Annotated in this window: 45 protein-coding genes and 2 pseudogenes; 18 read left to right on the top strand and 29 right to left on the bottom strand. The window is 68.9% G+C overall.

Annotated features, from left to right (window positions below; translation table 11 throughout):
- The first annotated feature begins 305 nt into the window (after positions 1 to 305).
- Together G6045_RS11105 and G6045_RS11100 are read left to right on the top strand one after the other, a co-directional pair.
- Positions 306 to 1,775, top strand: coding sequence for an AlkA N-terminal domain-containing protein (locus G6045_RS11105; RefSeq protein ID WP_165331709.1), 1,470 nt, complete (start codon positions 306 to 308; stop codon positions 1,773 to 1,775).
- 11 nt (positions 1,776 to 1,786) lie between these two features.
- Positions 1,787 to 2,278: a methylated-DNA--[protein]-cysteine S-methyltransferase gene (locus G6045_RS11100; protein ID WP_165331708.1), complete on the top strand. Its 492-nt coding sequence runs from the start codon at positions 1,787 to 1,789 to the stop codon at positions 2,276 to 2,278.
- Here the strand turns inward: G6045_RS11100 and G6045_RS11095 are convergent.
- Positions 2,275 to 3,000, bottom strand: a complete 726-nt coding sequence (locus tag G6045_RS11095) for an SIR2 family NAD-dependent protein deacylase (RefSeq protein WP_165331707.1) — start codon at positions 2,998 to 3,000, stop codon at positions 2,275 to 2,277. The genes G6045_RS11100 and G6045_RS11095 overlap by 4 nt on opposite strands.
- A 149-nt stretch (positions 3,001 to 3,149) precedes the next feature.
- On the opposite strand from G6045_RS11095, the gene G6045_RS11090 reads away from it, so the two are divergent.
- On the top strand, positions 3,150 to 4,313 hold the full coding sequence (locus tag G6045_RS11090; protein ID WP_235967786.1) for a low temperature requirement protein A: 1,164 nt from the start codon (positions 3,150 to 3,152) through the stop codon (positions 4,311 to 4,313).
- Between the two features lie 154 nt (positions 4,314 to 4,467).
- Here the strand turns inward: G6045_RS11090 and G6045_RS11085 are convergent, their stop codons facing one another.
- Positions 4,468 to 5,643: a glycerate kinase gene (locus G6045_RS11085; RefSeq protein WP_165331705.1), complete on the bottom strand. Its 1,176-nt coding sequence runs from the start codon at positions 5,641 to 5,643 to the stop codon at positions 4,468 to 4,470.
- 155 nt (positions 5,644 to 5,798) lie between these two features.
- Here G6045_RS11085 and G6045_RS11080 point away from each other — a divergent pair, with 155 nt between their 5' ends.
- Genes G6045_RS11080 through G6045_RS11070 form a run of 3 tightly spaced genes read left to right on the top strand, consistent with a single transcriptional unit; the run spans position 5,799 to position 8,260 of the window.
- Positions 5,799 to 7,526: a BCCT family transporter gene (locus tag G6045_RS11080; RefSeq protein WP_165331704.1), complete on the top strand. Its 1,728-nt coding sequence runs from the start codon at positions 5,799 to 5,801 to the stop codon at positions 7,524 to 7,526.
- Between the two features lie 4 nt (positions 7,527 to 7,530).
- The gene (locus G6045_RS11075; RefSeq protein ID WP_165331670.1) at positions 7,531 to 7,731 is read left to right on the top strand and encodes a hypothetical protein; all 201 of its coding nucleotides are present in this window, start codon (positions 7,531 to 7,533) and stop codon (positions 7,729 to 7,731) included.
- Between the two features lie 40 nt (positions 7,732 to 7,771).
- Positions 7,772 to 8,260: an NUDIX domain-containing protein gene (locus G6045_RS11070; RefSeq protein ID WP_165331703.1), complete on the top strand. Its 489-nt coding sequence runs from the start codon at positions 7,772 to 7,774 to the stop codon at positions 8,258 to 8,260.
- Positions 8,261 to 8,284: 24 nt separating this feature from the next.
- Here G6045_RS11070 and G6045_RS11065 read toward each other — a convergent pair whose 3' ends face one another.
- Positions 8,285 to 9,487: a PucR family transcriptional regulator gene (locus tag G6045_RS11065; protein ID WP_165331702.1), complete on the bottom strand. Its 1,203-nt coding sequence runs from the start codon at positions 9,485 to 9,487 to the stop codon at positions 8,285 to 8,287.
- Positions 9,488 to 9,690: 203 nt separating this feature from the next.
- Here G6045_RS11065 and G6045_RS11060 point away from each other — a divergent pair, with 203 nt between their 5' ends.
- Genes G6045_RS11060 through G6045_RS11040 form a run of 5 tightly spaced genes read left to right on the top strand, consistent with a single transcriptional unit; the run spans position 9,691 to position 14,563 of the window.
- Entirely contained in the window at positions 9,691 to 10,500 is an 810-nt protein-coding gene (locus G6045_RS11060) for an ABC transporter ATP-binding protein (protein WP_165331701.1), read from the top strand.
- A complete protein-coding gene (locus G6045_RS11055; RefSeq protein WP_165331700.1) occupies positions 10,497 to 11,288 on the top strand; it encodes an ABC transporter ATP-binding protein in 792 nt (263 codons plus the stop codon). Before G6045_RS11060 ends, G6045_RS11055 begins: the two co-directional genes overlap by 4 nt.
- Positions 11,285 to 12,175, top strand: a complete 891-nt coding sequence (locus G6045_RS11050; protein WP_165331699.1) for a branched-chain amino acid ABC transporter permease — start codon at positions 11,285 to 11,287, stop codon at positions 12,173 to 12,175. Before G6045_RS11055 ends, G6045_RS11050 begins: the two co-directional genes overlap by 4 nt.
- Positions 12,168 to 13,298 (top strand): branched-chain amino acid ABC transporter permease, encoded by a 1,131-nt coding sequence (locus tag G6045_RS11045; protein ID WP_165331698.1) that lies wholly within the window; start codon positions 12,168 to 12,170, stop codon positions 13,296 to 13,298. The genes G6045_RS11050 and G6045_RS11045 overlap by 8 nt, the downstream gene beginning before the upstream one ends.
- On the top strand, positions 13,295 to 14,563 hold the full coding sequence (locus G6045_RS11040; RefSeq protein ID WP_165331697.1) for an ABC transporter substrate-binding protein: 1,269 nt from the start codon (positions 13,295 to 13,297) through the stop codon (positions 14,561 to 14,563). The genes G6045_RS11045 and G6045_RS11040 overlap by 4 nt, the downstream gene beginning before the upstream one ends.
- A 187-nt stretch (positions 14,564 to 14,750) precedes the next feature.
- Here the strand turns inward: G6045_RS11040 and pssA are convergent, their stop codons facing one another.
- From pssA to G6045_RS10995, 9 genes are all read right to left on the bottom strand, one after another.
- The gene (gene pssA / locus G6045_RS11035) at positions 14,751 to 15,533 is read right to left on the bottom strand and encodes a CDP-diacylglycerol--serine O-phosphatidyltransferase (RefSeq protein ID WP_165331696.1); all 783 of its coding nucleotides are present in this window, start codon (positions 15,531 to 15,533) and stop codon (positions 14,751 to 14,753) included.
- A 55-nt stretch (positions 15,534 to 15,588) separates the two neighbouring features.
- Entirely contained in the window at positions 15,589 to 16,245 is a 657-nt protein-coding gene (locus G6045_RS11030; RefSeq protein WP_165331695.1) for a phosphatidylserine decarboxylase, read from the bottom strand.
- 169 nt (positions 16,246 to 16,414) lie between these two features.
- Positions 16,415 to 17,620, bottom strand: a complete 1,206-nt coding sequence (locus tag G6045_RS11025) for an acyl-CoA dehydrogenase family protein (protein ID WP_165331694.1) — start codon at positions 17,618 to 17,620, stop codon at positions 16,415 to 16,417.
- Positions 17,621 to 17,623: 3 nt separating this feature from the next.
- The gene (locus G6045_RS11020; protein WP_165331693.1) at positions 17,624 to 18,130 is read right to left on the bottom strand and encodes a MaoC family dehydratase; all 507 of its coding nucleotides are present in this window, start codon (positions 18,128 to 18,130) and stop codon (positions 17,624 to 17,626) included.
- 5 nt (positions 18,131 to 18,135) lie between these two features.
- Complete coding sequence (locus G6045_RS11015) at positions 18,136 to 19,098, bottom strand: HpcH/HpaI aldolase/citrate lyase family protein (RefSeq protein WP_165331692.1); 963 nt, start codon at positions 19,096 to 19,098, stop codon at positions 18,136 to 18,138.
- Positions 19,095 to 21,152, bottom strand: a complete 2,058-nt coding sequence (locus G6045_RS11010; RefSeq protein ID WP_165331691.1) for a protein meaA — start codon at positions 21,150 to 21,152, stop codon at positions 19,095 to 19,097. The genes G6045_RS11015 and G6045_RS11010 overlap by 4 nt, the downstream gene beginning before the upstream one ends.
- The gene (gene ccrA, locus G6045_RS11005; protein WP_165331690.1) at positions 21,152 to 22,489 is read right to left on the bottom strand and encodes a crotonyl-CoA carboxylase/reductase; all 1,338 of its coding nucleotides are present in this window, start codon (positions 22,487 to 22,489) and stop codon (positions 21,152 to 21,154) included. The genes G6045_RS11010 and ccrA overlap by 1 nt, the downstream gene beginning before the upstream one ends.
- A gap of 426 nt (positions 22,490 to 22,915) precedes the next feature.
- Positions 22,916 to 23,749 (bottom strand): TetR family transcriptional regulator, encoded by an 834-nt coding sequence (locus G6045_RS11000; RefSeq protein ID WP_206343599.1) that lies wholly within the window; start codon positions 23,747 to 23,749, stop codon positions 22,916 to 22,918.
- A gap of 73 nt (positions 23,750 to 23,822) precedes the next feature.
- Positions 23,823 to 25,613 (bottom strand): 3-hydroxyacyl-CoA dehydrogenase family protein, encoded by a 1,791-nt coding sequence (locus G6045_RS10995; protein ID WP_165331688.1) that lies wholly within the window; start codon positions 25,611 to 25,613, stop codon positions 23,823 to 23,825.
- Positions 25,614 to 26,015: 402 nt separating this feature from the next.
- Here G6045_RS10995 and G6045_RS10990 point away from each other — a divergent pair, with 402 nt between their 5' ends.
- Positions 26,016 to 26,597 carry a HEAT repeat domain-containing protein gene (locus tag G6045_RS10990; RefSeq protein WP_165331687.1) on the top strand — a complete coding sequence of 194 codons (582 nt, stop codon included), beginning with the start codon at positions 26,016 to 26,018 and terminating at the stop codon, positions 26,595 to 26,597.
- Between the two features lie 116 nt (positions 26,598 to 26,713).
- Positions 26,714 to 27,046 (top strand): SCO4225 family membrane protein, encoded by a 333-nt coding sequence (locus tag G6045_RS10985; protein WP_165331686.1) that lies wholly within the window; start codon positions 26,714 to 26,716, stop codon positions 27,044 to 27,046.
- Here the strand turns inward: G6045_RS10985 and G6045_RS10980 are convergent.
- From G6045_RS10980 to G6045_RS10970, 3 genes and pseudogenes are all read right to left on the bottom strand, one after another.
- Positions 27,025 to 27,558, bottom strand: a complete 534-nt coding sequence (locus G6045_RS10980; RefSeq protein ID WP_165331685.1) for a GNAT family N-acetyltransferase — start codon at positions 27,556 to 27,558, stop codon at positions 27,025 to 27,027. The two genes, G6045_RS10985 and G6045_RS10980, sit on opposite strands and share 22 nt — an antisense overlap.
- Before the next feature lie 101 nt (positions 27,559 to 27,659).
- Positions 27,660 to 29,246 carry an alpha/beta hydrolase gene (locus G6045_RS10975; protein ID WP_165331684.1) on the bottom strand — a complete coding sequence of 529 codons (1,587 nt, stop codon included), beginning with the start codon at positions 29,244 to 29,246 and terminating at the stop codon, positions 27,660 to 27,662.
- Between the two features lie 145 nt (positions 29,247 to 29,391).
- Positions 29,392 to 30,237: pseudogene (locus G6045_RS10970) on the bottom strand (radical SAM protein); the annotation flags it as partial.
- Positions 30,238 to 31,180: 943 nt separating this feature from the next.
- Here G6045_RS10970 and G6045_RS10965 point away from each other — a divergent pair.
- Genes G6045_RS10965 through G6045_RS10955 form a run of 3 tightly spaced genes read left to right on the top strand, consistent with a single transcriptional unit; the run spans position 31,181 to position 32,791 of the window.
- On the top strand, positions 31,181 to 31,432 hold the full coding sequence (locus tag G6045_RS10965; RefSeq protein WP_165331683.1) for a hypothetical protein: 252 nt from the start codon (positions 31,181 to 31,183) through the stop codon (positions 31,430 to 31,432).
- Positions 31,407 to 31,922, top strand: coding sequence for a DUF6879 family protein (locus G6045_RS10960; RefSeq protein ID WP_165331682.1), 516 nt, complete (start codon positions 31,407 to 31,409; stop codon positions 31,920 to 31,922). Before G6045_RS10965 ends, G6045_RS10960 begins: the two co-directional genes overlap by 26 nt.
- Before the next feature lie 20 nt (positions 31,923 to 31,942).
- On the top strand, positions 31,943 to 32,791 hold the full coding sequence (locus G6045_RS10955; protein ID WP_165331681.1) for a helix-turn-helix domain-containing protein: 849 nt from the start codon (positions 31,943 to 31,945) through the stop codon (positions 32,789 to 32,791).
- A 336-nt stretch (positions 32,792 to 33,127) separates the two neighbouring features.
- Here the strand turns inward: G6045_RS10955 and G6045_RS10950 are convergent, their stop codons facing one another.
- The 14 genes and pseudogenes from G6045_RS10950 to G6045_RS10885 form a co-directional block, all read right to left on the bottom strand.
- Positions 33,128 to 34,036, bottom strand: coding sequence for a hypothetical protein (locus G6045_RS10950; protein WP_206343596.1), 909 nt, complete (start codon positions 34,034 to 34,036; stop codon positions 33,128 to 33,130).
- 237 nt (positions 34,037 to 34,273) lie between these two features.
- Entirely contained in the window at positions 34,274 to 34,564 is a 291-nt protein-coding gene (locus tag G6045_RS10945) for a hypothetical protein (RefSeq protein ID WP_165331680.1), read from the bottom strand.
- Positions 34,565 to 35,475: 911 nt separating this feature from the next.
- Positions 35,476 to 36,216, bottom strand: coding sequence for a hypothetical protein (locus G6045_RS10940; protein WP_165331679.1), 741 nt, complete (start codon positions 36,214 to 36,216; stop codon positions 35,476 to 35,478).
- A 62-nt stretch (positions 36,217 to 36,278) separates the two neighbouring features.
- Positions 36,279 to 36,563 (bottom strand): hypothetical protein, encoded by a 285-nt coding sequence (locus tag G6045_RS10935; RefSeq protein WP_165331678.1) that lies wholly within the window; start codon positions 36,561 to 36,563, stop codon positions 36,279 to 36,281.
- Positions 36,560 to 36,811, bottom strand: coding sequence for a hypothetical protein (locus G6045_RS10930; protein ID WP_165331677.1), 252 nt, complete (start codon positions 36,809 to 36,811; stop codon positions 36,560 to 36,562). The genes G6045_RS10935 and G6045_RS10930 overlap by 4 nt, the downstream gene beginning before the upstream one ends.
- A 704-nt stretch (positions 36,812 to 37,515) precedes the next feature.
- The gene (locus tag G6045_RS10925) at positions 37,516 to 37,845 is read right to left on the bottom strand and encodes a hypothetical protein (protein ID WP_165331676.1); all 330 of its coding nucleotides are present in this window, start codon (positions 37,843 to 37,845) and stop codon (positions 37,516 to 37,518) included.
- Positions 37,842 to 38,075 carry a hypothetical protein gene (locus tag G6045_RS10920; protein ID WP_165331675.1) on the bottom strand — a complete coding sequence of 78 codons (234 nt, stop codon included), beginning with the start codon at positions 38,073 to 38,075 and terminating at the stop codon, positions 37,842 to 37,844. The genes G6045_RS10925 and G6045_RS10920 overlap by 4 nt, the downstream gene beginning before the upstream one ends.
- 91 nt (positions 38,076 to 38,166) lie before the next feature.
- Positions 38,167 to 39,651: a recombinase family protein gene (locus G6045_RS10915; RefSeq protein ID WP_165331674.1), complete on the bottom strand. Its 1,485-nt coding sequence runs from the start codon at positions 39,649 to 39,651 to the stop codon at positions 38,167 to 38,169.
- 22 nt (positions 39,652 to 39,673) lie between these two features.
- Positions 39,674 to 39,886 (bottom strand): annotated as a pseudogene (locus tag G6045_RS10910) (Rv2578c family radical SAM protein); the annotation flags it as partial.
- Between the two features lie 144 nt (positions 39,887 to 40,030).
- Entirely contained in the window at positions 40,031 to 41,371 is a 1,341-nt protein-coding gene (locus G6045_RS10905; protein ID WP_165331673.1) for a M60 family metallopeptidase, read from the bottom strand.
- A gap of 302 nt (positions 41,372 to 41,673) precedes the next feature.
- Positions 41,674 to 43,158, bottom strand: a complete 1,485-nt coding sequence (locus G6045_RS10900; protein WP_165331672.1) for a M1 family metallopeptidase — start codon at positions 43,156 to 43,158, stop codon at positions 41,674 to 41,676.
- Entirely contained in the window at positions 43,155 to 44,840 is a 1,686-nt protein-coding gene (locus G6045_RS10895; protein ID WP_165331671.1) for an extracellular solute-binding protein, read from the bottom strand. The genes G6045_RS10900 and G6045_RS10895 overlap by 4 nt, the downstream gene beginning before the upstream one ends.
- A 108-nt stretch (positions 44,841 to 44,948) precedes the next feature.
- Entirely contained in the window at positions 44,949 to 45,809 is an 861-nt protein-coding gene (locus G6045_RS10890; RefSeq protein WP_165331712.1) for a carbohydrate ABC transporter permease, read from the bottom strand.
- Positions 45,810 to 45,825: 16 nt separating this feature from the next.
- Positions 45,826 to 46,818, bottom strand: coding sequence for an ABC transporter permease (locus tag G6045_RS10885; RefSeq protein WP_206343595.1), 993 nt, complete (start codon positions 46,816 to 46,818; stop codon positions 45,826 to 45,828).
- Positions 46,819 to 47,068: 250 nt separating this feature from the next.
- Here G6045_RS10885 and G6045_RS10880 point away from each other — a divergent pair, with 250 nt between their 5' ends.
- Both G6045_RS10880 and G6045_RS10875 read left to right on the top strand, forming a co-directional pair.
- Positions 47,069 to 48,055, top strand: a complete 987-nt coding sequence (locus tag G6045_RS10880) for a hydroxyacid dehydrogenase (RefSeq protein ID WP_235967789.1) — start codon at positions 47,069 to 47,071, stop codon at positions 48,053 to 48,055.
- Positions 48,056 to 48,221: 166 nt separating this feature from the next.
- On the top strand, positions 48,222 to 49,313 hold the full coding sequence (locus tag G6045_RS10875) for a LacI family DNA-binding transcriptional regulator (RefSeq protein ID WP_165331710.1): 1,092 nt from the start codon (positions 48,222 to 48,224) through the stop codon (positions 49,311 to 49,313).
- Positions 49,314 to 49,505 lie beyond the last annotated feature (192 nt).

Below are 49,505 nucleotides of genomic sequence, written 5' to 3'. Positions count from 1 at the left end.
TGTGCCGCTTCACCAGGAGCGTCTGGGGTGCGGCTCGGGCTCGGGAGGGTTCGGAGGGGGCGGAGCTGGCGGAGTCGGCGGTGTGAGGGATGTGATCGGAGAAGAGCGGCTGAGGGCCGCCTACCACTGTCTCTCCGGCGGCCCGCCCGACCCCCTGGCCATTGGGCCTGAATCGCCCGCCATTGCGCCCGGATATGGTCCACCCGCAACCCATGCCCGTACTCGGACGCCGCGCCCGCCGCCGCCCGCACGTCCATGTCGGATTTCCGCCAGCCAAGCCCGCTGCCTTGTACGAAGCTGTCCGTATGCACACCGAGACCGAGCGCTGCCTGCGAGCCGTCCAGTCCAAGGACGCACGCTTCGACGGATGGTTCTTCACCGCCGTGCGCACCACCGGCATCTACTGCCGGCCGAGCTGCCCGGTGGTCGCGCCCAAGCCGCAGAACATGACCTTCCTGCCCAGCGCCGCCGCCTGCCAGCAGGCCGGCTACCGGGCCTGCAAACGCTGCCGCCCCGACGCCACCCCCGGCTCCCCCGAGTGGAACCACCGCGCCGACCTCGTGGCCCGCGCGATGCGCCTGATCGGCGACGGCATCGTGGACCGCGAAGGAGTCCCGGGCCTCGCCGCCCGGCTCGGCTACAGCACACGCCAGGTCGAGCGGCAGCTCCAGGCCGAGCTGGGCGCGGGCCCCCTCGCGCTCGCCCGTTCCCAGCGGGCGCAGACCGCGCGGCTCCTGATCGAGACGACCGCGCTCCCGATGGCGGAGATCGCCTTCGCGGCCGGCTTCGCCTCGATCCGTACCTTCAACGACACCGTACGAGAGGTCTTCGCCCTCACCCCCGGCGAGCTGCGCACCCGCGCGAGCGGCCGCCTCGCCGAGAGCGCGCCGGGCGTCCTGAGCCTGCGGCTGCCGTTCCGCAAGCCGCTCAACCCGGACAACCTGTTCGGGCATCTCGCCGCCACCGCCGTACCCGGCATCGAGGAGTGGCGGGACGGCGCGTACCGGCGCACGCTGCGTCTCCCGTACGGCCATGGCGTGGTCGCCCTGACCCCGGGGCCCGACCACATCGCCTGCCGGCTCTCCCTCACCGACCAGCGCGATCTCACCGTCGCGATCAGCCGCTGCCGCCGCATGCTCGACCTCGACGCCGACCCGGTCGCGATCGACGCCCAGTTGAGCACCGACGAGCTGCTCGCGCCGCTGGTCGCGAAGGTGCCGGGGCGGCGGGTGCCGCGCACCGTGGACGAGGCGGAGTTCGCGATCCGCGCGGTCCTCGGCCAGCAGGTGTCCACGGCCGCGGCCCGCACCCACGCGGGCCGCCTCGTCGAGGCGTACGGCGAACGGATCGACGACCCCGAGGGCGGTCTCACCCACCTGTTCCCCGACCCGGAGGCGCTCGCCGGAATCGACCCGGAAACCCTGGCTATGCCCCGTACCCGTCGGACCACCCTGCTCACCCTGATCGGCCAACTGGCCGAGGGCACCCTCCAGTTGGGCCCGGAGTGCGACTGGGACGAAGCGCGGGCACGCCTCGGCGCGCTGCCGGGGTTCGGCCCCTGGACCATCGAAGTGATCGCCATGCGGGCGCTCGGCGACCCGGACGCCTTCCTGCCCGGCGACCTCGGCGTCCGCAAGGCCGCCGAGGGGCTCGGCCTCCCGTCGACCCCGGCCGCGCTGACCGCACGCGCCGCGGCCTGGCGGCCCTGGCGCGCCTACGCGGTCCAGCACCTCTGGGCCACCGACACCCACCCCATCAACTTCCTCCCCGCGTAAGGAGATCCGCGATGCGTACCCACACCGTGATCGACAGCCCCTACGGCCCGCTCACCCTGGTCGCGACGGACGGCGTGCTGTCCGGCCTGTACATGACCGACCAGCGCCACCGCCCGGCCGAGGAGACCTTCGGGCTGCCGGACGACAGCGGCTTCGAGCCGGTCGTCGAGCAGCTCACCGCGTACTTCGCGGGCGACCGCACGGACTTCGACCTGCCGCTCCACCTGGACGGCACGGAGTTCCAACGCGCCGTATGGGCCGAGCTGTTGAAGATCCCGTACGGCGAGACCCGCTCCTACGGCGAACTCGCCGAAGCCCTCGGCAACCCCGCCGCCTCCCGCGCCGTCGGCCTCGCCAACGGCAAGAACCCGATCGGCATCATCGTCCCCTGCCACCGCGTCGTCGGCGCGAACGGAAGTCTCACCGGCTACGGCGGCGGTATCGAGCGCAAGCGCCAACTCCTCGACTTCGAGCGGCAGGGAGCGGTGAACGCACTGTTCTAGCCGGTGAGTTCGCCGAGCAGACGCGGGAGCGCCTCACCGATCGGCTCCCGTACGACCTCGGCCGCCATCACGTCGTACGGAGTCGGATCGGCGTTGACGATCACGAGGCGCGCACCGTGCTCCGCGGCGATCCCGGCGAGCGAGGCGGCGGGCTGGACCTGGAGGCTGCTGCCCACCGCGAAGAACACCTGGCACGCCTTCGCGATGCTCATTGCCTCACCGATCACCATCGGGTCGAGACGCTCACCGAACATCACGGTCGCCGACTTGAGCACCCCGCCGCACGACCGGCACGCGGGGTCCTCCTCGCCGGCCTCGACCCGGGCGAGCGCAACCTCCATCGGCGCCCGGTCGTGGCAGCCGATGCACACCACTTCCCGTGCGGTGCCGTGCAGTTCGAGCACCTTGCGGTCGCTGAGCCCGGCGCGCTGATGCAGCCCGTCGACGTTCTGCGTCAGCACCCGCACGGGGATCCCGCGCTCTTCGAGCCCGGCGATCGCGCGGTGCGCGGCGTTGGGCTCCGCGTGCCGGGCGGGGCCGCTCAGGCGCATCTGCCAGGCGCGGCGCCGGATCTCCGGATCGCTCACGTAGTAGTCGTACGTGACGAGCTTCTCGGCCTCGGGATCGCGCCGCCACAGCCCGTTGGGCCCGCGGTAGTCGGGAATCCCGGAGTCGGTGGAGATGCCGGCGCCGGTGAGGAGCGCGACGAGTGGCTTGGTCATGGGGCGAGGGTACGGAGCGTGGGGTGCCAGGGGCGAGCGGGTTTCCCCGGGGCTCACGTGGGTCGGATGCCGGGCGGAGCGAAGCCCGTATGCCCTCATCGGCGCCGCCTGCACCAGGAGACAGCCCCGCCTCTGCTGAACTGAGGGGCATGAGCCGCATGATTGCCCGCAGCCGGCACGAGACGCACCGTGCAGCGACCCCGCTGGAGCTGCTGTTCGACCTCTGCTTCGTCGTCGCCGTCGCCCAGGCCAACTCCCGCCTCGTGCATGCCTTCGCCGAGAGCCACTGGCAGCAAGGGATCACCGGCTATCTCGCCGTGTTCTTCGCGATCTGGTGGGCCTGGATGAACTTCACCTGGTTCGCCTCGGCCTACGACACGGACGACGCCCTGTACCGCGTCGTGACCCTCGTCCAGATCACCGGTGTCCTGATCCTGGCGGCCGGAGTCCCGCGCGCCTTCGACGACGGCGACTTCACCCTCGCGGTCATCGGCTACGTGGTGATGCGTCTGGCCCTGACCTTCCAGTGGCTGCGCGCCGCCCACGGCAGTGCCGATCCGGCCGAGCGCCGGGTCGCCCGGCGGTACGCGGCCGGCCTGGTGCTGACCCAACTCGGCTGGATCGGCATGCTGTTCGTGCCCGACGCGGTCCGCGGCTATGTGTTCGTGGCACTCATGCTGGCCGAACTCGCCGTGCCCGTGGTGGCGGAACGTGACTGGGCCACGCACTGGCATCCGCACCACATCGCCGAGCGCTACGGCCTGTTCACGCTGATCGTCCTCGGCGAGACGATCGCGGGGGCGACCATCGCCGTGCAGCAGGCCGTCGACGGCGACGGACACGGGAGCCTCGACGGGCTGGTCCCGCTCGCCGCGGGTGGGCTGCTCATCGTGTTCTGCGCGTGGTGGATCTACTTCGCGGTGCCCATCCACGAGCACCTCGCCTCCAACCGGCAGGGCTTCGTGTGGGGCTACGGCCACTTCCTGGTCTTCGCCGCGGCCGCCGCGATCGGTGCGGGCGTCGAGCTGGCCGTCGAGCAGACGGTCGGCGAGGCGCACCTCTCCGAACGCGCGGCCACGGCGGCCGTGACCGTGCCCGCGGCGCTGTTCTTCCTCGTCGTATGGCTGCTGCACGCGCGCCACTTCAAGCGCACGATGGTCCAGCAGCTCACCCTGCCCGCCGGCGCGCTGGCCATCCTCCTGTGCACCCTTGCCGGATCCGCCGGGGTGCCGCTCGCCGGGGTGGCGGCCGCACTCACCGTGGCCGTGGGGCACACGCTCAGCAGACGGGGTGCGCAGGCCGTGGCGGCCTGACCGGTGGCGGGGCCCGGAAGGCCCCGCCCCAGCCCGGTGCTCGGATCGGAAAACCGCGCGTGAGCAGCTCAGCTCAGGAAGCCGGGCGCTGGCGGCTGTGCTCAGGAAGCCGCCCGCTGTCGGTGCAGCCCGGGAAGCCGCCCGCTCTGTCGGCTCAGTTCAGGAAGTCGCGGGCGATCTGCTCGGCCACCCGCTCCAGGATCGGCCCCGCCTCGGCGATGCACTTGGCCACATCTGGCTCGACCGACGTCAGCGGGTACGCCCGCCGGATGCCGGCCCTGCCCAGGGCCTCCGGCGGCAGCGCGAGCCGGCCGCACACGGCGACGACCTCGACACCGGCCGCACGGGCCGCCGCGGCGACGCCCGCCGGGGCCTTGCCGTGCAGGGTCTGCTCGTCGAGCGAGCCCTCACCCGTGATCACCAGCGTCGCGCGCGACAGCGCGGGCGCGAAGCCGAGCACGTCGAGCATGACCTCGATCCCGGGACGGAACCGCGCACCGAGCGCGACCAGCGCGCCGTAGCCGATACCGCCCGCGGCGCCCGCGCCCGGGGAGGCGGCGAGCTCGGCGGCCTTCGGGCCGATGGCCTTCTCCAGGACCTGCGCGAAGTGCGCGAGCGCGGCGTCCAGGGCCTCGACGTCCTCGGGCGTCGCGCCCTTCTGCGGACCGTAGACCGCCGGCGCGCCCTTCGGTCCGGTCAGCGGGTTGTCGACGTCGCTCGCCAGGACCAGGTCCACCTCGGCGAAGCGCGGGTCGATGCCCGACAGATCGGCGGAGGCCAGATCGCGCAGCGGACCGCCGCCCGCGCCGACCGGCTCACCGGCGTCGTCCAGGAACGTCGCGCCGAGCGCGGCCAGCATGCCCGCGCCGCCGTCGGTCGTGGCGCTGCCGCCGACACCGAACACGATCGTGCGCGCGCCCGCGTCGAGCGCCGCGAGCAGCAGCTCGCCGGAGCCGTACGTGGTCGAGGTGAGCGGGGCGAAGACGCCCTCGGGAAGCAGCTGGAGACCGGAGGCCTCGGCCATCTCGACCACGGCGGTGTCGCCCCGTAGCGCATAGGCAGCCGTGACCGGAGTGCCCAGCGGGCCCGTGACCTCGGCCTCACGCCGCTCGAAGCCGCCCGCGACCGCCGCCGCCACCGTGCCGTCGCCGCCGTCCGCGACGGGCAGCGCCTCGACGGTGAGATCGGGCACCACACGGCGCAGCCCGGCCGCGACCCGCTCGGCGACCTGCACGGCCGTGAGCGAACCCTTGAACTTGTCCGCGGCTATCAGCACCCGCTCCGTCGACGAGTGAGTCGCCGAGTGAGCCGTCTCTGCAGCGTCCGCCACCTTGGTTCCCCTTGCTTTCGGGCCTTGCTCGCGTCAAGGCAGTCGCGCCGCCCCGACCTTAACCGGAGGGAGGGGCCCCTGCCCATGGCCACCCGTACCGCGAGACGGCGCGCCCAGGCGAAAAACACCACTATTTCCGACCATAGTGGGGCGCCATGAGCACGGAAACGATCGATCAGAACGGCCCCACGGACCCGCCGGGTCCGCCGGGACGCACGGATCCCGCCGAGCCCGGCGGCCCCGCGGAAGCGCGTGAGCCGGACCTCACGGTCGTCGGTATCGGGGTCGCGGTCGTCGTCGCGGTCGTGGCCTGGGCCGCGATCGGCAAGAACTCCTTCGACAGCGCCTCGTCGACCGCGCTTGCCTGGGTCCTGGACAACTTCGCCTGGCTGTTCGTGATCTCGGCGGACATCTTCCTGGTCCTCTGCGTCGTGATCGCCGTCAGCCGCTTCGGCCAGATCCGCCTCGGCCGGGACGACTCCGAGCCCGAGTTCACCAACCTCGCGTGGATCGCGATGATGTTCAGCGCCGGCATGGGCATCGGCCTGATGTTCTACGGGGTCGGCGAACCGCTCCAGCACTACCTGAGCCCTCCGCCGGCGGCGGCCGGTGTCGAGCCGCGCACGGACGCCGCGGCCGGTACGGCGCTGCAGTACTCGTTCTTCCACTGGACGCTCACCCCCTGGGCGATCTACGGCATCGCCGGCCTCGCCCTCGCCTACGCGGGCTTCCGCAAGGGCCGCGGCAACCGCCTCAGCTCGGTCTTCGTCCCGCTGATCGGCGCGCGGCGCGCGGCAGGCTGGCCGGGCCGCCTCATCGATCTGCTCGCGGTCTTCGCCACGGTCTTCGGCACCGCGACCAGCCTCGGCGTCGGCGCCCTCCAAGTGGCCAAGGGCCTCAACCTGACCACGGGCGTCGAGGACTCCACGACACTCGAAGTGATCATCATCGTGGCGCTCGGCGCGGCCTTCGTCGGCTCCGCGTTCTCGGGTCTGCACAAGGGCGTCAAATGGCTCTCGACGCTCAACATCGTGCTCGCCGCCTGCCTGATGACCTTCATCTTCGTGATCGGCCCGACCGTCTACATCCTGGACGCGATCCCCGCGAGCGTCGGCAACTACCTGATCAACCTGATCCCCATGGCCACCCGCACCGGAGCGTTCACCGACAGCTCCTGGCTGGGCAGCTGGACGATCTTCTACTGGGCGTGGTGGATGTCCTGGGCGCCCTTCGTCGGCACCTTCATCGCCCGGATCTCCCGCGGCCGTACGATCCGTGAGTTCCTCGTCGGCGTCCTGCTCGTGCCCAGCGCGGCGACCGTCGTGTGGTTCTGCGTCATGGGCGGTACGGGCATCCGGCTCGACGCCACCGGCGAGGCCGACATGGCGGGGAAGATCTCCGACGGGCCCGAGGCCGCGCTGTTCACCATGCTCGACGCGCTGCCGATCGGCACCGTCACCTCGTGGATCGCGATGATCCTCGTGATGACGTACTTCGTCACCAGCGCCGACTCGGCCTCCCTGGTGATGGGTTCGCTCACCAGCCGCGGGGCCCTGCACCCCAAGACCTGGCTCGTGGTCGTCTGGGGTGTGCTGATGGCGGCGGTCGCTGCCGTGCTCCTGGTCGCGGGCGGCCTCAACTCCCTGCAGAGCGCGACCATCCTCGTCGCCCTGCCCTTCGTCATCGTGATGCTCGCCCTGTGCTGGGCCCTGCTCAAGGAGCTCCGCGAGGACCCGGGCGCGGGACCGCCCCGCCACCACGCGCTGCGCGGCATGCGCGACGCTGTCAAGGCGATGGTCGGCGACGCGATCACCGAACAGTCGCCGACCCGCCACCACCGGCTGCGCCGGGCCGTGAAGTCCCGCAGCCAGGACGAGGACTGATCACATGAGACGTACGCAGGCGGTGGCCGCGGCCGCCGTGCTTTCGGCCCTCTCCCTGACCGCCCCGGCCGCAGCCGCACCCCCTCCCGAGCCGCTGATCAGGACCGGTGACATCGATGTGCTCGAGGACGTGCTCGAGCACATCAGCGTGCCGCTCGGCGAGGGCGGCAGGGCGGTGCACCAGCTGTACGGGGCGGAGAAATGACCCTGGCGCCCATGGCGCCGACGGTGGTTACAGTGCCGGGATGACGACAGCTGACTTTGCCACGTACATCGCCGGCCTCCCGAAGATCCTCGCGGGCGCGGCGATGCTGCTGCGCGACGAGAGGGGCCGGGTGCTGCTCGTCGAGCCCAACTACCGCGAGGGCTGGGCGCTTCCGGGCGGCACGATCGAGTCGGACCAGGGCGAGACCCCACGGCAGGCGGCCCGCCGCGAGACGCTCGAGGAGATCGGGCTCGACGTCACCCCGGGCGCACTGCTCGCCGTGGACTGGGCCCAGGGCCCGGACCGACCGCCGATCGCGGCGTACCTCTACGACGGCGGCGTCCATCCCGAGGAGACCTTCGAGACGATCACCCTCCAGACCGAGGAACTCGACTCCTGGCGCCTGACCCCCGCCCCGGACCTCGACTCTTACCTGCACCCCGCCTTGGCCCGCCGTGTGCGCGCGGCGCTGAGGGTGCTGACGGAGGGACGGGGACCGGCGGAGCTCGAGAACGGGTTCCCTACTTAGCCCCGGCCCGCCGCAGGCGCCCCCTCACGACCCCACCGCCAACCGATGCGCATCCAAAGCGAGCGTCATCTCCGTGAGATCCCGCGGCCGCGACAGATCCCGCCCCGTCAGCTGCTCGAGCCGCCGCAGCCGGTTGAAGACCGTGTTGCGGTGGCAGTACAGCCGCCCGGCCGCCCGCCCCGCGGACCCCTCGCAGTCGAGCCACGCGTTCAGCGTCTCCAGGAGCACGGCACGGTCCGCGGGATCCAGTGAAAGCAGCGGGCCGAACACGTCCTTCACCAGACGGCCCGCCAACTCCGGCTGCCCCACCACCAGCGCCGTCGGCACCCGCCGGTCCAGCCGGACGATCGCCGTCGAATCGGGCGGACAGGTACGCAGCGCCAGCTCGGCGAGCCGCCGCGCCCGCCCCAGCTCCGCGAGCCCGCCGACCACGGGCGAGATCCCGCCGGGCCCGGTGCACCCCGCCTCCAGCAGACCGGACAACGCGTCGAGACCCACCGACGTGTCCAGCGCCGCGACCCCCAGCTCGCAGTCCGCCCGCATCCGCCAGACGAACCGGACGCCCGTCGCCCGTATCAGACGGTGCAACGGCTCGCTGCCGTCGCGCCGGTCGAGCGGCAGCACGACCACCGCGTACCGGCCCTGCTCGGGAAGATCGAGGCCGGCCGCCGCGCGCGAGGTGAGCTCGGGCGCGTCCTGGCCGTCGAGCAGCGCGTCGAGCAGCGCCTGCAACCGCTCGTCGGTACGGCGGCGCAGCTCCAGCTCCGTGGCGCGGTAGGCCTCCGAGAGCGTGTCCTCCTGGTCGTTGACCGCCGACCAGACCATCGAGGCCGACTGCATCAGGACAGGCAGCCGTTCCGGATGCCCTCGCTGGGCCTCGGCGAGCAGCTCGTCCCAGACCAGCCGGCCCGCCTGGCGGTACGCGTGCACCAGGAGGTTCAGCGGCAGCCCCTGCTGGGCGCTGCGCCGGCCCATCGACTCGGCGTACTCCAGGTCCCGCCGCGGCGAGTGCTTGGGTGCGCAGAGCGCCTCGATCCCGATCCGCATGGCCGTCTCGGCCTGCTGCCAGTGCTGGTCGTAGGGGATGACGTGTTCGTAGGTGGGGGAGTGGGCGTCGAGCAGCCGAAGATGCCCGTCGACCAGGTCCTGAAGGCGCGTGAGAAGCGCTTCACAGGTCTCGGCCAATACCTTCCACTCCTGCTTGGTGCGAGGTCCTCGAGCTGCCATGAGCGCCGAGGATGCCACCTGGATCCCCGGGCGGATAGGCCCCTGACACGGGGTCTTGTGCTGCAGCACAACGGCCGGGCGCCTCGCCTGGTCATGGGCAACGTTTCATTACTGACCCGTAGACATACCGGCTGGTCGGTGCTGATTCTGTGCCGACCCCAAACCGCGTCGCCCTGGATGGGCCCGCCTCTGAAAGGGGAGCCATGCAAGGTGCCGCACTTACCGTGCGCGACCTGTCGGCGTCCTACGGACCTGTGCGCGCCCTGCGCTCGGTCTCGCTCGACGTACCCGAGGGCGGTGTCGTCACCGTGCTCGGCGGCAACGGCGCAGGGAAGTCGACGCTGCTGCGCGCCATCTCCCGCACTCTCGCCTTCCACGGCGGCTCCGCCACCGGGACGGTGCAGTTCGACGGAAAGCCCGTACATGCGCAAGGAGCAGACCGGATCGTCGCCCAGGGGATCTGCCAAGTCCCGGAAGGGCGGCAGGTGTTCGCCCGGATGACCGTCGAGGACAATCTGCGCGCCGGCGCACTCGGTTCCCGCGGCGACCGCGGGGCGAAGTCCGCCGCGCTGCGCCGCGTCCACGAACTGTTCCCGGTGCTCGCCGACCGCGCCCACCAGCGCGCCGGCCTGCTCTCCGGCGGCGAGCAGCAGATGCTCGCGGTCGGCCGCGCGCTGATGGCCGAGCCGAAGCTGCTGCTGCTCGACGAGCCCTCGCTCGGCCTCGCGCCGATGATGGCGACCCGGATCGCCGACACCGTCCGAGAGATCAACTCCCAAGGGGTCTCGGTCCTGTTGGTCGAACAGAACGCCGCGCTCGCGCTCAAGCTGGCGACGACCGCGTACGTCCTCGAGGTCGGCGAAGTCACCCTCTCCGGCGACGCGGACGAACTCGCCGCATCGGACGAGGTGCGCCGCCGCTATCTCGGCGTCGTCGACGAGGACGCCGCGGCCGACGCCTCGCAGGCGGCCGCCAAGCATCCGGTCCTCGCGCGCTGGGAGGACGTCCGATGAGCGCCCCCGCCGTCCCCGCACTCGAAGTGCGTGCCCTGACCGTCAAGTTCGCGGGACTCACCGCACTCGACGCCGTCGACTTCACCGTGGCGCCCGGCACCGTGCACGCGGTCATCGGGCCCAACGGCGCGGGCAAGTCCACCTGCTTCAACGTCCTGTCGGGCGTCTACCGGGCCACGTCCGGCAGCGTCCGCTTCGGCGAGCAGGAACTGACCGGCGAACCTCCGCACCGTATCGCCGCGTTGGGTATCGCCCGCACCTTCCAGAACCTGGCCCTTCCCCCGCTCGCCACGGTCGCGGACTCGCTGCTGCTCGGCCGCCACCGCCTCACCCGTACCGGCTTCGTGGCCTCGGGTCTGCGGCTGCGGTCCGCCGTACGCGAGGAGGCGCGGCACCGCGAACGGGTGCGGGAGATCGCCGCGTTCGTCGGGATCGAGGAGCACCTCGCCAAGCCCGCGGGCTCTCTCCCGTACGGCCTGCAGAAGCTCGCCGAACTCGCCCGCGCACTGTGCATGGAGCCTCAACTCCTGCTGCTCGACGAGCCGGTGGCCGGTATGACCGCCGACGAGCGGCGGCGTACGGCGGGGGTGATCGCGGGTGTACGCGACAGCCTCGGTATCTCGATCGTCCTCGTGGAGCACGACATGGGCATGGTCATGCGGCTCGCCGACTCGGTGACCGTCCTCGACTTCGGCAAGCGCATAGCCGACGGCACGCCCGCCGACGTACAGAACGATCCGGCAGTGGTACGCGCCTACCTCGGCCAGAGCGAGGAGACCGCGTCATGACCACCTTCATAGAACTCCTGCTCAACGGCGTCTCGATGGGCTCCGTGTACGCCCTGATCGCGCTGGGCTTCGTGGTCATCTTCAAGGCCACCGAGGTGGTCAACTTCGCGCACGCCTCGCTGCTGTTGGCGGGCGGTTACGTCACCGCCGTACTCCACGAGGACATCGGGTTCTGGCCGGCGCTGATCGTCGGGATCGCGGGCGCGGCCCTGGTGGGAGCGGCGATCGAGTTCCTGGTGATGCGGCGCTACCGGGGCAAGGACCACAGCGTCCTCGCGATCGCCACGATCGGTGTCGACATCCTGCTCGTCACCGATCTGACCCGCCGTATCGGCACCGATGTGCTCGCCGTCGGCGACCCCTGGGGCGACTCGCTCCTGGAGATCGGCCCGGTGACCATCGCGCACACCCGGATCGCCGCGTTCCTGGCGGCCGGGCTGCTGATCACGGCGTTCCTGCTCGCGTTCCGCTACACCTCATGGGGCGTGGCGATGCGTGCCGCCGCCGAGAACGCGGAGACCGCCGCCCTGATGGGCATCCGCCTCGGCCGGGTCTCGCTCGGCGCCTGGGCGGTGGCGGGCGGACTCGCCGCCGTGGCCGCGCTGTTCCTCACCGTGTTCCCGACGCCCGGCCTCGAACGCGCCACGTCGCTCGCCGCCCTGAAGGCCTTCCCCGCGGCGATCCTCGGCGGCCTCGACTCCACCACGGGCGCCCTGGTCGGCGGTCTGATCGTCGGTGTCACCGAGTCGCTCGCGACCGGCTACCAGAGCGATCTCACCTTCCTGGGACGGGGACTCGGCGAGCTCGCGCCCTATCTCGTCATGGTCGCGATCCTCCTCGTCCGCCCCGCAGGCCTGTTCGGTACGAAGGAGCTCGCCCGTGTCTGACGTCCTCACCAAGCCGGCCCCCGAGGTGCCGCCGGTGGCCCCCAAGCGGAAACTGCCCGGCCCACGGCTGTACGTATGGATCGCGGGCTGCGTCCTGCTGATCGTGCTGCCGTTCTACCTGGAGCGGTTCTGGCTTCAGGCCGGCCTGTTCGCGATGGCCGCCGCCATCGGCGCGATCGGGCTCAACCTGCTGACCGGCGCCACCGGCCAGCTCTCCATGGGCCACGCCTTCTTCCTGGCCGTGGGCGCGTACGGCTACTGCGCCTTCGCCGGGAACGGCGACGACGGCCTCACCGGGCTCGGTCTGCCGACCGGGATCGCGATGATCCTCGGCGTCGGGCTCGCGGGCATCGCGGGCGGCGTCTTCAGCCCCATCGCGGGCCGGCTGCGCGGCGCGTACCTCGGTATCGCCACGCTCGCGCTGATCTTCATCGGCCAGCACGTGCTCTTCAACGCGCACGATCTGACCGGTGGCTTCAACGGACGTGACGTACCGTCCCTCAACCTCTTCGGGCTGCACTTCGACGACAGCGAACTGCTCGTCGCCGGCGTGCCGTTCGGAGCCTCGGAGAAGCTCTGGTACCTGGGGCTCGTGCTGCTCGCCGCCGGCGGACTGTTCGCCCGCGGAGTGCTGCGCGGGCGTCCGGGACGGGCCATGAACGCCATCCGCGACCACCAGATCGCGGCCGGCGTGATGGGAGTGCCCGTCGCCCGCTACCGGGCCTCGGTCTTCGTGCTCTCGTCCATGTACGCGGGCCTGGCGGGCGTTCTGCTCGCCATGGTCTTCCAGCGCACCGTGCCCGAGTACTTCGGCATGGTCCTCTCGCTCGAATATCTCGCCATGATCGTGATCGGCGGCCTCGGTTCGGTCTCCGGTGCCGTCGTCGGCGCGGTCTTCGTGTCCTTGCTGCCCCAGATCCTCACCCGCTACAGCGACTCGCTGCCGCTGGTCTCCGACGCCGGCACGGGCGGAGTCAGTCCGGGTGAGGCCGCGAAGTACCTGTACGGCGCCGCCCTCGTGGCCGTCGTGCTCTTCCTGCCGGGCGGTCTCGTCCGCCTCGCCGCCCGGCGTTCGAAAGCAACACCAGGGGAACCCTCCGGCTCTGAAGGGAACGACCGATGACAACAGCGCGTGCACACAGGAGGAAGGCCACGGCGGCAGCGATCGCCGCGGTCCTGGCCATCGCGGGAGCTGCGGGCTGCAGCTCCAAGGCGAAGGACAAGGACGACGGCAAGGCGGGCGCCGGGGGTGTGAAGACCGGTGTGGGAGTCACCGACAAGACCATCAAGCTCGGCGCTCTGACCGACATGACCGGTGTGTACGCCACGCTGGGCAAGAGCGTCACCCAGGCCCAGCAGCTCTACGTGAAGCAGACCAACGCCGCCGGCGGCATTTGTGGTCGCAAACTGGAACTGACGGTTCGCGACCACGGCTACGACCCGCAGAAGGCCGTCGCGGGCTACACGGAGCTGGAGCCGGAGGTGCTCGGCTTCGCCCAGTTCATCGGCTCGCCCTTCGTCGCGTCCGTCAAGCAGCGCATCGACGCGGACAAGCCCCTGGTGCTTCCGCAGGCCTGGTCGGCCTCGCTGCTCGGCTCCCCGTACGTGCGCGTCCTCGGCTCCACGTACGACATCGAGACGATCAATGCGATCGACTTCCTGATGAAGGAGAAGGGCGTCAAGAAGGGCGACAAGATCGGTCATGTCTACTTCGAGGGCGACTACGGCGAGAATGCCCTGTCCGGCTCGAAGTACATGGCCGAGCAGAACGATCTGACCGTCGTCGAGCAGAAGATCAAGCCGACCGACAACGACATGACCGCGCAGGTCGCCGCGCTCAAGAAGGCCGGCGTCAAGGCCATCGTGATCAGCGCGGGCCCGCGCCAGGCGGCCTCGCTCGTCGGCGTCGCGGCGGCCGGCGGCATGAAGGTGCCGATCATCGGCAACAACTCCGCGTACGCCCCGCAGCTGCTCGCCACCCAGGCGGCGCCCGCGCTCGAGGCGATGTACTTCGTGTCGACGCCTTCGCTGCCCATCGGCGACGACGCGGAGGGGCCGAGCAAGCTGGCCGGTGACTACGCGGCCGCGTACCCGAAGGACGCCCTGGACAACGGCGTCGTGGCGGGCTGGACCGCCGCCACGACCATGGGAGAGGCGCTCAAGCGGGCCTGCGAGAGCAAGGACCTCACGCGCGAGGGGGTCGACAAGGCGCTCCTGACCATCAAGGACTGGGACGCGGGCTTCGGCGTCCACAACTTCACGGACCCGAACGCGCCCTCGTCCCTGGAGAGCGTCATCATCAAGCCGGACAAGGCCGCGAAGGGCGGTTCCTCGGTGGTCCGCGAGGCCGAGGTCTCGGAGGCCGCCCAGGGCTTCAAGCGCTCCTGACCCCACGTACGCCGAGCACAGGGCCCGAACCACTACGGTTCGGGCCCTGTGCCGTCCCGGGAGTACGAGGGCCGCTGACGGCCGCTGAGGGGGCAGGACGCCCTGCTCCCGGGCAACGCGAAGGGCCCCGAACCGATACGGTTCGGGGCCCTTCGTCACGTACGAGCCAGGGAAGCTGCGCCGCAGGCTAGGGAAGCTGCGCCGCCCGGGCCTCGCGCCGGTTGTCCCGGAAGTTGTTCACCCGGCGGGCCGTGGCGAACAGCGGGATGACCGCACCGAGCACGAGCTGCAGCGCACAGCCCGTCTGCAGGAGCAGCTGGCCACCGGGAGCGTCGAACGCCCACGCCGCCAGCAGGCCCATGCTCAGCACGATCCACGACAGCATCGCGACGGCCAGGCGGCCCCGCGGCTTCGGGTACTCGACCCGGCTCACCATCAGCCAGGCCGTACCGGCGACCGCGAGCAGCGTCGCGACGAACGGCAGCTCGAGCAGCACGATCGAGACCACGGTCAGCGCACCGAACGGCGAGGGCATGCCCTGGAACGTGCCGTCCTTGACGGTCACGCACGAGAACCGCGCAAGCCGCAGCACCACCGCCAACAGGACCACGATCGCGCCGACCGCGGCCACCTTCTGGTGGGCGCCGTCCGTCACCATGCCGTAGACGAGCACGAAGTACGCGGGCGCGAGCCCGAAGCTGATCAGGTCCGAGAGGTTGTCCAGCTCGGCGCCCATCGGCGAGGAGCGCAGCTTGCGCGCCACCAGGCCGTCGAACAGGTCGAAGACGGCGGCACACAGCATCAGGATCACGGCCGTGGCCGCGCTGCGCTGCGCCATGCCGACTTCTTCACTGCCCGTGAAGTGCGGGATGAGGATGCCGGTGGTGGTGAAGTACACCGCCATGAACCCGCAGGTGGCGTTCCCGAGGGTGAGGGTGTCCGCTATTGAGAGGCGGAGCGACAGAGGCATTTCCTCCTCGTCGTCCTCCTCGGCTTCCGGGACCCAGCCGGCCTGTGTATCAGGATCAACCACGGTCAATGCGAGTCACCCCAGCCACGGTCTTCTGCCCCACTTCCACATCCACCTCGATGCCCTCGGGCAGGTAGATGTCCACGCGCGAGCCGAAGCGGATCAGGCCGATGCGCTCGCCCTGCTCGACCTTGGTGCCCTGCGGCACGTACGGCACGATGCGACGCGCGACCGCTCCCGCGATCTGGACCATCTCGATGTCGCCGAGCTCGGTGTCGAAGTGCCAGACAACGCGCTCGTTGTTCTCGCTCTCCTTGTTGAACGCCGGGACGAAACCACCGGGGATGTGCTCGACCGACGTCACCGTGCCCGCGAGGGGCGCGCGGTTGACGTGCACGTTCAACGGGCTCATGAAGATCGCGACGCGGGTGCGCCCGTCCTTCCACGGCATGATGCTCTGCACCACACCGTCGGCCGGGGAGATGACCCGGCCCTGAGCGATCTCGCGCTCGGGGTCGCGGAAGAACCACAGCATGCCCGCCGCCAGAGCGGTGGCGGGTACGGCGACGGCCTTCGCGGCGCCGGAGCGGCGCGAGCGGACGAGGCTGAGAGCTGCGGTGGCGACGGTCGGCAGAAGCCACGGCGACGCTCCGCGAGCAAGGCGTACGCCGCGGCGGCTGTCGCTTGGTGCAGAGTTCTGGCTGTGGGGCATGGATGACCTTCGTAGCGGATGATGCCGCGCTGTGACGGGGGACGGCGGCTTTCCCGGGATGGTAGCGGTTGCGCACCGCAACTGGGCAAGCCAGGAAGCCGAGTCGGAGGCCGAACAGCGCTCACAGGGTGTGATCTTCGCCCTTGATGAACCATCCCAAAAGGGACGTTCAGCCCTGAACTCGATATTCCTCGAGCAGCCTGCGACCAATGATCATTTTCTGGATCTCGGCGGTACCTTCACCGATCAGCAGCATGGGGGCTTCGCGGTAGAGACGCTCGATCTCGTACTCCTTGGAGAACCCGTACCCACCGTGGATACGGAACGCGTCCTCCACGACTTCTTTGCAGTACTCGGAGGCGAGGTACTTCGCCATCCCTGCTTCGAGGTCGTTTCGCTCGCCGGTGTCCTTTTTGCGTGCTGCATTCACCATCATCGCATGCGCCGCTTCGACCTTGGTGGCCATTTCGGCCAGCTTGAACTGAATCGCCTGGTGGTGGGCGATCGGCTTCCCGAAAGTGTGGCGTTGCTGGGCGTACGAGACGCCGAGTTCGAAAGCACGTTGTGCGACGCCACAACCACGCGCTGCGACATTCACGCGGCCGACCTCGACCCCGTCCATCATTTGGTAAAAACCGCGGCCCGTCTCACCACCCAGGACGCGATTGGCCGGAATTCGCAGGCCGTCCATGATGAGTTCGGTGGTGTCGACCCCCTTGTACCCCATCTTGTCGATCTTTCCCGGAATGGTCAGACCCGGTCGGACCTCGCCGAATCCCGGCTCCTTTTCGATCAAGAAGGTCGTCATCGACTTATGGGGCGCAGTGCCCTCGGGGTGTCCTTCGTCACTTCGTACGAGCACGGCGACCAAAGTTGACGTTCCGCCATTGGTCAACCACATCTTCTGGCCGTTCAGGACGTACTCGTCACCGTCCTTGACCGCCTTCGACGTGATCGCCGACACATCCGAGCCGAGGCCGGGCTCGGACATCGAGAACGCGCCCCGCACCTCGCCGGCCGCCATCCGCGGCAGGAAGTGATCCCTCTGCTCCTGCGTGCCGTGCTGCTTGAGCATGTACGCCACGATGAAGTGCGTGTTGATGATCCCGGACACGGACATCCAGCCGCGCGCGATCTCCTCCACGCAGAGCGCGTACGTGAGCAGCGACTCGCCCAGGCCCCCGTACTCCTCGGGGATCATCAGGCCGAACAGGCCCAACTCCTTGAGTCCGTCGACGATGTCCTGCGGGTACTCGTCGCGGTGCTCGAGCTCGGTGGCGACCGGAATGATCTCTTTGTCCACGAAGTTCCGTACGGTGGACAGGATTTCCTGCTGGATGTCCGTCAGGCCGGCGGTCTGGGCGAGTCGTGCCATGGGTCAGCGCTCCTGAAGGTCGGGGCGGCCGGGCTGCTCGCCGCCGCGCTCCTTGATGTACGTCTCGGTGGGGACCATGACCTTGCGGCGGAAGACGCAGACGAGGGTGCCGTCCTGCTTGTAGCCCTTGGTCTCCACGTAGACGATTCCGCGGTCGCTCTTCGACTTCGAAGGCGTTTTGTCGAGCACGGTCGTCTCGCCGTAGATCGTGTCGCCGTGGAAGGTCGGCGCCACGTGCTTGAGCGACTCGACCTCCAAGTTGGCGATCGCCTTGCCGGAGACGTCCGGGACGGACATGCCGAGCAGGAGCGAGTAGATGTAATTGCCGACGACGACGTTCTTGCCGAAGTCCGTCGTGTGCTCCGCATAGTTCGCGTCCATGTGGAGCGGGTGGTGGTTCATGGTGAGCAGACAGAAGAGGTGGTCGTCGTACTCGGTGACCGTCTTTCCGGGCCAGTGCTTGTAGACGGCGCCGATCTCGAACTCTTCGTAGGTGCGGCCGAACTGCATGGTGCTTACGCCTCCGGGGCTTCGAACTTCGACGTGCGCCGCATACCGGCCGCACGTCCCTTCCCGGAGATGACGAGCGCCATCTTCCGGCTCGCCTCGTCGATCATCTCGTCGCCGAGCATCGCCGAGCCCTTCTTGCCGCCGGCCTCGGACGTGTAGTAGTCGTACGCGTCCAGGATGAGTTCGGCGTGGTCGAAGTCCTCCTGCGAGGGCGAGAAGATCTCGTTCGACGCCTCGACCTGGCCGGGGTGCAGCACCCACTTGCCGTCGAAGCCGAGCGCGGCGGCGCGCCCCGCGACCTCGCGGTAGCCGTCCACGTTGCGGATCTGCAGGTAGGGGCCGTCGATCGCCTGGAGGTCGTTGGCGCGGGCCGCCATCAGGATCTTCATCAGGATGTAGTGGTAGGCGTCCGCGTCGTAGCCGGGCGGCTGCTCGCCGACGACCAGGGACTTCATGTTGATGGACGCCATGAAGTCGGCCGGGCCGAAGATGATCGTCTCCACGCGCGGGGAGGCCTCCGCGATCGCGTTGACGTTGTTGAGGCCGCGCGCGTTCTCGATCTGCGCCTCGATGCCGATCTTGCCGACCTCGAAGCCCATCGTCTTCTCGATCTGGGTGAGAAGCAGGTCGAGCGACACGATCTGCTCGGCCGTCTGGACCTTCGGCAGCATGATGCAGTCGAGGTTCTGGCCCGCGCCCTCGACGACGGTGACGACATCGCGGTACGTCCACTCGGTCGTCCAGTCGTTGACCCGCACGACCCGCGTCTTGCCCGTCCAGTCGCCCTCGTTGAGGAACTTGACGACCGTGTGCCGCGCCTCGGGCTTGGCGAGCGGCGCACACGCGTCCTCCAGGTCGAGGAAGACCTGGTCGGCGGGGAGGCCCTGGGCCTTCTCCAGGAAGCGGGGATTGCTTCCCGGCACCGCGAGACAGGAGCGGCGGGGGCGAAGACGGTTGACCTGGGTCATGCGGGGACCTCCAGAGGGTCGAGCTGGTTCGCTGTGCGGATCTCGTCGACGATACGGCCGATGATCTCCGTGATACCGAAGTCCTTCGGGGTGAAGACGGCGGCCACGCCCGCGGCCTTCAACTGCGCGGCGTCGGCGCTGGGAATGATGCCGCCCACGATGACGGGCAGCTCGGTGGCCCCCGCCTCGCGAAGGCGCCGCAGCACATCCGGCACGAGCTCGGCGTGCGAGCCGGACAGGATGGACAGGCCGACGCAGTGCACGTCCTCGGCGAGCGCGGCCGAGACGATCTGCTCGGGCGTGAGCCTGATGCCCTGGTAGATCACCTCGAAGCCGGCATCACGGGCGCGTACGGCGATCTGCTCGGCGCCGTTGGAGTGCCCGTCGAGCCCGGGCTTGCCGACGAGCAGGCGCAGCTTGCCGCCGAGTTCGTCGCCGGTGCGGCGCACCTTCTCGCGGACGAGGGCAAGAGGGGAGCCCTCCTCCGCGGTGACCGCGACCGGCGCCGAGGAGACGCCCGTGGGTGCCCGGAACTCGCCGAACACCTCGCGCAGCGCCCCCGCCCACTCGCCGGTCGTGACCCCGGCGCGGACGCATTCGAGCGTGGCCTCCATGAGGTTGTCCGTGCCGGCCGCCGCTTCCTTCAGGCGCTCGATCGCCTGCCGGGTCGTCGGGTAGTGGAACGGATCGCCCAGGCCCTGGCGGTCGCTGGACTCCTCACGGGTCGTGCGCCACTCGCCGATCGCCCGCACGACCTTGGCCTCGACCGCGTGGTCCACCGTCATGATCGCGGTGTCCAGGTCCGCGGTGAGCGGGTTGGGCTCGGTCGTCTCGTAGATGTTGACGCCGACGATCTTCTCCTCGCCGCCCTCGATCCGCGCCCGCCGCTCGGCGTGCGAGGAGACCAGCTGCGACTTGAGGTAGCCGGACTCGACGGCGGCCATCGCGCCGCCCATCTCCTGGATCCGCTCGATCTCGGCCAGCGAATCGGCGACCAGCTCGTCGACCTTCTTCTCGATGACATGCGAGCCCGCGAAGATGTCCTCGTACTCGAGCAGATCGCTCTCGTGCGCGAGCACCTGCTGGATCCGCAGCGACCACTGCTGGTCCCACGGTCGCGGCAGCCCCAACGCCTCGTTCCAGGCCGGGAGTTGTACGGCGCGGGCGCGGGCGTCCTTGGAGAGGGTGACCGCGAGCATCTCCAGGACGATCCGCTGGACGTTGTTCTCCGGCTGCGCCTCGGTCAGACCGAGGGAGTTGACCTGCACCCCGTAGCGGAACCTGCGCTGTTTCGCGTTCTCGATGCCGTACCGCTCGCGCGTGATCTGATCCCAGATCCGCCCGAACGCCCGCATCTTGCACATCTCCTCGATGAAGCGGACTCCCGCGTTCACAAAGAAGGAGATACGGGCGACGACGTCCCCGAACTTCTCTTCGGGGACCTGCCCTGCGTCGCGTACGGCATCGAGAACGGCGATGGCGGTGGACATCGCGTACGCGATCTCCTGGACCGGTGTGGCCCCCGCCTCCTGGAGGTGGTAGCTGCAGATGTTGATCGGGTTCCACTTGGGGATGTGGGACACCGTGTAGGCGATCATGTCGGTCGTCAGACGCAGCGAAGGCGCCGGCGGGAAGACGTGCGTCCCGCGCGACAGGTACTCCTTGACGATGTCGTTCTGCGTCGTGCCCTGCAACTGGCCGATGTCCGCGCCCTGTTCCTCGGCGACCACCTGGTAGAGCGCGAGCAGCCACATGGCCGTCGCATTGATGGTCATCGAGGTGTTCATCTGCTCCAGGGGGATGTCCTGGAACAGCCGGCGCATGTCACCGAGGTGCGAAACCGGCACGCCGACCCGGCCGACCTCGCCGCGGGCCAGGATGTGGTCCGGGTCGTAGCCGGTCTGCGTGGGCAGATCGAAGGCGACGGACAGACCGGTCTGGCCCTTGGCGAGATTGTTGCGGTACAGGGCGTTGGAGGCCTCGGCGGTGGAGTGGCCGGCGTACGTGCGCATCAGCCACGGCCGGTCCTTCTGCCGCTCTCGAGGCGCTGTCATCAGATGTCCCGGAAGCGGTTGATGGCGTCCAGGTGCTTGGCGCGCATCTCCTCGTCCCGCACACCGAGGCCCTCCTGCGGCGCGAGCGCGAGCACGCCGACCTTGCCCTGGTGGAGGTTGCGGTGCACGTCGTACGCGGCCTGCCCGGTGTCCTGAAGGGAGTAGACCTTGGAGAGCGTCGGGTGGATCTTGCCCTTGGCGATCAGGCGGTTGGCCTCCCACGCCTCGCGGTAGTTGGCGAAGTGCGAGCCGATGATGCGCTTCAGGGACATCCACAGGTAGCGGTTGTCGTACTCGTGCATGTAGCCCGAGGTCGAGGCGCAGGTGGTGATGGTGCCGCCCTTGCGGGTGACGTAGACGGAGGCGCCGAAGGTCTCGCGGCCCGGGTGCTCGAAGACGATGTCGATGTCCTCGCCGCCGGTGAGCTCGCGGATGCGCTTGCCGAAGCGCTTCCACTCCTTGGGGTCCTGGGTCTGCTCGTCCTTCCAGAACTTGTAGCCCTCGGCGTTGCGGTCGATGATCGCCTCGGCGCCCATCTTCCGGCAGATCTCGGCCTTCTGGTCGCTGGAGACCACACAGATGGGGTTGGCGCCGCCGGCCAGCGCGAACTGGGTGGCGTACGAGCCGAGTCCACCCGAGGCGCCCCAGATCAGCACGTTGTCGCCCTGCTTCATCGCCGCGCCGTTGCGCGAGACGAGCTGGCGGTACGCGGTGGAGTTGACCAGACCGGGAGCGGCGGCCTCCTCCCAGCTGAGGTGGCCGGGCTTGGGCATCAGCTGGTTGGACTTGACGAGCGCGATCTCCGCGAGGCCGCCGAAGTTGGTCTCGAAGCCCCAGATGCGCTGCTCGGGGTCGAGCATCGTGTCGTTGTGGCCGTCCGAGGACTCCAGCTCCACGGACAGGCAGTGCGCGACGACCTCGTCGCCCGGCTTCCAGGCGTTCACGCCCGGGCCGGTGCGCAGGACGACGCCCGCAAGGTCGGAACCGATGACGTGGTACGGCAGGTCGTGCCGCTTGGTGAGCTCGGAGACCCGGCCGTAGCGCTCGAGGAAACCGAAGGTGGAGAGCGGCTCGAAGATCGACGTCCACACCGAGTTGTAGTTCACCGACGAGGCCATGACGGCCACCAGGGCCTCGCCCGGGCCGAGTTCGGGCACGGGGACGTCGTCGAGGTGGATCGACTTGCGCGGGTCCTTCTCGCGGGTCTCGAGCCCGGCGAACATCTCGGTCTCGTCCTTGTGCACGGTGATCGCCCGGTACGACTCGGGGATGCGCAGTGCGGCGAAGTCGGCCGGGGTGCTGTCCGGCGACTGGATCGCGTCCAGGATTTCCTTCACGGTGTTGCCTCCGGCGAAATGCGGTACGTCGGGGTGAGGGTGAGCAACTGCTGTGGTGGTGCCGTCGGTTCGGCGGAGACTGCTGAGCTCGTCTGTACAAGAGCTGTGCTGTGGCGGCGCGTTGGTGTGCGCGGGAGGTGCCTGTGACGCAGGCGTCCGGGCGCTCAAGAGACTTGAGGGGACAGCCGGCGCACGGAGGTTCTCTATGCGCCGGCCGCCCGGACTGATTTCAAGTTATGGCACGGCGTGCCAGTCGGCAAGACACCGAGTGCCAACATTTTCTCTCAGGTGTCACCAGGTGGGTTCAGATGAGCGATGATCGATCAAATTTCATCGCTAAAGCGCCTCTGACCTGCGGAAATGCAAAGACGGCCACCCCTTTGCAGGGGTGGCCGTCGACCGAATGTGGCGTACGTTACTCGCGAGTTACGGTGCTTCCGGAGTGCGCAGCGCCCGCTCGATCGTGCGCATGACCTCGTCCAGCGGGGCGTCGGTCCGCGCCACCGTCACGAGCACCTCGCCCTCGGTGCGGGCCGCCGCCACGGGCGTGCTGCCCGCCGGTGAGCGGCCGGCCAGGATGCCGCTGCCGAAGGTCTTGCGGACGATCGAGAACGCGTGGTCCAGCTGGGCCTCGAGCTCGCCCTTGCCGCCGGCCCTGAGCCAGCGCCGCAGCACGTGGTTGTGCGCCGTCACCACGGCCGAGGCGGCGACCTCGGCGAGCAGCGGATCGTCGTCGCCGTCGTGGTGGGCCTGCTCGTCGAAGTGCCCGAGCAGATAGCGCGTGAAGAGCCGCTCGTAACGGGCCACCGACGCGATCTCGCGCTCGCGCAGGGTCGGTACCTCGCGCGTGAGGCGGTAGCGCTCGATGGAGACGGCCGGCGAGGCCGCGTACATCTTCATGACTTCCTTGATGCCGCGGCACACCGTGTCGAGCGGGTTCTCGTGCGGCGGCGCGGCGTTCAGGACCGCTTCCGCACGGATCAAGGTGTCGTCGTGGTCCGGGAAGATCGCCTCTTCCTTGGACCGGAAGTGCCGGAAGAAGGTGCGGCGCGCGACTCCGGCGCGTGCCGCGACCTCGTCGACGGTGGTCGCCTCGTACCCCTTGGCCGCGAACAGCTCCATCGCCGCGGCCGCCAGCTCCCTGCGCATCTTCAGCCGCTGGGCGGCGGCGCGGGTGCCTGCGGCACTTTCCGGTGCGTCGGACGCGGAGGTGGTTCTGGGGGTGTTGGCGGCACTGGGCATGGTCCGAACGTACTGCATGGAATCGGTGGGCTGCGCCGCCGAGGGAGGGCCGATCGCCGGATCGAGCAGCCCTCCCCACTCCGTACGGGGCTCAGCGCCTGGCATATTCGCGGAAGCCGCGACCGGTCTTGCGGCCGAGGCAGCCCGCGGCCACCAGATGCTCGAGCAGCGGCGCGGGAGCCAGGCCCGGGTCGCGGAACTCGCGGTGCAGCACCCGCTCGATCGCGAGCGAGACATCGAGGCCGACGACGTCGAGCAGCTCGAAGGGCCCCATCGGGTAGCCGCCGCCGAGCTTCATCGCGGCGTCGATGTCGTCGAGGGTCGCGTAGTGCTCCTGGACCATCTTGATCGCGTTGTTCAGATACGGGAAGAGCAGGGCGTTCACGATGAAGCCGGCCCGGTCCCCGCAGTCCACCGGGTGCTTGCGGATCTTCGTGCAGACCTCGCGGACCGTGGCGTGCACGTCGTCGGAGGTGAGGACCGTGCGCACCACCTCGACCAGCTTCATGGCCGGGGCCGGGTTGAAGAAGTGCATCCCGATCACGTCCTGCGGCCGCGAGGTGGCGCGGGCGCAGGCGACGACGGGCAGCGAGGAGGTGGTGGTGGCGAGCACCGCGCCCGGCTTGCAGACCTTGTCGAGCGCGGCGAACAGCTGCTGCTTGATCTCCAGGTCCTCGGCGACGGCCTCCACGGCCAGATCGACCTCGGCGAACGCGTCGTACGAGCCCGCGGGCGTGATCCGGCCGAGCGTCTCGTCCCGCGCCTCGGCGGTCATCCGGCCCTTGTCGACGGAACGCGCAAGCGACTTGGCGATACGGGACTTGGCGGTCTCGGCCTTCTCCTGGCTGCGGGCGGCGAGCACGACGGCGTACCCGGCCTTGGCGAAGACCTCGGCGATCCCGGAGGCCATGGTCCCCGAGCCCGCGACACCGACGCTCCGCACGGAACGTCCCTCGGCGAGCGGAGCGTCGTCCAGCGGCGTCAACGCGTCGCGCACGACCTCGGTACCGCCCGGCTGCGCGTACGTGTAGAACCCGCGCCCCGCCTTGCGCCCGGTCAGGCCTGCCTCGCTGAGCTGCTTGAGGATCGGGGCCGGCGCGTGCAGCCGGTCGTGGGACTCGGAGTACATCGCGTCCAGGACGGTGCGCGCGGTGTCGATCCCGATCAGGTCGAGCAGCGCGAGGGGCCCCATCGGAAGACCGCAGCCGAGCCGCATCGCGGCGTCGATGTCCTCGCGGCTGGCGTACTTGGCCTCGTACATCGAAGCGGCCTGGTTGAGATAGCCGAAGAGCAGCCCGTCCGCGACGAAACCGGGCCGGTCGCCCACCGACACGGGCTCCTTGCCGAGATCGTGGGCGAGCGCGGTGACGGCGCCGACGGCCTCCGGGGCGGTGAGCACCGACGAGACGACCTCGACCAGCTTCATCGCGGGCGCCGGGTTGAAGAAGTGCAGCCCGAGAACGCGCTCGGGCCGGGTCGACTCGGCGGCCAGGCGGGTCACGGAGAGCGCGTTGGTGCCGGTCGCGAGGATGGTGTCGGGGCGCACGACGGCGTCCAGCTCACGGAAGAGCCGGCTCTTGAGCTCGTACGACTCGGGGATGACCTCGATGACCAGATCGGCGTCGGCGGCGGCGCCGAGCTCGGTGAACGTCCGGAAACGGCCCAGGAGTTCGGTCCGCTGCTCGTCGGTGATCCGCTCGCGCCGCACGGCACGCGCGGTGGAGGCCTCCAGGGCGGCGACGGCCTGCACGATCTGGGCCTCGCTGATGTCGATGCCGATGACGTCGCGGCCGGCGCGGGCGAGCACCTCGGCGATACCGGTGCCCATGGTGCCGAGGCCGACGACGGCGATCGTGCGCAAGGAAGGTTCGGGACGGTCCATCGCGGACTCCAGGGAGGGTGAGTGACGACTGAAGAGGGCCGTACGCGTGCTCGCTCGCCAGATCGCGCTCGCGAAAAGGCATGGGGCGTACGGGAGTTGGTGTCGTGGTGTCCGAACCCGCGCAGGGCGCGGACCGGCGCTGTGCCCGGTCCGGCGGCAGGCGCCGAGGACCGGTGGTGATCGACGGGCCCTGTCCCGGGGCCGCGTCGCAAAGCGATGTACCGAACCGACAAGCTCTCGCCGGCTGCGTCACCAGGCCGGCGGGAGTACATACGGGGTGTGTCCCGCTCGTCTGAGCTTAACCCGTGGGTAACGAGCGCGCCAGACCCTGGAGTTTGTGGTCTGGCTCACGGCGCAGGGGGCGCGAGGGGTGGTGCGCGGGCGCTCGCTAGGGTGGCGGTCATGGACGAAGAGTGGCGATCAGTGACAGAGCGCTTACGGCTCGAGGCCGGCAACGAGGAAGCGGCCACCTATGAGCGCCTGCGGGCGAGCAAGGACCATGACGCCCTCGCCCGCGTGCTGACCGAGCCCCAACGCCCTTTGTGGGCAAGGGAATTCGCCGCACTGCGGCTAGGCTGGGCCGGCGACGGACGGTCCTTCGAGACCCTGGTCCTGCTCCTCAACCACCGCGAACCCGAGCGCTGCGCGGCCGCCGCCCACGCGCTGGCCCGCCTCGGCGACCCCCGTACGGCCCGTGCGGCGGCGGCCCTCGCGACCAACGAACTGCGCGTCGCCTACGCCCTGCACCCGGTCCGCCTGCTCACGGAGTTGCACGCACCGGAGTCGGCCCCGGCTCTCATCACGGTCCTCGAACGCCGTCTCGCCTCTCCCTCCGACCCGTACTGGCGGGTGGCCCTTGCCTGCGTCGAGGGTCTGGGCGCCCTCGCCGACTCCCGCGCGGTCCCCGCCCTGACGGCGGCCCGCGCGCATCCCCGTCTCGCGGCGGCGGCGACGGCCGCGCTGGCGCGGATGACGGACGGCTGACCCGCGCCGTGCGCCGACGGGGCCGATTCGCCCCGTGACGACGAGCTGATCCTCCTGCTCTACTGGCTTTGTCCGTACGGGGGTTGTATGCACCGGTACGGGGGTTGGGGGGAGCGATGAAAGCTCTGCTGCGGCGGCTGGTCCGTCTTACCGTCACCAACGCGCTGTCGCTGGCGTACCTCGGCCTGATCGCCGCGTGCGCCCTGGCCGGTGCCGTCTATGAATGGACCGGCGGCGACCCCGCCGACTGGGTCTCGGGCTACTGGGCGGTTCTGCTGCCCCTCATGCCGACCTTCCTCCTCTACGCCCCACTGGAGGATCTGGTGTACGACGGTCCGGCGGCGACGGGCTGGCTCTTCTACGGCTGGGCGGTCATGAGCTTTCTGCTGCAGTCGGCAGCCATGGGCTGGCTGTGGGAGACCAGGGATCAGGGGGCCCCTGATCCGTGAAGGCGCCGTACGTAACGCACCTCGGGTACGGGGACGCCGTCCACGTCTTCGGTGGCGGTGTTCCCGTCCGCCGTGAAACCCGCCCGCTCGTAGAAGCGGCGTGCGCGCTCGTTGTGCGTGAGCACCCACAGGCAGACCGACGGCGCCCCCGCGGTGCGACAGCGGTCCAGCGTCGCGTCCATGAGCGCGCGCCCGGCCCCGGTCCCGATCTGCTCCGGGTGCACGTAGATGGCGTACACCTGAAAGGCGCCCGCGTCCTGATCGTCATCCCGCGTCGGTCCGAATCCCGAGAACCCGACGATCCGGCCGCCGCGCTCGGCCACCAGCGCCGCCACACCCGGCGGACGCCCGGCCCAGAACTTCCGCCGCGCCGCCGCGTCCTCCTCGACGTCCAACGCGTCCAGGTGCCCCTGCGGCATCAGCCCCCGGTACGCGAACTGCCAGCCGCGCACGCGGATCTCGGAGACGGCGTCGATGTCGCCGGTGGTCATCTCGCGTACGTGTGCGTCCATGCGCGCACCCTAAGCCGCCGATCCGTACGGGAAAGGTGGGGCCCGCCACAGGGCGCATCCGCCACAGGGCGCACCCCACCCCACCTTTCACCTCAGGACCCTCAGGACCTGTACCCCAGCAAGCCGTGCAAGGTCGCCCCGCCGCCGGAGGACGAGGCAGCCGCCGGCGCCTCGGGCTCCGGATCCGGCAGCCGCTCACAGGTCGCGTCGACCTCACCGCTGCCTCGCGGCACCTTCCCCGAAGCAAGGTAATCCGCCAGGTACTTGTCCAGGCACGCGTTACCGCTCAGCGTGATCCCGTGGTTGCCGCCACCCTGCTCGACGACCAGGCTCGACCCGTGCAGCTTGCGGTGCACGACGAGACCGCCCTCGTACGGAGTCGCCGCATCGTCCGTGGCCTGGAAGAGCAGCACCGGCGGCAGCTTGGAGTTGGAGACGTCCGGCGGGCTCAGCGGCTTCGTGGGCCAGAACGCACAAGGGGCGTTGTACCAGGCGTTGTTCCACGCCATGAACGGTGCCTTGTCGTGCGCCTTCCACATGTCGTGCCGCCACTGCCCCCAGTCACGAGGCCACCAGGCATCACGGCACTGCACCGCCGCGTACACGGAGTACCCGTTGTCGCCATCCGCGTCGACGGCGGCGAAGTTCTCATACGCCTCGATCAGCGGCGCGTCGTCCTTGTCGTTCACGAACGCCGCGAACGCCTCGGCCAGGTACGGCCAGTAGCCGTTGTAGTAGCCGCCGGGGATGAAGGTGTCCTCGAGCTCGCTCGCGCCCACCTTGTTGCCGGCCGGCTTCTTCGCCAGGGCCGCGCGCATCGCGTACCACTTGGCCTCGATCTTCGCAGGGTCCTTGCCCAGCTTGTACGTGGCGTCATGCTTGGCCACCCACGCCGAGAACGCCTTGTGGCGGGCGTCGAAGGCGTAGTCCTGGTCGATGTTGTCCCGGTACCAGACACCCGTCGGATCGACGATCGAGTCGAGGACCGCACGGCGCACCCGCTCCGGGTAGAACTTCGCGTACACCGCGCCCAGGTAAGTGCCGTACGAATAGCCGAAGTAGTTGATCTTCTTGGCGCCGAGCCCCTGACGGATCGCGTCCATGTCGCGCACGGCACTGACCGTGTCGATGTACCGCAGCAGCGAGCCGTACTTCTTGCCGCAGGCGTCCGCGAAGGCCTTCGCACGCTTCAGATTGGCCTGCTCGATGCTGTGCGAGGACGGGACGGTGTCGGGCCTGACCGGTGCGAAGTGCCCCGGCCGGCAGTTCAGCGCGGGCTCGCTCTTGCCGACCCCGCGCGGATCGAAGCCGATCACGTCGTAGGTTCCGGCGACCTTCTTCGGCAGCGAACCGGCCACGAATCCGGCCAGCGTCAGACCGCTGCCGCCAGGGCCGCCGGGGTTGACGAGGAGCGGTCCCTGGTACGCCTTCGCGGAGGAAGTGTGCGGCACCCGCGAGAGGGCGAGGGTGATCTTCTTGCCGCCCGGTTTCGCGTGGTCGAGCGGAACCTTGAGCGAAGTGCACTGCAGCGTCGGGTAGTTCTCGGTGGCGCAGCCCTTCCACTTGAGGGTGGTGCGCGCCGTCGGGGCCCGGTCGGCCGCCGGCGTGCCCGCGGCCGACGGGACCGCGCTCAGCAGTCCCCCCAGCACGGCGGCGACACCGCACAATGCCACTGTCCGTTTTCTCATCTGACCTCCCGATGCGGAGGATCCGGACCGCTGTCCGCGGCCGGGCTTTCGGACTGTGCATGCCACAGCCCACGCCGCATCGTCCCGGAAACGGATCCCGGAAGGACAGATTCTGTTGGGAGTTGACCGAATCGAGGGGAAACGGTCAAAGGAGGGTTAGCTGCGTCGGTTCTTGGGCCAGGGGCTGCTGAGGCACCCGGGGCAGTGCATCCGTCGCGGGCCGTTCGATGCGGCGGGCCCTGCCCGGCGAGGACGGACCGATTCCGAACTCCGTTGCCAGTTCGTGCACATGGCGGGTGATCCGCCGCTGGTACCACTTCGGTGCGTAAGCCCCCTCCGCGTACAACCGCTCGTATCGCCGTACGAGATGGGGGTGATGGCCGGCGAGCCAGTCCATGAACCACTCGCGGGCGCCCGGGCGCAGATGCAGCACGAGGGGTGTGACGGAGGTGGCGCCGGCGGCGGCGATCGCCCGTACGGTCGCGCGGAGCTGCTCGGGGGAGTCGCCGAGGAACGGGATGACCGGGGCCATGAGGACGCCGCAGCCGATGCCGTGCTCGGTGAGGGTGCGGACGACGTCGAGGCGGCGCTCGGGTGCGGGCGTGCCGGGTTCGACCGTGCGCCACAGCGTCTGGTCGGTGAAGCCGACCGAGACGGAGACGCCGACCTCGGTCACCTCGGCGGCCTGCCGCAGCAGGTCGAGGTCGCGCAGGATCAGCGTGCCCTTGGTGAGGATCGAGAAGGGGTTCGCGTAGTCGCGCAGCGCGGAGATGATGCCCGGCATGAGCCGGTACCGTCCCTCCGCCCGCTGGTAGCAGTCGACATTCGTCCCCATGGCGATGTGCTCGCCCTGCCAGCGGCGGTCGGCGAGCTTGCGGCGCAGGAGCTCGGGGGCGTTCACCTTGACCACGATCTGCGAGTCGAAACCGAGGCCGGTGTCGAGGTCGAGGTAGCTGTGCGTCTTGCGCGCGAAGCAGTACACGCAGGCGTAGTAAAGAGACTCACAGCATGAAGAAGCCCCGTTCACGCCACAGAGGGACGCGAACGGGGCTTGCCCGGTAGCCCAGTTGGGACGGGACCACTTTGTCAGTGAGCCTTACCGGGGTACCGGAGTTGGTTGCCCCGCTTACGCCAGAGAGTCGAACGCGTAAGCGGGGCTTGTGGCTACGCCCTCACCGTCTGGAACCGAGACGGCACCCAAGCCAATGGGCGGACCGGGGCGGAGTGCCTGAGCACAGGGCTTATCCCGGTCGGGAGCGTCGCCGTCCGAACCGCTGAGCTGTCTTACTCGCCGTCGCTCAGTGGTCCGGAGATTGGGGTCAGCCGAAGGGCTCCGCGGGCAAGGCTGGATACGAGGGGGGAGTCAGCGGCAGTGCCCTGAGTAGCTTCTCCGCAGCGCTGAGCCGCAGCGAGCCCAGCTCTACGTACGCGCGGCCTGAGGCGGTTACCTGCGCGTGAATGTGCTGTACGTCTTTCTCGGCTACTCCAGCGCTGACGAGTGCGGCGCGAAGGAGCGCAGCCACGTGTTCAGCCTCGGCACGAGTGCTCTTGTGCGCGGCAACGGAGATCACTCGTTGCCTCCTTCGATGCACTCGAAGTGCCGGTACTTCACCTGAGGTGGGCCCGACTGTCGTTCGACCTGTGAGCGGCGCACAGGAACGAACGGCTTGAGCTTCCCCTCGCACTTTGCGCAACGGTGCCCACTGGGCGCGTACGTCGTGTACTCGTCGGTTTCGCCTGTAGTCGGCATGCTTGCGGTCCCCTCGCGTCACTGTCGTCTCCTAACGAGCAGTGAACGACCGGGGGAGGGGCCAGCGCGACAAACTTGCACAGGCTTGCACGCCACTTTCTCTCAGGCGCTCTTGACTGCTCACAGCGAGACGGGACGATGGTCTGACGCAAATCCGTGCAAGCTGAGCGCAGGGAGAGTTGCCATGGCTTTACGGTTCGTGGGGATTGACCCGGACACCGACCGCGATCACTGCCCTACCGTCTGGGCGGACGAAGAAGCGCGAGAACTGGTCTTGCAAGGGTGGAAGGTCAGCCCTGAACTTCGGGCGGCTTGTGAGTCCAACACTCCGGCCAATGGTCCCATCCCAGACAGCGAAGAAGTCATCAGGATTCCGGCACGCATGGTGCCGATGATCCGGGAAGCGTGCGATGCAGTCGAACGTGCCGCCATTTAGTGAGCTACTGGCCAACACCCGTAGTTCCGCTGTCCATTTGGAGATGCGCGACGACTACGGAGCTAACCCGCGTCTAGAGGCTTGGCGGCGTGGGGAACGTGTCGACTGGGCTGATCGCGATTCCTGGTGGCATGACTTCAACCAGACGATTGCCGATGCTGTCGCACGGGGCGTGGTTGTGCGTCGGGCACGTGTGGTGTCGGAGCCTGTCAGCGAATACATCCGCTGGGAGTACGACACGACGCAAGGGAACGTCGCCTCGGGTGAAGACGTGCGTTGGTTGCCACGGAGTCAGGCAAGAGGCTTCCTGGTGCCGGCCAATGACTTCTGGCTCTTCGACGGCAAGCTACTCCGCATTCACCACTTTGCCGGCGACGGCAGCCACGTAACCGATGAACTAAGCACAGACGCACAGATGTTGAACCTGTGTGGCTCTGCCTTCGAGACCATCTGGCAGCGAGCAATTCCGCACAGCGAATACAAGATCTAGCGCAATCGGGCAGCCAACTCATGTCGTCACCTTCGAGCCGCGCCAATGAAGCCCGGCATGCCGTAGCCAGTCGACTGCGGGACATGAGGCTTGACGCAGGTATCACCGGGCGTGAGTTGGCTGCCCGCTGTAGCTGGAGCGAATCCAAGTCGTCGCGCATTGAGCACGCGAAGACACCCCCCAGTGACGCAGACATAAGGGCCTGGTGCGCCGCATGCGGAGTGCCGGACCAGGCTGGGGACTTGATCGCTGCCAACCGGCAGGCAGATGCGGCGTACGTCGAATGGAAGCGGCTACAGCGAACTGGGCTGAAGCGTCTGCAAGAGTCGGGCGTACCGCTGTACGAGCAGACACGGCAATTTCACGTGTACGCGTCCAACGTCGTACCCGGCTTCTTTCAGACCCCCGGCTACGCGACCGCGCTACTGTCCTCAATCGCGCAATTTCGTGGCACGCCAGACGACGTGTCCGAAGCGGTGACAGCGCGCATGGTCCGATCGCACGTGATCAGAGAAGGTGAGCACCGATTCGCGGTCCTGGTAGAGGAATCGGTACTCCGATACCGGATCGGCGACCCCGAAGTCATGGCCGCTCAGCTTGGTTACCTGCTGTCAGTCATGGCGCTGCCAGCGATTTCGCTGGGGATCATCCCGTTCACGGCGAGCCGGCAAGCATGGCCACTCGAAACGTTCACGATTTTTGACCGTCTGCGCGTGCACGTAGATACCCTGGCGGCATCCATCACGGAGACTCAGCCCAGTGAAGTGGCCCTGTACCTCAAGGCATTTGGGAACATGCAGAAGGCTGCGGCGTACGGGGGAGATGCTCGCTCGCTGATCACGAAGGCCATTGACGAACTGGGGGACTAATCCCGCGCGGCCACTTCCTGGAGGGGCGGACAGAGCGGTGTCTGGGGTGGCCGCCTGAACAGTCAGTGCGGCCAACTACCGAAGCCCCAGCGGCCAGCCTGCGGGCAGGCGGTCACTGGGGCTTCGGTGTGTCCGGACAGGCGGTCACCGTGAACGGCCGTAGGCGGCCAGGGAAGCGGTCAGCCCTGGAGCCTGGCCGGACTGCGGTAGACGCGTGACCGCCGCATGCGTCAGGAAGTTGGTCCAGGAGGGCGACGTCAAGCGCTGTCCGCCCCATCTGACCTGGGGTTCTGCCTCCGGCATCCAACTATGCGCACGGTCGTGCGGTCATGGCGGTCAGCGCAGGAAGCCGTTTCGGAAGAGAAGCCGGATCGCTTCGTCCCGGTCGTCGCCTGCCAGGCGGTAGATCTCCTCCGGCATGAGGCGCGGAGGACGCTTCTTACGTCGGGAGCCAGTGCCCGTGTACGTGACCTGGACCGTCTTGCCGAACATCTCGACCTTGTCCATGGACTTGCGGGCGTTCACGACGGAGGAGATACGGGCGCCATCGCCAATGGCCTTCGCGCCTGCCTCGCCGAACACCTTCCGACGTTGCTCCGGAGACATCGACTCGAACAGGTCCTCCGCATCCAGCGGAGACGGGCGGTTCCGGCGCGTGACCGGCTCCATCGTGCAGTCACAGCGCGGATGCCTCAGGAAGCCGCTGGAGACGCCATATTCGCGGCCGGCAAGGATGATGCAGCGCGAGCACGCGGGCAGCTCCACCACGCGCACGTACGCGCGCACGCCCTTATTCGCGACCATGGCCACCTGGTCCGCCTGGCGCCCTGTATCCGAGACGACCGTACGGACGACCAGGTCCAGGAACGCAGCACCGCGGGCCATTGCGGCACGGGGGCTGAGACGCCGACGCTGGGCCGTGATCGCGGTGGGAGCACCGCGGGCCAAGAGGCTCATGGCGTTGCGGCCGTCGGGGGTCTGGCTGGCGAACTGGGCAGGGTCGACTTCTGGGGCGCCCTCAGCTTCGGGCCCCAGGAGTTCACGCATGAATGTGTCCGAGCCTTCAGCGGCGTGGAGTTGGCCAGCTTGCACGTAGGCCGTGACCTTGGGGAGCAGGCGGGCCCAGTCCGCCGCCACGGACTCAGGTCTGACCTTCGCCCACTCCGCGAGAACGGCGCGGGCCGTGGTCGCTGCCAGGGCGGCCCGCTTCTCCTGGTGGCGTCTGGCTATCGGATTCCACACCATGTGGGCGTGCTCCTTCGGTAGGGCGGAGGGGCGGCAGTGCCCACGCGCACCCGTCAGGGTCGGCCCGCTTCATCGCCTCCAGCCGACAGCGCATACACGAGCTGCCTGGCATGACGCCGCGAGTGTGAACCTCGCAAGTCGTCCAGCCTGGTTCTGCGCTGACCCACGGGCCGTTTGGAGGCCGGGATGCGTCGGGGGCGGACAGGCGGCGGGCTGCGGCGGCCCTGCGTCGGGCCGTCACGACGTGGGCCAGGTCGACAGGGCGTATCCGGCTGCGGCCAGGGCGCCAGAGGTGATGAGGAGCGTTTCGCTAATGCGCCGAATCTCCGTGAGTTGGGCAGCGTTCACATTCGTGCCCAGCGCCTCCAGCTCGACCAGGAGCGCAACCATGCCCGCTGACGCGTCGTCCCACAGGTTGGCAGCGGGTGACTGCCAGAGCGTGACCCAGCGGCGGAGTTGGTCATCCGACCAGGCTTCGGCGCGGGCCGGCGGGTCGGGGTACGGGAGTTCGCAGGTCTCAGGCAGCACGATGTGCCTCCCCTGGCCGGGGAGTCGGCGGCCCCGGCGAAGGTTCTCGTCGTTCACGGAGTGTCACATCCAGTCGGTTGCGGAGCGTGATGATCAAGGAGTTTCTGAACACGGGACGTATTTCCTCCCGAGCGGACTCCTGCGCGCCCTCCCCTGCGTGAAAAGTCCCCATGATCAAGAGGTCATCCCCCGGGGGTGGGGGTCACCGTGCGTGACGTCATCGACCGAACGACTCGCCCGCTGATTTACGTGAGTGGCACGGCATGCACAGGGCTTGCCAGTTGGCAGGGTCGAAGGCCCTGAGGCCCAGGAGCCCAAGCCCGTCGATGTGGTCCACCTCTTTAGCCGCTGGCCGGAGTGGGGCAGCGATGGCCACGCAGCGCGGTGACTCGCACAAGGGATGCGTACGCAGGTGAGCCCTACTCGCACTGGCCCAGTGCTGGCGTCGAGACGATGACGTGTCGTGACCGCCCCTGTATCGCTCGCCCCGGCTGTTACTGCGGGCATGGGCAGCGCACTTGCCGCGCCAAGTGAGGCACGGGCAGCCCCCAACTGGGCACGTCTGCATAGTGCGTACGCCCTGTGGCTGGGGGCCAGGGTCGCACTCGTCGTGAACGTCAGGCCCGCCAGTCTCGGCAGGCTCCACGGGCTCCGTACGGCGCTCTGGTGGGGCTTCTGGGGCCTCTGTGAGGTCAGCCGGCCAGGAGCCGTCAGCGGGCAGGACCAGGCCGGTACGAAGCCACGTGGGGACGGCAGCGTCTTCCACGTCGAACTCCTGGCCCTCGAAGTAGGTCTGGCCGTTCAGGATCAGGCGGCGGGCTGCGGCGACGCGGAGTCTCATGGGCATCTCCGATCGTGGCCTGGGCGGGCCCAGGCGGCGTGAGCTACCTGGGCCGGACCGGTGTTGGGTGTTAGCTGAGGCTCATCCTGACGAAGGATCGTGCGGCGATCTGGGCCTGACGAAGTGAGCGAAGGCTCAGGGCAGTTCGAGCGGCTGCTACTCGGTCTGAGTCGCCGGACTCGGCAGCGCCTTCCAGGGCGGCCTGGCGGAGCAGGACGCGGGAGGCGTCCAGGACATCGGGGTCCATGCCGCGTGCCATCGCGTAGTCCGTAAGCCATTCCGAGGACACCAGGGCGCCGACAGCGTCCTGTCGACGTGCCAGACGCTGGAGGACCTGGGTCAACGACGCGCCCTCTCGGTTCAGGGCACCATCCAGCAGCATCTGGGCGTCCATACGGGCGCTGGCCGCTTCCGCCCTGTGGACCTTGGGGCGAGCCTGTTCGTAAAGGCTTGCCTCCGCGATCAGGTAGTCCGTTTCGAACTGCTCGAAGGCTTCCGCTGTCTTCTGGGCGGCGGCTTCCTTCGCCTCACGAGCAAGGCGGTTTCGGCCCTCCGGGTACAGCGTGTCGTCGGCCAGGATGGCGGACGCCTCTCGGGTGGCCTGCGTAGCCAGGGACATCACTGTGGACACGGAGTTGGACATCCTGGTGACGATCTCCCGGTCAACAGGGTCTAGTTGGTAGCCGCTCGCCGATGTGTTGGAGAACTCGCTGAGATAGCGGGTGGCGGTGTCCGCCACGCTCGCGACGGCTCCGGCGCGGTCAGCGGCAGCGTCAGGGAATGGGCTGGGGTGGGTGTCGTCCATGGCCATGAGGGGTCGTTCCTTTCAGAGGGGTGCGCCTGGTGCTCCAGGTATGAATGCGTAGAGGGGCTCTATCCCTCGTACGGAGTCCGCAGGAGGAGGCCGACGAAGTAGCGGCGATGTCCCAGGGCCTTGATGCGCTGATCGCGGATACCGCGTCCGCGTAGGTAGAGACGGGCCGACCTGTTAGGGAGGTAGAACCGGTCCTTCACGGCGTGAAGGAGGGCGTACAAGACGTCCCCCGGTAGCTCCATGCCGTCCGGGTCTATGAAGGCCACCTGGTCAAAGGCAGCGTCCATGACGGACTGGAATTCGGGGGAGTCGGGCGTGAGGATCGGCAGTTCCGGCGGAGTCACTGGACTACCTCCGGTGCGACTAGGGCCACATCGTGAACGGCCGCGGGGCCGTCAGCGCTGAACGACAGCGACAGTCCTGAGGCCCGCAGGACGTCCCGGAGGACGGTCGCGGAGACCTGGAAGCGGTGTTCCGTCCAGACCCAGTCCCGTACGGCCAGGTAGATGTCCGTGAACGCTGTCTCCGCGCCTGGGGCGGCTACCAGGACCGCCTCCAGGCCGACGCACGTTGCTGCGACAGGCGTTGTCACGAAGCGAGGAGGGGTGTCAGCCATGAATGGCTCCAGGAGATGGGTGCGGTGCCTCAATTGAGGCGACTGGTGGTGTCGGTGTCTCCAACTCCGCGCGCTGAAAGGTGAGTCAGCGTGGCCGGGTGGCGGGTGGAGAAAGACAAAGGCCCCGACTCCGGTCAGCGGACCAGCTCCCCGACTCCACATCAGGAACTGGGCCGCCAGCCGTAGCCGGGGCCTGTGTGCGCCAGTACCAAGCCCTGGGCGCGTGGCGAGCAGTGGAAACGTTAACGGGGCCGTGTGGAGTCGACCCGTGGCAGACAAATGGCCGTCCCGCTGCCCTCGCCTCCGCAGTCACTCGGAGGGGGCGGCCGGACGGCCAGGTATGTGCACACGACCTTGGGTGACTGGCGGTCGCGAGAGGGCGCAAGCCCTTCTATTACTGACCGGAGAGGATGTCCCCTGCGGTGGGCAGCTTGGGCGGGTGGTGTTCCTGACCAGGCGTGTTTCTAAACGCCGCCTAATGTCCCGGGAGTTGACGTAAAGCCAAGAGCGAGAACTTCTGTAGAACTATTTTTATTGTGGGACATTAGAAAAATAAAGAAACATTCCTGGTCAAGGCCTTGCCCTCATCCTCCTCCGCTGTCGGCCCAGCGGCCCCTCCCGCGGGCACGGGGAGAGGGCCGCCCCCGGTCTCCCAGGAACGGCCCTCGCGGGTCTCGCTGTCAGTCCAATCCGCCGAAGAGATCGTCTATCGCTGTCAGCGCTTCGGCCAGGAGTGTCACATCCGGGGCGTCAGGGCATGCCATCTCTGCCTGACGCAGAAACGGGCCGATCAGTGCCCCTTCGTCCGCGCTGAGGCTGCCCAGCATGGCCAGGATCGGCTCTACGCGGGACGGGGGCGCTGGGTCGGCGGGCCAGAACACGTAGGCATTGTTGTGCGGTGTCCAGCGGCTGTGCCCAGACTCCATCAGACACGGCTCCAGGGCGTCGCCGCATAGGCCCTCAGCCAGGCCGGCGGGCACGGGTGCGCCACAGGGCTGATCAGGCTTCATGCCGCACCCCCCAAGGGTGCTGGGACGTGCCCGCAGGTCTGGCAGGTGGCGAGCATTTGCGGCGCTTCGAAGATGATCGCGGCCTGGAGGCTTTCAAGGCGCATGACGCGCTCGCGGAGGCGGGACGATCCACTGCCGGAGAAGATCTCCGCCCAGAGGATGGCTGCCTGTCGATGCAGCGACGTCAGCTCTTGGAGGGCGGATGTGTGGACGTGCGTGTCTGCCATCATGGTGGCTCCTCTTGAAAGAGGACACTCGCCCGGTCTCATCTGCCAGGATCCGGCCGGGCGAGTGCCTAGGGGTACGCGCTAGGTGTCGCAGTTACGCCTCCGCTGCGTCTTCTTCTGCCAGGACCTCCTCCAGGCGGTTCTCGTACGGGTCGGCTGTCTCGATAACGGCGCGGTCTCCGACGGGTACGCCACGGCCCAGCGCTGGCTGGACCCGCACCACGAGCCCCGCGCTGACCATGAACTCAGTGGCTCCGTCAGGCCCCGTCAGCGACTCCAAGACGGACTTGCCGGTGTCGCGGACCTCCCAGCGGCCCGGCGTATCCGACAGCCCCGCCAGGACCCTCCTGCGGGACAAGAGCGCGGCCATGCGCTCAGCGAACGCCCGCTCGTCCTCTTCTCCGTCGAAGAGGCCCGCATCACGGTCCGCGCGCATGCGCCGAATCGCTGTCTCTACGTGGCCCCGCTCAGCGGAATGGTCGGAACCTGGGATCCACACGCGCTCTGTGAGGGACATGTGCCCGTACCGATCGCGAAGGGTTTCCAGAACCCAGGACTCGAGATGTTCCAGCCTGATGTACGGCGCTGGCCTGTGCCGCTGTTCGTTCGGCCTGGCGCACTTAAGGCCCGTATGGCCATGCGTCTGGGTCTGGGTCAGCCTGTAGCCGCACACGGCGCACTCCGTCAGAGGCTGAAGCCAGTGGGAGTCATGCCGCCGCACTTTCGGAGCGCCGTTCAGCGCGTCCAGGGCACCCTGTACCGCGTCCCACTCGGCGAGGGTCAGGACTGGCTCCCAGACCTGGAGCGGCATGCCGTCAGGGCCTGTTTCCGTCCGTCCGTCGGGTAGGCGGCGCTGGCCGATCAGTTGGGGGTTTCTCAGGACGGCCCGCACCGCGTTTCCGCGCCAATACGTGTCAGCCGGCTTGGTCTTGGCAGTCGCTCCGCGCTGACGTGATGTCTGGACGCCTTGGTCGTTGAGCCACTTCGCCACCTGCGTGGCGCTGGACCCGTCAATGATCATGCTGGCCATGCGGCGGAGGATTGGGGCGGCTTCTTCGTCGCGTACCAGGATGCGTCCCTTGCCGCTTTCATGCGGGACGGGCGTCAGGCCGTACGGGAACCGGCCTCCAACGAACTTGCCCACCTCCAGGAGGGAACGGCGGGCGTCCATCGAACGCTCTTTGATCATGTCCCGTTCGAGACGGGCGAATACGGCGATGATCTCCGCCATGGCGCGCCCCATGGGCGTGGACAGGTCCATCGGCTCGGTGACGGAAACGAGCGCCACGCCAGCTTCCTGGCAGCGCTGCATCAGGTCGGCAAAGGCGACCGTGGAGCGGGCGAGCCGGTCAATCCGGTAGAACACGATGGCGTCATACAGGCCCAGCCGGGACAGCATGACGGACATCTGGGGTCGGTCGTCGGGGTCTAAGGCGCCTGACACGCCTTCGTCGGAGTAGACGTCAGCCACAGTCCACTGGCGCTGAGCAGCCAAGGCCTGGGCATGCGCGATCTGTCTCTCCACGCTGGTGGTGCGTTCCGTGACGCGCGAGATCCGCGCGTAGATGGCGATTCGCATGCTGTGAGTCTAGGCACTAAGCGCAGGCGTGGGTGCAGCCCCGGTACGGGTTCACCGTCCACTCGAAGGGCATCCGCGAGGCACCCGGCACCCGGTTCACGATCGACTTCGCGCGGATCTCGTGGAAGGTCATTCCGGCGAACTCGGGGGTGTCGAACGTCCGGGTCGTCACGGCATCCGCACCGAACAGGGCGGCGTCCCTCGGTCGGTCGTGGGTCAGGTTGTCCCAGCGCATGGAGCCTCCTCGGTAGCACTGACCACAGAATAGAACACATGTTCCCTTGATCGTGCGAACGGGCCGAGGAACGCCGGCACGAGTGCGCGAGAAAGCCCCGGCCCTCACCGCAGGGCGGGGCCGGGGCTGCTGTGTGTCGGGTGGTTACTCGCGCAGGGTGCTCAAGTCGCTCGACGGCGGGTTGAGGCCGAGGGCGGCGATGCGGGAGCGGCCGGAGGCGGTCAGGGGGTAGCGCCACTTGTCGGCGAAGAAGCTGGTCAGATCGCGGCCCATGGCCCGGCTGGTGTAGACGGCGAGGTTGTCGTAGCGGTCGGCGTCGGTGGCGGCGGCCGGGTTGTCGGTGCGGATGCGCTGGTGCACCAGCTGCCACAGGCCGGCGCCGGAGGCCAGGTACAGCTGCCACAGCGGGACCAGCTTCGCCCAGACGCTGAGATCGACGTAGGCCGTGCCCGCGTTCCGTGCCGCGAAGGCCTGGGCGTATTCGTCCAGGCCGCTGCTGTTCTTCGTGAGCAGCCGGGAGGTCTGGCCCAGGGTGCGCTGGGCGTACAGGGCGTAGAGGTTGTTCGTGACCTCAGTCAGGGCGGCCGGTTTCCAGGCCGACTGCTGATGCTGGTGGCCGAGTTCGTGGTACAGGCCCCAGGCCGAGGTGCGGATCCGGCTCTCGGAGGCGATGTTGGCGACGGAGGCGTCGGGGAAGCCCATGAAGCCGGCGCTCGAGGCGTAGGCGCCCCAGCCGGCAGGGACCTTGGTGACGTTGACCGCGTGGTACGGCAGCGGGTTGCGTGCGTGCAGTCCGGTGGTGCCGGAGAGTCCGCTGAAGGTGGCGTGCGAGGTGAGCACCGTTTCGAGGGCGCTGAGCAGGCCCGCGTGGTCCTCGTTCCGGTAGGTGAGCGCGTTGGCGCGGGAGAGCGTGATGAGGCCGTGGGCGGAGCGCAGTTGGGCGTACCCGGCGCTCGGATAGTTGTCGAGCTGCCACTGGAAGGTGGACGCGCTGGTGGTGCCGTGGACGAAGGTGGGCATGCCGACGAGGCCGGTGCCCGTCGTGACGGAAGCCTGTTCGCCGTTGCCGGTGAAGGTGAGATGGAGCGGACCGCCGTACGGGTCGGTGAGGGTGTTGGTGCCGGCGGTCAGGGTGTACGTGCGCAGGTCGTGGTCGCCGTACGGGTCGGGGATGCCGACGACGGCCTTGGGGACGAGGCCGTCCGGGGCCGAGACGGTCAGCGTGACCCGGACGTTCGCCGGGACGTGGCACGCCGTCGGGAAGAAGTCGCCGGCGCGCTGGGCCGCGCCGAGGCGGAGCCGCACGCTTTCGGCGGAGGGGCGCGCGGTGAGGTTGAGGGTGACGGCCTGGATCGAGGCGGCCCTGGCGGGGCTTGCCGCCCCGAGCAGTGCGCCGGCCGAGGCGGCGGCCGCCGCGGTGAGGACGGTGCGGCGGCCGGGTCTCGCGGGGGAGGGGCGGCCGGGTCTCGCGGGGGTAGGGCTCAAGACTTGCTCCCACGGGTGTGTTGGGACACGGAGGGGTGAGCTGGTCGAGCTGCCCGAGACCGTAGTAAGCGATTACTCCCAACGTCAATACGCAGGCATGGCAAGGCTGTTGAGTACCTGATGGAGGCGGACTCAGGTGGAGAACGCGATTACTGTCCTGGCCGCGCGTCTGCCCTCGCTCTCCTCGCTCGAAGTACGCCACCGACGCGGCGTCACCACGGAGCCCCCGCCCGGGCGGTGCGCGGTCGGGGCCGGCGAGGCTCGCAGGCCGAAACCGGGCACGCCCAGGCGGAGGTCGTCGGTCATGGTGTCGGGACCGTCCAGTCGGGGTGTCCGGGCATCGGGGGGTTCACGGCGCCGAAGAGCCAGTCGCGCAGGAAGCCGTCGAGCGAGGCGTCACCCGTCAGGTCGACCACGTGCCGGATGAAGTCCTCGCTGCCCACGCAGGAGTCGTGGAAACGGCGCGGCCAGACCTTCATGATCTGGTCGAACTTCGTGTTCCCGACCTTGCGGCGCAGCGCGTACAGGACCAGCGCCCCGCCCTGGTAGATGTTGAATCCGCCCAGCGCCTTGGGGAGTCCGGGCGGTCCGTTGACGGCGCGGTCCGGGCCGAGCTTCTCGTAGTAGCCCTTCATCAGCGCCTCGAAGTCCTCCCAGCCCTGCTCGGCGCTGTACAGCCGCTGGTAGTACACGGCCGGACCCTCGTTGAGCCAGGCCTGCTGCCAGTCCTTCGGGGTCACGGAGTCGCCGTACCACTGGTGCACGAGCTCGTGGATCATCGTGTTCTCGTACGTCGGATGGCCCGCCGCGTTGAGCTTGAACCACGCCGTGGAGAACAGGGAGAGCGTCTGGTTCTCCAGGGCCGCCTTGTACCCGTCGTAGATGTGCAGCCCGTACACGCTGAACGGGTAGCGGCCGAACTTGGCCTCGGTCCAGTCGAGATGGTCGGCGGTGCGCTCGACGATCGGCGCGTACTTCTCCTCCTGGCCCTGCGGGACGACGTGCCGCAGCTTCAGGCCCGTGCGGCTGGTGCCGTACAGGTACGTGCCCTTGACCACCGCGATGCCGACCAGCTCGGTGGCCATCCGCTCGCGCAGGGCGAAGTGCCAGACCGTGGAACCGTCGGAGCGCGGGGTCTTGCCGAGGAGCTCACCGTTCGCGGTGGCGACGAAGCCTTCCGGGGCGCTGAGGTGGAAGGTCCACGTCGCCTTGTCGGAAGGGTGGTCGTTGCAGGGGAAGAAGGTGTCGGCGCGCGAGGACTGCGCGGCGCAGGCGAAGCCGCCGTCGGTGCCGAAGTTCCACCCCGTCACGCTGGCCCGCGGCGCCTTGCCGTTGCCGTGGTAGCGGACCTCCACGGTGAACGGCACCGACTTCGCCAGCGCGGCGGCCGGGGTGACGGTGAGCTCCTGGCCGGTGTGCCCCGGGCTCAACTCCCAGGTGGCCGCACGCCCGTTGACGGTCACGGAGTCGATGACATGGCCGTCGGTGTCGAGGTTGAAGGCCGACAGGTGCTGGGTGGCCTGCGCGGACATCTTGACCACGCCGGTGAAGTCGTACGTCACCGGCGTGAAGTCGAAGGTCAGGTCGTAATGCGTGACCTGGTAGCCGCCGTTGCCGAGCGTCGGGTAGAGCGGGTCGCCGACGCCGGGCGTGCCGGGCGTCGGTCCGGTCGGACCCGCGTGGGCGGTACCGGCGACGGCGAGCGCCGCGGCGGTCGCGCCGCCGAGCGTCAGGGCGCGCCTTCTGGTGTACGAGGCGCCGGTCCGCGTGCCGTTGGAGGTGGTCACTTGGACGTCACCTTCTTGCTCTTCTGCAGCGCCTCCTGGAACTCGGTGCGCGCCTGCTCGCCGCCCTGCGCCAAGTAGTCCTTGACCAACTGGTCATACGCGGACATCGGCTTGCGGCCCGAGACGAGGTCCTTCAGGCCGTCCGACTTGAGGGTGAACAGACTGCCACTGCCCTTGGAGTCCCAGGTGGGCGACGAGTAACCGGCGTACTCCTTCGGAAGCATCAGCGGGATGATCTTCGAGTACGCCGCGTGGAGGTGCCGGACACCCTCCTCGGAGGTGGCGGAGAACAGGTCGGGGACGGCCGAGCCGAACAGCCTCCACGGCACGGCGGTGTCCTGCGCGCCCTGCTTGGTGAGGACGGGATTCCCCTTGCCGTCGCGGGTGTGGTCGGTGCCCTCGACGCCGTAGTTGATCAGCGTGTACTCCTCGCTGCCGAACGGGGCGGCGGCGAAGTCGGCGAGCCCGATCAGCTGCTCGACCCGCTTGTCGTCGGCCTTCTTGATGAAGACGTACGACAGCGCGAGGTTGTTGGGCCAGGCCACCGCCGAGGAGCCGATCGGGGTCATCGGCCGCGGGTCGAACGACTTGTCCACGCCGGCCATCGCGTCCAAGTAGCCCGTGCTGGGCGTGAGATAGGCGGGCATGCCGTCGTACACGTAGGCGGCCTTGCCGTTCTTGAAGAAGCCGGTGTACTTCTCCTTCTGCGCGGCCGTCATCGCCAGCGAGCCGGGGTAGTAGCAGCCGGCCTTGTACAGCTCACGCGCCGTCTCGACGGCCTTGCGGTACTCGTCGGTCTCCAGGTCCAGCGTGAACTTCCCGCTCGCCCGGTCCAGACGCCAGTCGTACGGCGCCCCGTAGGACATGGCCAGGAGGTTGATGGCGTTGGCGCTGAGCGCGTACTGGTCCTTCTTGGGCCGCGTCAGGTCCTTGCACAGCTCCACGAACGCCGCGACGTTGGTGAGATCGTCGAGCGATTCCACACCGGCCTGGGCGTACAGGTCATGGCGGTAGAAGCCCACGCCGCCCGAACCCGCGCGGGAGATCGGAATGCCGTAGAGCTTGCCGCCGAAGATCCCGTCCTGCCAGGCGGCCTTCGTGATGGCGGCCAGGTTCGGGTAGGCGCTCACCTTGTCGCCGGCCAGGAACGGCGTGAGGTCGGCGCACGTCGCGGCCAGGAAGCCGGCCTTGTTGTCGGCGCCGCCCGTCTCCGGGTACATGAAGATGTCGGAGATGCTGCCGCCCGCGACCATGGTGGAGAACTTGGTCGGGTAGTCGTCGGCCGGGACGATGCTGATGTCGACCTGGGCGCCGAGCTTCTTCTCGATGGCCTGCCAGGCGGCGTTCTTGTCGCGTCCGGGCGGCGGCGGTGCGTACGTCTGCAGCGTGGCCTTCACCGTCTTGGCACCCTTGAGCGGAGCACCCTTCACCGAGGCCACGGGCTTGGCCGGGTAAGTGAAGTAGCCGTTGGGCACGCCGGCCGCGGTGCCCGGCAGATCGGGCTTGAGGCCGACGTTGCGCGGCGTGGTCTTCGGCAGCAGCGCGGCGCTCTTCGCCTCCGCCTTGGCCTTGGGCGCACCGTCGCCGCAGGCGGCGAGCAGCGGCGCGGCGGCCAGGCCCAGACCTGCGCCCAGGCCGAGACGGAGCAGGGAACGGCGGTTGATCTCGGTAGAGCTCGACACCTGAGGGTCTCCTAGGGATGAGGGACGTGCCGGAGCGTGGGGGAGGGGGAAAGCAGGGGAGGCCGGCCCTTTTCGGCAGGGGAGGTCAGCCCTTCCCCGCAGGAAAGGTCAGCCCTTCACGGCGCCGGTGAGGACGCCCTTGGTGAAGTAGCGCTGCAGGAAGGGGTAGACGAGCAGGATCGGGACGACGGCGATGACGAGCACGGCCATCAGCACCGACTGCTGCGGCGCGAGGGCCTCGCCGGCGACGGCGCCGTCGAGCGAGCGGCCCTGCAGCACGAAGGTGCGCAGCACCATCGGCAGCGGCCACTTCTCGGCGTCGTCGAGGTAGAGCAGGGCGTTGAAGAAGGCGTTCCAGTACGTGACCGCGTAGAAGAGGCTGATCACGGCGATCACGGCCTTGGACAGCGGCAGCACGATCCGCAGCAGCACCCGGAAGTCGCCGGCTCCGTCCACCTTCGCGGCGTCGTACAACTCCTGCGGCAGGTTCATGAAGAAGGCCCGCAGGACGACCAGGTTGAACGCGCTGACCAGGACGGGCAGCACCAGGGCCGCGAAGGTGTTGTACAGGCCCAACTCCTTGACCAGCAGGAAGTTCGGGATGATGCCCGGGTTGAAGAGCATCGTGAACAGCGCGGTCATCAGGATGAACCGCGAGAACGGCACATCGCGGCGGGACAGACCGTAGGCCATCCCGATCGTCGCGAGCAGGCTGGCGATAGTGCCGACCATCGTGATGAGCAGGCTCACCATCAGCGCCCGCAGCACCACGCCGCCCTGGAAGACGGTGCGGTACGCATCGAGGGTGGGGTGCTCGGGCCACAGGACGAGCCCGCCCTGCTTCAGTACGTCCGACTGGCTCGCGAGGCTGGTGCCGATGACGGTGAGCAGCGGATACATGACCGCCGCCACCACCAGGACCAGCGCGAGCCCTTTCAGCAACTGGCCCGGTACGGAGGGCTTCTCCATCCAGGGCGGGCGGAGTTCAGCTGTCCCCACGGCGGTACACCCCTTCGTGGCCCAGACGGTGGGCGAACTTGTTGGCGCCGAGCACCAGAGCCGTACCGACGAGCGCCTTGATCAGGCCGACCACGGAGGCCGTGCCCCACTGGCCGTCGCGGACGCCGTGGTAGTAGACGTACGTATCGAGAACCTCACCGGCGTCCGGGCCCACCGCGTCGCGCTGGAGCAGGATCTGCTCGAAGCCGACGGAGAGCACCATGCCGAGGTTGAGGATGAGCAGCAGGATGATCACCGGCACGATGCCGGGCAGCGTGACGTGCCACAGCCGGCGCCAGGCCCGCGCGCCGTCGATGGCCGCGGCCTCGTACAGGCCCCGGTCGATGGAGAGCAGCGCGGCGAGGATGATGATCGTGCCCCAGCCGGCGTCCTTCCAGAGCAGCTGCAAGGTGAGCAGCCAGGGGAACGCGTCGGGGTCGGTCGTCATGTCGTAGCGCGGCAGGCCCATCGAGTCGAGGAGATCCGGTACGACGCCGGCGCCGCCCAGGATCTGCTGGAAGAGCGAGACGATGATCACCCAGCCGATGAAGTGCGGCAGATAGACCACGCTCTGCACGAACCGGCGGATCTTGTCGCTCATCACGCTGTTGAGCAGCAGCGCCAGCGCGATCGGCAGCGGGAAGAAGAACACCAGCTGGATGCCGGCGATCAACAAGGTGTTGCCGAGGGCCGACCAGAACTTCGGGTCGTCCAGGATCGCGGTGAAGTTGTCGAGTCCGGTCCACGGGCTGTGCATGAAACCCAGGTACGGCTCGTAGTCCTGGAAAGCGACCATGAAGCCGAGCACCGGCACGTAGTGGAAGACCAGGAAGTAGAGCAGGCCGGGCAGGGTGAGCAGCAGCATCACCTTGTCGCGTTTGACGCGCTGCCAGAGCGTGAGCCGTCGGCCCGCAGGGCGGGCGGGCTTGGACGCCGTGACGGCTCGCGCCGGCGGCCTCCTCGTTGCCGTGTCGGTCATGGAGCCGGAACGTAGTAACCGCTTAACCCCGTCGTCAATACACCTGAAGAAACAAGCGAGTTACTTGCTGTCGCATGGCGAGCCAGACCCGCGAAAACCCGGACAATCAGCGATTCCATTCGCTCGAACCGCTTGACGGAGGGGTCAGGACCTCCCTAACTTCCAGACGTCCCGTAGTACACGCTTACTGTCCGGAGGCAGGGTGCGATCCACTGATGAGGGACCGGACAGGCCCCGCACATTGCTGGTCCTGGCCCCCGATCTGCTCGACGAAGTGTTTCCACCGGCCGTCCGGATGCGTCTCGAGGACGTCGCCGATCTCCAACTCCCGTACGGAGTCAGCGCGTTCGGAACCCCCGAGGTGGACGCGGCACTCGCCGCGAGCGAAGTGCTCCTGACCGGCTGGGGATGCCCGCCGATCGACGAGAAGGTGCTCGGCCGGGCGCCGCGGCTGCGGGCGGTGATCCATGCCGCCGGCACGGTGAAGCCGTTCCTGTCGCCGGAGGTGTACGAGCGGGGGATCGCCGTGTCATCCGCCGCGGCCGCGAACGCCGTACCCGTCGCCGAGTTCACCCTGGCGGCCGTGATTCTCGGGGCCAAGCGCGCGTTCCCGCTGGCCTCGCTCTACCGCCAGCGGCGCACCGGGCGCACGGACGACGATCTGCGCAGTCACCACTGGCTGGGCACCAACGGCCTCACGGTCGGAGTGATCGGTGCCTCGCGCATCGGTCGACGGGTGATCGAACTGCTGCGGGTCCTCGATGTGCGGGTGCTCCTGCACGACCCGTATCTCACCACCGCCGAGGCTGAGTTGCTCGGCGCGGAACCGGTGGACCTGGACTCCCTGATGGCACGCAGCGACGCCGTCACCGTGCACGCACCGGACACGGAGGAGACCCGCGGTCTGCTTGACGCCCGGCGCCTCGGGCTGATGCGGCCGGGCGCGCTGTTCATCAACACCTCACGCGGCCGCCTCGTGGACACCGAAGCGCTGACCCGGGAGCTGGTGAGCGGGCGGATCGACGCGGTGCTCGACGTCACCGACCCGGAGCCGCTTCCGGCCGGGCATCCGCTGTGGGGGCTGCCGAACGTATTCCTCACGCCGCATCTGGCCGGTGCCCAGGGTAACGAGATCGGCCGCCTGGGCGCGCTGGCCGTGGACGAACTGGACCGGTTCGCACGCGGGCTGCCGCTGAACCACCCGGTGCTCGCCGACGAGTTGGAGCGGATCGCGTGAGGGGGAGTCGTATGCCGAGGGCTCAACGGGCCGACCGCCCCTCGATGACCGGCAGCGCTGAGCGCACCGCCTGCCACCCGCCGCTGACCGGCAGGTACCGCAGCGGGAAACAGGTCGCACCCCATAGGCTCGGCACCGGTACGCACGGAGGCGGGGGATGAGTCAGATGCGCGGCAGTTCGGGGACGGAGGGGTCCCGCCGGGCCACGGTCACCGATGTGGCGAAACTGGCCGGCGTGTCCACGGCGACCGTCTCGCGGGTCCTCAACCGCAACTATCCGGTCGCCGGCGAGACACGCACCCGCGTCGAGGCGGCGATGGAGCAGCTCGGCTACGTGGTCAACGCCCATGCCCGCGCCCTTGCGGGCGCCTCCGGCCGCACCGTCGGCATCATCGTGCACGACGTGGTCGACCCCTTCTACGCCTACATCGCCCGCGGTGTGGAACAGCAGGCCGCACAGGGCGACCGCCTCTGCCTGGTGTGCAGCACCCACGGCGACCCCAAGCGGGAGCTCGCGTACATCGACCTGATGCACGAACGCCGCGCCGACGCGGTGATCGTCGTGGGCGGCTCGGTCGCCGACCGCACGTATACCTCCGAACTGGCACGCAGAGCACGGCAGTTGGACGAGGGCGGCTCGAAACTGGTGCTGTGCGGACGCCCGTCGCTCGGCGACCGCGCGCCCACCGCCTCGGTCGAGTACGACAACGAGGGCGGCGCCTTCGCCATCACCGACCATCTGCTCACCCAGGGCCACGAGCGGATCCTGTACCTGGGCGGCCCGCCGAACCTGTCGACCACCCGGGACCGTCTCGCCGGCCACCGCCGGGCGCTCGAGCTGCGCGGGGTCACGCCGGATCCGCGCCTGGAGCAGCCCGGTGCGTTCAGCCGCGCCTTCGGCTGGCGGCGGCTGACCGAACTCCTCAAGGAGAAACTGGAGTTCACGGCTGTGTTCGCGGCGAACGACATCGTCGCGGCCGGCGCGCTGCAGGCGCTGGAGGAGGCGGGGGTACGAGTGCCCCAGGACGTCTCTCTCGTCGGCTACGACGATGTGCCGGTGGCCCAGGAACTGCGGCCCCGGCTGACCACCGTGCACGTCCCGCTGGAGGAGATGGGGCGCCAGGCCGTACGGCTCGCCGTGCCTCCTGGTGAAGACGACGACTGGCGCGAACCGATGGCCGGCACGCTGCGGCTCGGCACGCACATCGTGGTGCGTGATTCGGTGGCGCCGCGGGAGCAGAAGCGGCGTCGTACGTAGCTGCCCGGACAGACCCCTCCCTCCCGGGGGCCGAGCCCTATTCAGGCTATCGGCCACCACTGACAACGCCCCGCAGCAGCAGGCGAGGTCTGCCCCCTCCCGCACCCGCGCCGGACGCCACGGCCCCTCGATGGCAACCGGTTACCACTCCCCGCACGGTCACCGCTTACCCCCTGCACGGTCACGGCTCAC

This window comes from Streptomyces mesophilus (assembly GCF_011044995.1).
Taxonomy (GTDB): Bacteria; Actinomycetota; Actinomycetes; order Streptomycetales; family Streptomycetaceae; genus Streptomyces; species Streptomyces mesophilus.
This window is presented reverse-complemented; position numbering and strand designations above follow the sequence as displayed.

Excerpts from the sequence above, each read along its gene's own strand:
- G6045_RS11105 (WP_165331709.1), top strand. The coding sequence starts at position 306 with ATGCACACCGAGACCGAGCGCTGCCTGCGAGCCGTCCAGTCCAAGGAC.
- G6045_RS11100 (WP_165331708.1), top strand. The coding sequence starts at position 1,787 with ATGCGTACCCACACCGTGATCGACAGCCCCTACGGCCCGCTCACCCTG.
- G6045_RS11095 (WP_165331707.1), bottom strand. The coding sequence starts at position 3,000 with ATGACCAAGCCACTCGTCGCGCTCCTCACCGGCGCCGGCATCTCCACC.
- G6045_RS11090 (WP_235967786.1), top strand. The coding sequence starts at position 3,150 with ATGAGCCGCATGATTGCCCGCAGCCGGCACGAGACGCACCGTGCAGCG.
- G6045_RS11080 (WP_165331704.1), top strand. The coding sequence starts at position 5,799 with ATGAGCACGGAAACGATCGATCAGAACGGCCCCACGGACCCGCCGGGT.
- G6045_RS11075 (WP_165331670.1), top strand. The coding sequence starts at position 7,531 with ATGAGACGTACGCAGGCGGTGGCCGCGGCCGCCGTGCTTTCGGCCCTC.
- G6045_RS11070 (WP_165331703.1), top strand. The coding sequence starts at position 7,772 with ATGACGACAGCTGACTTTGCCACGTACATCGCCGGCCTCCCGAAGATC.
- G6045_RS11065 (WP_165331702.1), bottom strand. The coding sequence starts at position 9,487 with ATGGCAGCTCGAGGACCTCGCACCAAGCAGGAGTGGAAGGTATTGGCC.
- G6045_RS11060 (WP_165331701.1), top strand. The coding sequence starts at position 9,691 with ATGCAAGGTGCCGCACTTACCGTGCGCGACCTGTCGGCGTCCTACGGA.
- G6045_RS11055 (WP_165331700.1), top strand. The coding sequence starts at position 10,497 with ATGAGCGCCCCCGCCGTCCCCGCACTCGAAGTGCGTGCCCTGACCGTC.
- G6045_RS11050 (WP_165331699.1), top strand. The coding sequence starts at position 11,285 with ATGACCACCTTCATAGAACTCCTGCTCAACGGCGTCTCGATGGGCTCC.
- G6045_RS11040 (WP_165331697.1), top strand. The coding sequence starts at position 13,295 with ATGACAACAGCGCGTGCACACAGGAGGAAGGCCACGGCGGCAGCGATC.
- pssA (WP_165331696.1), bottom strand. The coding sequence starts at position 15,533 with ATGCCTCTGTCGCTCCGCCTCTCAATAGCGGACACCCTCACCCTCGGG.
- G6045_RS11030 (WP_165331695.1), bottom strand. The coding sequence starts at position 16,245 with ATGCCCCACAGCCAGAACTCTGCACCAAGCGACAGCCGCCGCGGCGTA.
- G6045_RS11025 (WP_165331694.1), bottom strand. The coding sequence starts at position 17,620 with ATGGCACGACTCGCCCAGACCGCCGGCCTGACGGACATCCAGCAGGAA.
- G6045_RS11020 (WP_165331693.1), bottom strand. The coding sequence starts at position 18,130 with ATGCAGTTCGGCCGCACCTACGAAGAGTTCGAGATCGGCGCCGTCTAC.
- G6045_RS11015 (WP_165331692.1), bottom strand. The coding sequence starts at position 19,098 with ATGACCCAGGTCAACCGTCTTCGCCCCCGCCGCTCCTGTCTCGCGGTG.
- G6045_RS11010 (WP_165331691.1), bottom strand. The coding sequence starts at position 21,152 with ATGACAGCGCCTCGAGAGCGGCAGAAGGACCGGCCGTGGCTGATGCGC.
- G6045_RS11000 (WP_206343599.1), bottom strand. The coding sequence starts at position 23,749 with ATGCAGTACGTTCGGACCATGCCCAGTGCCGCCAACACCCCCAGAACC.
- G6045_RS10995 (WP_165331688.1), bottom strand. The coding sequence starts at position 25,613 with ATGGACCGTCCCGAACCTTCCTTGCGCACGATCGCCGTCGTCGGCCTC.
- G6045_RS10990 (WP_165331687.1), top strand. The coding sequence starts at position 26,016 with ATGGACGAAGAGTGGCGATCAGTGACAGAGCGCTTACGGCTCGAGGCC.
- G6045_RS10985 (WP_165331686.1), top strand. The coding sequence starts at position 26,714 with ATGAAAGCTCTGCTGCGGCGGCTGGTCCGTCTTACCGTCACCAACGCG.
- G6045_RS10980 (WP_165331685.1), bottom strand. The coding sequence starts at position 27,558 with ATGGACGCACACGTACGCGAGATGACCACCGGCGACATCGACGCCGTC.
- G6045_RS10975 (WP_165331684.1), bottom strand. The coding sequence starts at position 29,246 with ATGAGAAAACGGACAGTGGCATTGTGCGGTGTCGCCGCCGTGCTGGGG.
- G6045_RS10965 (WP_165331683.1), top strand. The coding sequence starts at position 31,181 with ATGGCTTTACGGTTCGTGGGGATTGACCCGGACACCGACCGCGATCAC.
- G6045_RS10960 (WP_165331682.1), top strand. The coding sequence starts at position 31,407 with ATGCAGTCGAACGTGCCGCCATTTAGTGAGCTACTGGCCAACACCCGT.
- G6045_RS10955 (WP_165331681.1), top strand. The coding sequence starts at position 31,943 with ATGTCGTCACCTTCGAGCCGCGCCAATGAAGCCCGGCATGCCGTAGCC.
- G6045_RS10950 (WP_206343596.1), bottom strand. The coding sequence starts at position 34,036 with ATGGTGTGGAATCCGATAGCCAGACGCCACCAGGAGAAGCGGGCCGCC.
- G6045_RS10940 (WP_165331679.1), bottom strand. The coding sequence starts at position 36,216 with ATGGCCATGGACGACACCCACCCCAGCCCATTCCCTGACGCTGCCGCT.
- G6045_RS10925 (WP_165331676.1), bottom strand. The coding sequence starts at position 37,845 with ATGAAGCCTGATCAGCCCTGTGGCGCACCCGTGCCCGCCGGCCTGGCT.
- G6045_RS10920 (WP_165331675.1), bottom strand. The coding sequence starts at position 38,075 with ATGATGGCAGACACGCACGTCCACACATCCGCCCTCCAAGAGCTGACG.
- G6045_RS10915 (WP_165331674.1), bottom strand. The coding sequence starts at position 39,651 with ATGCGAATCGCCATCTACGCGCGGATCTCGCGCGTCACGGAACGCACC.
- G6045_RS10890 (WP_165331712.1), bottom strand. The coding sequence starts at position 45,809 with ATGGAGAAGCCCTCCGTACCGGGCCAGTTGCTGAAAGGGCTCGCGCTG.
- G6045_RS10885 (WP_206343595.1), bottom strand. The coding sequence starts at position 46,818 with ATGACCGACACGGCAACGAGGAGGCCGCCGGCGCGAGCCGTCACGGCG.
- G6045_RS10875 (WP_165331710.1), top strand. The coding sequence starts at position 48,222 with ATGCGCGGCAGTTCGGGGACGGAGGGGTCCCGCCGGGCCACGGTCACC.